The 56907-nt window shown below is 46.0% G+C and carries 56 protein-coding genes and 1 pseudogene (2 of these 57 running past the window's edge); 18 read left to right on the top strand and 39 right to left on the bottom strand.

What is annotated here, in order from left to right; all coding sequences use genetic code 11:
* Together CWI81_RS10710 and CWI81_RS10705 are read left to right on the top strand one after the other, a co-directional pair.
* A protein-coding gene (locus CWI81_RS10710; RefSeq protein WP_157983306.1) for a YfjI family protein crosses the window boundary here: on the top strand, positions 1–1114 show its 3' portion. 464 nt of this gene lie to the left of the window's left edge; 1114 of the gene's 1578 nt are visible here — the last part of the coding sequence; its start codon lies beyond the left edge, outside the window; its stop codon occupies positions 1112–1114.
* Between the two features lie 492 nt (positions 1115–1606).
* Positions 1607–2278, top strand: a complete 672-nt coding sequence (locus CWI81_RS10705) for a YagK/YfjJ domain-containing protein (RefSeq protein WP_157983305.1) — start codon at positions 1607–1609, stop codon at positions 2276–2278.
* 89 nt (positions 2279–2367) lie between these two features.
* On the opposite strand, the gene radC is transcribed toward CWI81_RS10705, so the two are convergent.
* Complete coding sequence (gene radC, locus CWI81_RS10700; RefSeq protein WP_053953340.1) at positions 2368–2841, bottom strand: RadC family protein; 474 nt, start codon at positions 2839–2841, stop codon at positions 2368–2370.
* Between the two features lie 134 nt (positions 2842–2975).
* On the opposite strand from radC, the gene CWI81_RS10695 reads away from it, so the two are divergent.
* Together CWI81_RS10695 and CWI81_RS10690 are read left to right on the top strand one after the other, a co-directional pair.
* The gene (locus tag CWI81_RS10695) at positions 2976–3182 is read left to right on the top strand and encodes an AlpA family transcriptional regulator (RefSeq protein WP_126785289.1); all 207 of its coding nucleotides are present in this window, start codon (positions 2976–2978) and stop codon (positions 3180–3182) included.
* 44 nt (positions 3183–3226) lie between these two features.
* Complete coding sequence (locus CWI81_RS10690; RefSeq protein WP_126785288.1) at positions 3227–3775, top strand: hypothetical protein; 549 nt, start codon at positions 3227–3229, stop codon at positions 3773–3775.
* Positions 3776–3889: 114 nt separating this feature from the next.
* On the opposite strand, the gene CWI81_RS10685 is transcribed toward CWI81_RS10690, so the two are convergent.
* The 5 genes from CWI81_RS10685 to CWI81_RS10665 all read right to left on the bottom strand — a co-directional run bounded on the left by CWI81_RS10685 (position 3890) and on the right by CWI81_RS10665 (position 7240).
* On the bottom strand, positions 3890–4888 hold the full coding sequence (locus CWI81_RS10685) for a HEPN domain-containing protein (RefSeq protein WP_126785287.1): 999 nt from the start codon (positions 4886–4888) through the stop codon (positions 3890–3892).
* A gap of 78 nt (positions 4889–4966) precedes the next feature.
* Positions 4967–5533 carry a hypothetical protein gene (locus CWI81_RS10680; protein WP_126785286.1) on the bottom strand — a complete coding sequence of 189 codons (567 nt, stop codon included), beginning with the start codon at positions 5531–5533 and terminating at the stop codon, positions 4967–4969.
* Positions 5534–5835: 302 nt separating this feature from the next.
* Positions 5836–6177 (bottom strand): LytR/AlgR family response regulator transcription factor, encoded by a 342-nt coding sequence (locus CWI81_RS10675; protein WP_126785285.1) that lies wholly within the window; start codon positions 6175–6177, stop codon positions 5836–5838.
* A 2-nt stretch (positions 6178–6179) separates the two neighbouring features.
* A complete protein-coding gene (locus CWI81_RS10670) occupies positions 6180–6557 on the bottom strand; it encodes a hypothetical protein (RefSeq protein ID WP_034821469.1) in 378 nt (125 codons plus the stop codon).
* A 122-nt stretch (positions 6558–6679) separates the two neighbouring features.
* Complete coding sequence (locus CWI81_RS10665; RefSeq protein WP_126785284.1) at positions 6680–7240, bottom strand: tyrosine-type recombinase/integrase; 561 nt, start codon at positions 7238–7240, stop codon at positions 6680–6682.
* A 271-nt stretch (positions 7241–7511) separates the two neighbouring features.
* On the opposite strand from CWI81_RS10665, the gene CWI81_RS10660 reads away from it, so the two are divergent.
* The 3 genes from CWI81_RS10660 (at position 7512) to CWI81_RS10650 (ending at position 9557) form a co-directional block, all read left to right on the top strand.
* Entirely contained in the window at positions 7512–7769 is a 258-nt protein-coding gene (locus CWI81_RS10660; RefSeq protein WP_126785283.1) for a hypothetical protein, read from the top strand.
* 163 nt (positions 7770–7932) lie between these two features.
* Positions 7933–8331, top strand: coding sequence for a hypothetical protein (locus tag CWI81_RS10655; RefSeq protein WP_126785282.1), 399 nt, complete (start codon positions 7933–7935; stop codon positions 8329–8331).
* A gap of 227 nt (positions 8332–8558) precedes the next feature.
* A complete protein-coding gene (locus tag CWI81_RS10650; protein WP_126785281.1) occupies positions 8559–9557 on the top strand; it encodes a BsuBI/PstI family type II restriction endonuclease in 999 nt (332 codons plus the stop codon).
* Positions 9558–9614: 57 nt separating this feature from the next.
* On the opposite strand, the gene CWI81_RS10645 is transcribed toward CWI81_RS10650, so the two are convergent.
* From CWI81_RS10645 to CWI81_RS10615, 7 genes are all read right to left on the bottom strand, one after another.
* Positions 9615–11144 carry an Eco57I restriction-modification methylase domain-containing protein gene (locus CWI81_RS10645; RefSeq protein ID WP_126785280.1) on the bottom strand — a complete coding sequence of 510 codons (1530 nt, stop codon included), beginning with the start codon at positions 11142–11144 and terminating at the stop codon, positions 9615–9617.
* Positions 11145–11895: 751 nt separating this feature from the next.
* Complete coding sequence (locus CWI81_RS10640; protein ID WP_126785279.1) at positions 11896–15027, bottom strand: efflux RND transporter permease subunit; 3132 nt, start codon at positions 15025–15027, stop codon at positions 11896–11898.
* A gap of 12 nt (positions 15028–15039) precedes the next feature.
* The gene (locus CWI81_RS10635) at positions 15040–15942 is read right to left on the bottom strand and encodes an efflux RND transporter periplasmic adaptor subunit (protein WP_011234870.1); all 903 of its coding nucleotides are present in this window, start codon (positions 15940–15942) and stop codon (positions 15040–15042) included.
* Positions 15939–17186: a TolC family protein gene (locus CWI81_RS10630; protein WP_011234871.1), complete on the bottom strand. Its 1248-nt coding sequence runs from the start codon at positions 17184–17186 to the stop codon at positions 15939–15941. The genes CWI81_RS10635 and CWI81_RS10630 overlap by 4 nt, the downstream gene beginning before the upstream one ends.
* Positions 17187–17233: 47 nt before the next feature.
* Positions 17234–17557 carry a hypothetical protein gene (locus CWI81_RS10625; protein WP_006955685.1) on the bottom strand — a complete coding sequence of 108 codons (324 nt, stop codon included), beginning with the start codon at positions 17555–17557 and terminating at the stop codon, positions 17234–17236.
* A 75-nt stretch (positions 17558–17632) separates the two neighbouring features.
* Positions 17633–18136, bottom strand: coding sequence for a signal peptidase II (lspA, locus tag CWI81_RS10620; protein ID WP_126785278.1), 504 nt, complete (start codon positions 18134–18136; stop codon positions 17633–17635).
* Positions 18137–18940, bottom strand: a complete 804-nt coding sequence (locus tag CWI81_RS10615; RefSeq protein ID WP_083405129.1) for a cation efflux transmembrane domain-containing protein — start codon at positions 18938–18940, stop codon at positions 18137–18139.
* Between the two features lie 169 nt (positions 18941–19109).
* On the opposite strand from CWI81_RS10615, the gene cadR reads away from it, so the two are divergent.
* Positions 19110–19529: a Cd(II)/Pb(II)-responsive transcriptional regulator gene (cadR, locus tag CWI81_RS10610; protein ID WP_074668950.1), complete on the top strand. Its 420-nt coding sequence runs from the start codon at positions 19110–19112 to the stop codon at positions 19527–19529.
* A 187-nt stretch (positions 19530–19716) separates the two neighbouring features.
* Here the strand turns inward: cadR and CWI81_RS10605 are convergent, their stop codons facing one another.
* Positions 19717–19902 (bottom strand): hypothetical protein, encoded by a 186-nt coding sequence (locus CWI81_RS10605; RefSeq protein WP_126785277.1) that lies wholly within the window; start codon positions 19900–19902, stop codon positions 19717–19719.
* A 211-nt stretch (positions 19903–20113) separates the two neighbouring features.
* Here CWI81_RS10605 and CWI81_RS10600 point away from each other — a divergent pair, with 211 nt between their 5' ends.
* From CWI81_RS10600 to CWI81_RS10580, 5 genes are all read left to right on the top strand, one after another.
* Positions 20114–21364 carry a TolC family protein gene (locus tag CWI81_RS10600; protein ID WP_126785276.1) on the top strand — a complete coding sequence of 417 codons (1251 nt, stop codon included), beginning with the start codon at positions 20114–20116 and terminating at the stop codon, positions 21362–21364.
* A gap of 3 nt (positions 21365–21367) precedes the next feature.
* Positions 21368–22513: an efflux RND transporter periplasmic adaptor subunit gene (locus CWI81_RS10595; RefSeq protein ID WP_126785275.1), complete on the top strand. Its 1146-nt coding sequence runs from the start codon at positions 21368–21370 to the stop codon at positions 22511–22513.
* Between the two features lie 11 nt (positions 22514–22524).
* Positions 22525–25722 carry an efflux RND transporter permease subunit gene (locus CWI81_RS10590; RefSeq protein WP_126785274.1) on the top strand — a complete coding sequence of 1066 codons (3198 nt, stop codon included), beginning with the start codon at positions 22525–22527 and terminating at the stop codon, positions 25720–25722.
* A gap of 62 nt (positions 25723–25784) precedes the next feature.
* Positions 25785–26672, top strand: coding sequence for a cation diffusion facilitator family transporter (locus CWI81_RS10585; RefSeq protein ID WP_071464063.1), 888 nt, complete (start codon positions 25785–25787; stop codon positions 26670–26672).
* A 2-nt stretch (positions 26673–26674) separates the two neighbouring features.
* Entirely contained in the window at positions 26675–27010 is a 336-nt protein-coding gene (locus tag CWI81_RS10580) for a YnfA family protein (protein ID WP_011234879.1), read from the top strand.
* Positions 27011–27061: 51 nt separating this feature from the next.
* Here CWI81_RS10580 and merR read toward each other — a convergent pair whose 3' ends face one another.
* The gene (merR, locus tag CWI81_RS10575; protein WP_011234880.1) at positions 27062–27505 is read right to left on the bottom strand and encodes an Hg(II)-responsive transcriptional regulator; all 444 of its coding nucleotides are present in this window, start codon (positions 27503–27505) and stop codon (positions 27062–27064) included.
* Between the two features lie 74 nt (positions 27506–27579).
* Between merR and merT the strand changes: the two genes are divergently transcribed.
* The 3 genes from merT to merA are packed head-to-tail and all read left to right on the top strand — an operon-like array spanning position 27580 to position 29702.
* Positions 27580–27930 (top strand): mercuric ion transporter MerT, encoded by a 351-nt coding sequence (gene merT / locus CWI81_RS10570; RefSeq protein ID WP_105307079.1) that lies wholly within the window; start codon positions 27580–27582, stop codon positions 27928–27930.
* 13 nt (positions 27931–27943) lie between these two features.
* A complete protein-coding gene (merP, locus tag CWI81_RS10565) occupies positions 27944–28243 on the top strand; it encodes a mercury resistance system periplasmic binding protein MerP (protein WP_006956212.1) in 300 nt (99 codons plus the stop codon).
* A 55-nt stretch (positions 28244–28298) separates the two neighbouring features.
* Positions 28299–29702: a mercury(II) reductase gene (merA, locus tag CWI81_RS10560; RefSeq protein WP_126785273.1), complete on the top strand. Its 1404-nt coding sequence runs from the start codon at positions 28299–28301 to the stop codon at positions 29700–29702.
* Positions 29703–29844: 142 nt separating this feature from the next.
* Here the strand turns inward: merA and CWI81_RS10555 are convergent, their stop codons facing one another.
* The 12 genes from CWI81_RS10555 to CWI81_RS10495 all read right to left on the bottom strand — a co-directional run bounded on the left by CWI81_RS10555 (position 29845) and on the right by CWI81_RS10495 (position 46145).
* The gene (locus CWI81_RS10555) at positions 29845–30198 is read right to left on the bottom strand and encodes a cupredoxin domain-containing protein (RefSeq protein WP_126785272.1); all 354 of its coding nucleotides are present in this window, start codon (positions 30196–30198) and stop codon (positions 29845–29847) included.
* Positions 30199–30235: 37 nt separating this feature from the next.
* Positions 30236–32497, bottom strand: coding sequence for a heavy metal translocating P-type ATPase (locus tag CWI81_RS10550; protein WP_126785271.1), 2262 nt, complete (start codon positions 32495–32497; stop codon positions 30236–30238).
* Positions 32498–32576: 79 nt separating this feature from the next.
* Positions 32577–33035, bottom strand: coding sequence for an ATPase (locus CWI81_RS10545; protein ID WP_126785270.1), 459 nt, complete (start codon positions 33033–33035; stop codon positions 32577–32579).
* 27 nt (positions 33036–33062) lie between these two features.
* Complete coding sequence (locus tag CWI81_RS10540) at positions 33063–33434, bottom strand: hypothetical protein (RefSeq protein WP_034818188.1); 372 nt, start codon at positions 33432–33434, stop codon at positions 33063–33065.
* A 57-nt stretch (positions 33435–33491) separates the two neighbouring features.
* Positions 33492–33830: a P-II family nitrogen regulator gene (locus tag CWI81_RS10535; protein WP_034818190.1), complete on the bottom strand. Its 339-nt coding sequence runs from the start codon at positions 33828–33830 to the stop codon at positions 33492–33494.
* A gap of 93 nt (positions 33831–33923) precedes the next feature.
* The gene (locus tag CWI81_RS10530) at positions 33924–34301 is read right to left on the bottom strand and encodes a hypothetical protein (RefSeq protein ID WP_126785269.1); all 378 of its coding nucleotides are present in this window, start codon (positions 34299–34301) and stop codon (positions 33924–33926) included.
* Between the two features lie 99 nt (positions 34302–34400).
* Positions 34401–37526 carry an efflux RND transporter permease subunit gene (locus tag CWI81_RS10525; protein ID WP_126785268.1) on the bottom strand — a complete coding sequence of 1042 codons (3126 nt, stop codon included), beginning with the start codon at positions 37524–37526 and terminating at the stop codon, positions 34401–34403.
* Positions 37519–39045: an efflux RND transporter periplasmic adaptor subunit gene (locus CWI81_RS10520; protein ID WP_126785267.1), complete on the bottom strand. Its 1527-nt coding sequence runs from the start codon at positions 39043–39045 to the stop codon at positions 37519–37521. The genes CWI81_RS10525 and CWI81_RS10520 overlap by 8 nt, the downstream gene beginning before the upstream one ends.
* Before the next feature lies 1 nt (position 39046).
* Complete coding sequence (locus CWI81_RS10515) at positions 39047–40336, bottom strand: TolC family protein (RefSeq protein WP_228757987.1); 1290 nt, start codon at positions 40334–40336, stop codon at positions 39047–39049.
* 659 nt (positions 40337–40995) lie between these two features.
* Positions 40996–42642 (bottom strand): 2Fe-2S iron-sulfur cluster-binding protein, encoded by a 1647-nt coding sequence (locus CWI81_RS10505; RefSeq protein ID WP_126785266.1) that lies wholly within the window; start codon positions 42640–42642, stop codon positions 40996–40998.
* Positions 42639–43370 (bottom strand): PepSY domain-containing protein, encoded by a 732-nt coding sequence (locus CWI81_RS10500; protein ID WP_011234477.1) that lies wholly within the window; start codon positions 43368–43370, stop codon positions 42639–42641. Before CWI81_RS10500 ends, CWI81_RS10505 begins: the two co-directional genes overlap by 4 nt.
* A 69-nt stretch (positions 43371–43439) precedes the next feature.
* Positions 43440–46145, bottom strand: a complete 2706-nt coding sequence (locus CWI81_RS10495; protein WP_126785265.1) for a TonB-dependent receptor — start codon at positions 46143–46145, stop codon at positions 43440–43442.
* A 388-nt stretch (positions 46146–46533) separates the two neighbouring features.
* Between CWI81_RS10495 and CWI81_RS10490 the strand changes: the two genes are divergently transcribed.
* Entirely contained in the window at positions 46534–47280 is a 747-nt protein-coding gene (locus CWI81_RS10490; RefSeq protein WP_126785264.1) for a MauE/DoxX family redox-associated membrane protein, read from the top strand.
* Between the two features lie 26 nt (positions 47281–47306).
* On the opposite strand, the gene CWI81_RS10485 is transcribed toward CWI81_RS10490, so the two are convergent.
* The 9 genes from CWI81_RS10485 to CWI81_RS10445 all read right to left on the bottom strand — a co-directional run bounded on the left by CWI81_RS10485 (position 47307) and on the right by CWI81_RS10445 (position 53945).
* Positions 47307–48617 carry an APC family permease gene (locus CWI81_RS10485; protein ID WP_126785263.1) on the bottom strand — a complete coding sequence of 437 codons (1311 nt, stop codon included), beginning with the start codon at positions 48615–48617 and terminating at the stop codon, positions 47307–47309.
* A gap of 21 nt (positions 48618–48638) precedes the next feature.
* On the bottom strand, positions 48639–49073 hold the full coding sequence (locus CWI81_RS10480) for a YybH family protein (protein ID WP_006956244.1): 435 nt from the start codon (positions 49071–49073) through the stop codon (positions 48639–48641).
* 17 nt (positions 49074–49090) lie between these two features.
* Positions 49091–49939 carry a copper resistance D family protein gene (locus CWI81_RS10475; protein ID WP_241970420.1) on the bottom strand — a complete coding sequence of 283 codons (849 nt, stop codon included), beginning with the start codon at positions 49937–49939 and terminating at the stop codon, positions 49091–49093.
* Complete coding sequence (locus CWI81_RS10470) at positions 49936–50286, bottom strand: copper resistance CopC family protein (protein ID WP_126785262.1); 351 nt, start codon at positions 50284–50286, stop codon at positions 49936–49938. The genes CWI81_RS10475 and CWI81_RS10470 overlap by 4 nt, the downstream gene beginning before the upstream one ends.
* 27 nt (positions 50287–50313) lie before the next feature.
* Positions 50314–51057: a copper resistance protein B gene (locus CWI81_RS10465; protein ID WP_053954067.1), complete on the bottom strand. Its 744-nt coding sequence runs from the start codon at positions 51055–51057 to the stop codon at positions 50314–50316.
* A gap of 11 nt (positions 51058–51068) precedes the next feature.
* Complete coding sequence (locus CWI81_RS10460) at positions 51069–52832, bottom strand: copper resistance system multicopper oxidase (RefSeq protein ID WP_053954068.1); 1764 nt, start codon at positions 52830–52832, stop codon at positions 51069–51071.
* Positions 52822–53040, bottom strand: a complete 219-nt coding sequence (tatA, locus tag CWI81_RS10455; RefSeq protein WP_053954069.1) for a twin-arginine translocase TatA/TatE family subunit — start codon at positions 53038–53040, stop codon at positions 52822–52824. Before tatA ends, CWI81_RS10460 begins: the two co-directional genes overlap by 11 nt.
* 2 nt (positions 53041–53042) lie before the next feature.
* Complete coding sequence (locus CWI81_RS10450) at positions 53043–53534, bottom strand: DUF411 domain-containing protein (RefSeq protein WP_126785261.1); 492 nt, start codon at positions 53532–53534, stop codon at positions 53043–53045.
* A 66-nt stretch (positions 53535–53600) separates the two neighbouring features.
* Complete coding sequence (locus tag CWI81_RS10445) at positions 53601–53945, bottom strand: hypothetical protein (RefSeq protein WP_053954071.1); 345 nt, start codon at positions 53943–53945, stop codon at positions 53601–53603.
* A gap of 75 nt (positions 53946–54020) precedes the next feature.
* Here CWI81_RS10445 and CWI81_RS10440 point away from each other — a divergent pair, with 75 nt between their 5' ends.
* Positions 54021–54221, top strand: coding sequence for a hypothetical protein (locus tag CWI81_RS10440; RefSeq protein ID WP_006956255.1), 201 nt, complete (start codon positions 54021–54023; stop codon positions 54219–54221).
* A gap of 122 nt (positions 54222–54343) precedes the next feature.
* Here the strand turns inward: CWI81_RS10440 and CWI81_RS10430 are convergent.
* From CWI81_RS10430 to CWI81_RS10420, 3 genes and pseudogenes are all read right to left on the bottom strand, one after another.
* Positions 54344–55634 (bottom strand): annotated as a pseudogene (locus tag CWI81_RS10430) (ISL3-like element ISPpu12 family transposase).
* Positions 55635–55655: 21 nt separating this feature from the next.
* Positions 55656–56168: a signal peptidase II gene (gene lspA, locus CWI81_RS10425; RefSeq protein ID WP_004863699.1), complete on the bottom strand. Its 513-nt coding sequence runs from the start codon at positions 56166–56168 to the stop codon at positions 55656–55658.
* A 3-nt stretch (positions 56169–56171) separates the two neighbouring features.
* Positions 56172–56907, bottom strand: partial view of a cation efflux transmembrane domain-containing protein gene (locus CWI81_RS10420; protein ID WP_126785260.1) — the 3' portion only. Its footprint extends 161 nt past the window's final position; the window shows 736 of its 897 coding nt (coding positions 162–897); the start codon falls outside the window, past its right edge; it ends in the stop codon at positions 56172–56174.

The raw sequence follows: 56907 nt of genomic DNA, 5'->3' as shown, positions 1-56907 counted from the left end.
CATAGCTGAGAAACCGCAGCCTCCGGCTAAGGAAACAATGCTTGTAGAGGATTCAACCGGAGAAGCAATCCAAGAGGAAATGTATGCTGGATATGGCTGCATAGCAGTGTTATCCAGTGAAGGAGGTATTGCACTTAACGGCCATACCCTTAGACATCTTCCGTTTTTTAACGCTCAATGGTCAGGCGAATCACTTTTAAAACATCGAAAAACATCTGGCAATCAGTCTATTGAAGATACGAGACTAACGCTATCACTTTTGGTTCAAGATGCTGCTATCAAAAAGTTCAACGATAAACATGGTGATGAAGCCGCAGGTATTGGCTTCTGGGCTAGATTTCTTTTCAGCTGCCCACTTAATAATCAAGGCTCTAGATTCATAGAGTCTAATAACTTAATAACACAAGACAAGGAAGGAGAACGCAATTTTACCGCAAGGCTCGAAGAGCTTCTTGATGAACTGAAGCAGGTGCGACAGAACTATGACTCAGGATCTCGTAAGCTAATTAAGTTTTCTGACGAGGCACGAAAGTACGCAATAGACTTATACAATGAAATCGAGAATTCGCAAAACCCAGGAGGACGATTAGAATATGCGACGGATCATGGCAGTAAATTATTTGAAAACATAACACGCTTGGCCGCTCTTTTGACTTATTTTGAGCTAGGCTCTGAGGCCCTCATAAGTGTGGGTATTCTTCAAGACGCAGAACGAATAGTCTTTCACTGCTCTGACGATTTTCTACAATATTTTCAGCAATACCCTGATTATATAAAAAATACCTTAAGCGTTCTCAGCTATTTTCAACAGGTTCGCGACAATGGCGAAAGGTATTATAGGGCTGCCGATCTTCGTAGAAGCAGACTAGCTATTTTACGCGATATAGACGTCAGAGACCAAGTTTTGGATTTACTTATTAATTGGGGGGAAATAACAGTCTTTACATTTAAAAATACTGGCCTAGTTGTTATCGACTTGAAGCCAAAGCTTGTTTATGACCCTTATATGTGGTCTGACTTCTGCAATAAAGAAAAGCTGTCTCAATTCTACCTGATGAATCCACCTTTGAGCCAAACGCCTCTGCAAGCTCAAACGTTTTCACGTTGGCGGTAGTCAAGGAAGCTTCTTTTAATTCATATCAATGGCCTAGCGGGCGGTCATGAATCAAAACAAGGCCGCCCCCAAAACGAACTAGGTCTATAAAACGGATATTCCTGATACACCGTATCAGAAGTATCAGGATTTTCGACCATTTCGATTTGAAATCGGCTCGATAACGGCACTCGCTACGAGGAATTGATCAGCCTCGTAGCATTGCCCAACCGGCAATTTTTTTGCCAATCAAATACTAACTTCCGAACAACGAGAGTTAGTCAAAATCGTCGAGCATGCTGTCACCTAGGATCAAAAAGTGACGTGTATGCCGACACTCGTTTTCTCGGTAATAGTAATACTTATAACTACCACTGTGTACATCATTCATTGGTACGTCAAGTAACCAATGCTTAGCCAGTGATAGGTAAGCCCAAAGCTTACCGTCTGACTCATGGTTAAAGATTACAAGTTCAGATCAGTTATGAGTATTTAATGATCATGGAGCTAATTATGAATTTACCAATACGTAATCCAATGAACCACAACCAAACACTCTACTACGACAGCTCATACAGAGGCCTTCCTCTTTGGCCTCAGCATGTACCGTATATTCAGGAGCCCTTAGATGGTCTGCATGACACAATGACCAGAGCGCTTGATGAACATCCACGTACGCTGGCTGTTCGCTTTGATTTGAGAGTGCCTGTAGCCGGTATTCCTTTACACCTTGAACCGCCAATGGAGCATTTCATCAGAGCTGTTAACCGGAAAGTTAAGGCGAAATATGACAGAGAAAGGTTACTCAAAGGCTATGCACATCCTTGCACTGTGAGATATGCCCGTAAGGCCGAGCAAAGCATACAGTCACCATACGAGCATTACCATATTGTTATTTTCGTTAATAACGATGTATTTAGGCAGGTAGGCAACTTGGGACCTGGTGATAACTCAGAGTTAGGGAAAATCATTAGAGATGCCTGGTATAGTACGGGTGGCGTTAACGCTGGCCCTACCGAGTATTTAATTCATGGCTCAACGCCGTCATACCGTCGCTTAAAAGGCCCGTTTAATTCATCCAGTCAGGAAATTCGAGAGGCTTTTAGGCATTACAGCTACCTATGCAAGGAGAGTACAACGCTTTATCAACGTGGCCGCCCTTCGTTTACTACAAGCCGTAAGTAAGACAAAAAAATAAAGCGCCAGCATAAGGCACCAAGCAACGTAGCAGAGGCCCAGGGAAAACCTCCTCTACGCGCTTAGCGGCATTACAATTACAACAGCCCCCTTTCAGCAAACGAAACCGTGTCTTGGCCTACTACGATGTGGTCAAGCACGGGGACGTCGATGTGATTGAGTGCATCCTTGATACGCGTCGTCACACGCTTGTCAGCTTCCGATGGCTCGGTCACACCCGACGGATGGTTGTGCGCCAGGATGATGGCAGCGGCGTTTTGCTGAAGCACTTCTTTCATCACCTCACGGGGATACACCGGTGCCGCGTTGATCGTGCCGAAGAACAGTTCTTTGTACTCAATCAGCCGGTGCTGTGAATCCATTAGCAAGATGGCGAACACCTCACGCTTTTGATGCGCCAGCTTGTACCTCAGGAAGTCTTTTGCCGCAGACGGACTGGTAAAACCCTCCCCCTTCAAAAACTTCGTCTCCAGTATCTCAGACGCTTTGTTGAGCACATCAACCTCAGTCATTGGCCCATTCGTTACATACTCGGCATTTTGCTCGTGCATTTTGTGTCTCCATGTTTTGTTTTCGATTCTTGAATGCACGTGCGTGATATAGGCCTGAAATTCGGTAGGTTCTTTATTCGCCTTAATTCATCTCAATTCCTACTAATCCTATGACACAGAATAAGGAGAAGCTCATGCGGTTTCTACGATTAAGCGAGGTTCAAGAACGCGTCGGGCTGGGGCGCACCTCAATTTATAAAATGATGGGGGAAGGCAAGTTCCCCAAACCTGTTAACACACTGGGAAGAAACGTCGCCTGGTTAGACTCGGAAGTTGATGAGTGGATGATGGATCGTATTGATGAAAAGCGCGGTTTGTCAGTCCCAAAAATCAAGTATTGAGTCTGCCAGGGCTATTTAAACGCCTTAACAAAGAGGAACTCACAATGAAGCTCTCGTTCCTCAACGCAAGCGATATCGTCAAAGCGCACTTAGCATTACACGGCAAGGTAGAGCCTGCGGTGAATACTTCAGCCTTGATAAAAATTACTATCGTTATCGGCAGAAAGTACGATGGCTTCGACGTCAGTCTCGAGACCATCTTTCAGATTGCAGCTGAATACGCTACTCAGCTGGCGCATAGCAACTGGCACCCGAATTCAGACAAAGCCGCCGAAACAGCATACCTAACCTGTGTGCTGCATTTGAATCGTTACGGCATCGATATGGACTGCTCTCACCGCGATTTGCTTCTTATGATTCGAGACAGCTGGACCCAACCAAACAAACTTGCGGTTCATACGCTCAAAAAATACTTAAACAGCATCGCTGCCAAGTACAATCAGCATTGTCGTACAAACCTAAATTTTGAAGTTGCCGACAGTTCGGTTAGGGAGCCAATGCACTGTCATGAGTTGGCGAATGCTGCGTCCCGGCTCGCTGAGAGTTTCAAGTTAGGAGATAGTAACGAACAGAACCTAAGCTTTTCGAAATAAAATCAAAAAAGTTTTAGGGATGAGCAACCCCTTTCGGGGGCAAAACATGTTGCGGAAGCAAGGCTAAACCGCAACGAAAAGCGGTAGCTGTGGTTCGCCTTGTTGTATGGTTTTTCATCGAAAACCATCATCGGGCTTAAAACCCAGTGTACGACCAAACTCTTGATAGCACCTATCGACGGCAGCTTCGATATCTGATATCAGTCGAAGTAGTTTTTTATCAGTGAACTTGGTATTCATGCTGCCAGTGTGCACAAACTCATTTCGAGCGCTTACTAACTCATCAATTTCAGCATATAGACTCTTTTTTCTCCGCTTATATGGCTTCTTAAGAACTGACGACAAGTCCAAATCTGAGGCGACCATACGAAAATTTTCAGATATCCTGCGTGGCCGCTGAAACGAAAAATGCTCTGCTACAGCCTGTTCGACGCTGACTGTGCTGGACGCAACCTCCTCAAGCTGAGCAACATTCAAATTTGCTTTTTTTAAGGCCTTCTCTCGGGAGTTTGAGCTTGACAACACTGAGATGAACGAATCTCGAAAGTAAGCTTCCCAAACAGCAAACATATAGGGAAGAACCAAGTTGTTGGAAAATAACCTAGGATTGGTTTCGTCGATAAAGCCAATTCCAGTTGGCTCTTCTTTAGCATGTGGCTGGGTCATTCCTCTTTGCTGCAGATAAATTCTTGGCTTTATCAAAGCATTATGAAGTCGCCAGCGAGCCAAGTAGCAACCAGCAGCTACTGCACTGGGTGGTTTACCTTCAGAGTGCCAATATCTATTTCGTCCAGCATCAGTCTCAAAATAGCCCCCAAAAAAGTCACGAAGCACTTTGAGAGTCTTATTCTGGTGTTGTAGGTCCCAGTAGCTTCTTCCCAGTCGGGATCTCGTATTTACGGTAATCTGGCCCTTGCTTTTTTCACTATAAACCTGAAGCTCAACGCCGACATAGCTTTGATATTCAGTTTCCGAGGTCCACATGTAATCTCCAACCAAGTTTTGAGTATTGAACTCCTTCCGGAGACGCACATACCCAAGCAACTCAATTGCCTCTTTGACAGCCTTTATTTTGGCATCACGACCAAGAACGCTATTTGATATGTAACTCATTACTGATAGATCCGCACAACACAGTACTCACGGCAACGTTAGGAGAACAGCGAGTAATTTTCCGAGTAGAGTAACTTCTTATACATCAGTCACTCCCAAGTTGACTTTGAATGATTCTGTTGCCTTGGAGAGCTCCCCTATCAAAGCTACGACAGCATCAATCTCTTCTGCAGTAGGCTCGTAGTCATGGGCGTCATTCATTATTGATGCCCACTTATATTCATTTGCAATATTTAAGGAAGCTCTTATATGAACAATAACTTCCGTTGGGGATACATAGCTGTACTCCTTTAGAAACTGATCGAGTTCTGAAACCACATTACTTAAAGAGTGTACAATTGGGCTTAGCCATTCGTGCACATCTGCCCCAGGAGAAGGTTCTTCATTCGGTGTAACTTTGTGCTCAATAAGAGCTAAACTTTTTAATGCTGCCATCTGAACCTCGTGAATTCTCAACTGTCTCTCAACTTGTGATTGACGTTCTTGAAGCCGAAATGCTTGCCAACGCTGAATCAAGGCTGCGCTGATTGCAGCAATTGCAGTTAGAAGTCCGACAGCGAAAGGGCTTTCCCAAAATGGCTTGCTTGCCCCAAGTGAAGCAATAGCTGCGATAAGCTCTTTTTGTAATTCGACACTAACTTCCATGGCTATTTCTCATATTGCGTAACGTTTGAGTATTGTGCTTGCGCACTGTGTAACTCGTTTAATCGATAGTTGCATTCTCCTACCAGACACACAACTTTCAGCTTTAATTTTCCACTATGTAGTTGACAGTAAACGACTTAAATAAACTACACAATAAAAAACGTAAAGTTGCAATATTGCAGAGATAAAAGTGCCGAGCCCGATGCGACGCATCCACTAATGCTGGTATCATGAGAGACAACGCTATCGTTAAGGCTCCCAAAAAAAATAAGCCCAGGATCGACACACCCTGAGCTAACTCACTACAAACCAACTTCGAGCATTAGTTGGCGCTTATAGTTACCTCCAAGCGGAAGCACTGTTTCATCAGCTAGTTCGACTTCCTGGTATCGACCCAGCTCGGAAAGAAGCTTTCGAAGATGCTCGCGTTTTACAATATGGCTTCGGTGGATTCGAATGAATCTATCATCCAGTATTTCTTCCATATCCGATAGCGTTGCTCGATGAAGCACCCGCTCGTTACCGAAGTGAATCTTCACGTAATTACCAAACGCTTCCACACGCTCGATGGAAGCAACGGCAACAAAACGAACCTCACCAGGACGCGTTTTAACGGCAATAATGTTTCGTCTCATGCTACCCATAACTAGTCCCTCTCCATAACCAGGTCGGCATCGATGCTATTACCACCAGCCAGTCGAATCGACGTTCGCCCTTTTATTGAGTAGTCATTGTAAATAGCAAACAGCAACGTTGTGCTGAGCCCTATCGCCACTATGGCGGTGATCAGTGAGCCGGTAGATAAGGTTCCGATAATACCTGAGCCCCATCCCAGCGGATTCCAGAAGTTGGTAGCAAAGACTCCAGCTGAACCGACAGCTAACGCAAAGGCACCAGATGATGCTGACTTCAATGTTTTCACGTCATCAGCCAACGACGCGCTTTTTACAGCTATTGTTTTGTCTTGTCTCTCAATAGCACGTTCGAGCTCTGACTTGGTGTATACGACCGTTACATTCGACATAAATATTCTCCTAATTGACAGTTAATTAACTGCAGCCGTAACTGCCATTAGGTGATATAGGTTTTAATCTCGCTTGGTTGTTACTCTAGGTATACGAAACAAAAAATAGGGGCACTCAGCCCCTATAGCTCTAACTCAGCAAAGTCACGGTCAACATCTTCCTGAGTAATGCCAATATAACGCAGCGTCACAGCCTCAGAGCTATGACGTAGCATCTTCATTACCCTGGCGATGTCATTGGTGTTCTTGTAAAGATGATAACCTCGTGTTTTCCGCATTGAGTGAGTTCCCAGTTTAATACCAACTTCCTCCCCTATCGCGGCGAACGCCCGCGAAACGTAACGGCGGCTAATCGGGGCCTCGTCCAAACCTTTGGACCATTGGTTGCGATAGGACTGAAACAGGTAAATATGGTCTGGGTGTTCCTCTTTAATGCGAGCAATAATCGACCGCGCTTTGTCGTTCAATTTAATGGTTGCTTGTTTCGAGGTTTTCCCTTCAACCAGGGTGAGACGCTCGTCTTGAATATTTTCAAACTTGATGGATAGTAAATCTGAGATCCGTAATGCCAAGTTCAAGCCCACATCCCAAACATCAGCAATTTGCTGACCATAAGTTCGTTTGAGAAGGTAGCTAATCAGCTTCACGGTATCCAGATCTTTAACCGCTTGTACTTCGGCCATAGTCTAGTTCCTTTTTTGCTGTAAAACGTGATTTTGAGTACTTAAGAGGGTATAAAGGGGGAAGTAGCCCGTTTTTAGTGGGTTTGCTTGTTCCCATTTCAATATTTTGGGAACACACTAGTATGCTGTGCTAGTAATCAATTACTATTATCTATGTTTCAAAATTTGAAGGTTTAACTTAGACCTTATCGACTAAAGCCAGAACAGCTAGATAGCTTTTGCTTGTGAAGGGTTTTATTCAATAACTACAGTGGTAATAAGGAGGCTCGTTATGACAACTGAGGAAATACAAAAAGCAATAGAGTGTTGGGCGTCACGACCTACTTGGTTTAGTTCTCACCCCATTGATAAAAAAAACCTGAGTCAAGCGGTATCGAACTTGAAAAAAGTACCTACTAAATTTAGCGTAGAAGAGCTTTCAGATGTCATTTACGGTAGAGTCAAATCGCTGCCAACAATGTTGGGCACTCCAAAAGATTTAGAGCTAAGTGCTCGCGAGTTTGCTTCAAAAATCTACTCTAAAATTTAATTCGATATTTTCGGCGAACTTAATAGTCCGCTTTTTAAGTGAGGCATTTATGAATAAATTATGGTTTTCATCAGCCCCTATAATCCTCTTTTTATCAAGCTGCGCGTTCACTCCTGCAACTCCCACAATAGAAACTACCTATGACCCCTACCTTGAGACAGAGATGATCACTGCGGGTCCATTTGATATCAGTTACGCACTGTCTTGGGACGTTAATAAAGGAACGTCTGACGGCGATTCTGTATATCTAATCTATTTCACGCGAAATGGCGCATTAGACAGCCAAAGTACTGACTGGCTGTATCTCGAAAATCACGAGCTCTACTTTCTTATCGATAACCAAAGTTATCATGTCGGCTCTGGCTCTCATGATGGAAACGTGATGACAACGTCTTCCGGTAGCCCATATGCTTTAGAAACGCTAAGCTACCAAGTAAAACCCGAGTTTATTAGAAAACTCTCCCAGGGAAAATCGATTTCAGGCCGAGTTGGCTCCACAGAGTTTACAATGAGTAGTGAGCAACTAAGTATCCTAGAAAAATTCGTATCGCGTCATTTGTAGTTATTTACACAGGGAGAAACGTGACTTGAGTAAGCAAGCGTATGGATACGCTCTGAAATGCTCCAGCTTTACTTAATGAATCGGGGAAAATTATAGGCAAGATTTCTACCAATAACCGGGGCCCTTTTTACTTGTCAAAAAATAATAAAAGATATGGATGCTAAAAACTAGCTATCAGGCAGGATAATAATAATAGATTGTAATACGAGCTTGGAAAGGAAAATTAGATGAGCATCGAAGATGACAAAATAGCATTGAGGGACCAGGCTATAGCTCAAGACAAAATAGTTGTCCCCGACAGTTATCAAGGCGTAACCAAACAGAGGGTGAGAGACGTTCTATCTAAAGTCGATCAGTCCAGTGATAACAAAGTAGACGTTATTTTCGCTTTACTGTGTGATGAGCCTAGTTGGTATAAAAAGGCAGCCAAGAAGGGACTAGAATTTTGTGATGGAGCATCTGTTGCTCACATAGGCACTCATGTCGGAATTTTACAGAGAGAAAGGAATATAAAACTTGATCGTGAGGGTCGAGATTATTGGTTGAAGCCATTCTGGGAGATAGGTGCCGTCGAGAAAGTTTATTTAAACTCAAAGGCTGAATTCAACCCTGGCCATCCGGTTGCAAAGTCGGCAAACTCGGCATACAGAATCGCACCAGAGTTTTTAAAAATTCTCAAGGCCCCGGAAAACGAATGGCAAGACTTAGCCGAAAAATGGATGCAGGAAGATGTAAAGCGCGAGCGTTTAGCTGTTCAAGCGGAACAGGCTCGATATACAGCTGAATCAGTTGAGACACCGCACAGTCGTTTAATTCGTGTAAGCCATAAAGTTTATGCACCAAGGTTTTTGAAGGGCTATGATGTCATCTATGTTGACGATGGGGATGGTGACAGAATTACTGAAAAAGAACGACAAGCCCTCTCAGAGGCTGGACTTGAGATAACGATCAATGACTCCATGCCTGACGTATTACTAATTAACAAAGAAACTGAACACCTTTGGGTCATTGAAGCTGTTACCAGTGATGGTGAGGTTGATATTCATAAAAAGGAGAGCTTAGAGGCGTTTGCGAAACGCAACGGCAAATCGGGAGTTGGTTTTACAACAACTTATTTAACCTGGAAAGCAGCCGCTGCTCGTCAGTCATCACAAAAAAACTTGGCTGATGGAACCTATCTTTGGATACATGAAGATACCTCTCGCAACTTTTTCATCAAGCAGTGAAGCTGACAAAAAATAGAAGAGTTGGCCTCACGGGGCCAACTCTTCCTTTATAACGGATTACAACTTCTTCACAAGCTCATCGAAGAGTTCTTGGTCAAAATCATAGATCTGTTTACCCATAGCAACTAATTGCTCTCTGCTTGGATAACGAAGCATCCTCAAGTCAGCCGCATTTACTTGAGTGTGTCCATTAAACTGCCTGAAATACTGGTCCACTATATTGCTATTCAGATAAGCCCATAAGCCTTTTGCAAAGTCATTGTCTAAGGGGTGGCCGTTTGCGTGAAAATAATTAGTTTTGTTCTCAAAGCCAACTAAATCTACTTCCGCTATATCCGCTGTATATAAGCCAGCAACAATACGACGAGCTTCTTCTTTCGATGTTAAACGCTTCGTTAATACGTAGGTGCCGTTTGGAACCAACTGCCTCTGTGTATCGGAATTAAGCTCGAGGGCATTTGGCTTTTTCTTGCTCTCTACTGGATATTCGATAAGGCCATTTTTAAAATGCATTGGATAAATTAATGGCACAGTACCAGAGCTAGGATAATGTCGTAGGTTCGGTTTAGTCCGAAAATCAACCACCTTCCCTGTACTAGCAGTAACACCAAGTTCATCTAATGAGCAAGGCATTCCCCCAACACGAGTAGCTATTTTAGCCTGCTCGTCATTGGTCACTATATGTATAAAGCGATCTGGATTAGTCGGGTTCACAACCTCACTGAAATCAGCTTCTCGAACGACCGGATCCGAGTCTTCTGCGCAGGTGCTTGAAGTGATCTCAACATCCCCTTGCTCTTCACCTTTCACGATATGAAAGATAACGTTTTCTTGTAATACTTTATCGCCTTTGAAGGCTTTTGTGCGGCTTTCAAAGATATGAATCTTGCTCAAGTTATTACCATCAAGCAACACCCGACGAAAATCTTTGAAATATGGGCCATTACAACAACTGCGCGGAATTATAGCGACCAACTCGCCACCGTCCTCCAAAAGCATTAAAGCAAGTGCTACAAAGCATGAATACAAGTTTCCGGTTTCAACACCGACACTTCGTAAACTTGCACGAGCTCGGCTAGACGCCGCAATTTTTAGGTAAGGAGGGTTTAGAATAGCTTTATTGAAAGCAGGGGTTGTCTTACCGCTAGTTCGAGCATTTATTATTTCTACGGCATGCTCGATAAAGTCTATTTGGTTTATATGTGACTTCCAAGCTACGCCGGATTCCTGGCTAGCTTCCTCACATAGGCCAAACGAATCCTCCAAGCGCTCCACTAAAACGTTCTCCAGCTCCCATGCGTTGCCGCTAATTGAAGTTGGAGCGAACTCGGTCAACGCTCTCGCCACCAATGATGCAGTTAATGAACCAACACCAGCACCGGCGTCAAGGACCCGAACCTCACCATCTAGATTTCTAAACATCCCAGACAAGATTTGAGCAACAGAAGCAGGAGTCATAAACTGACCTTTCTGCCCGCGTGTACTTTGGTCAAGCAACTGGTTAGCATCAGTCCTATACTGATCAACCGTGTCAACTAGACTTTCTAGGGCATTAGGCTGTAGCAACATGGCTGTATTATCTATCATATACACCTCTACTGTTCATTCATACAGTATACTCCTCCAAGAAAAAATCCCAAGGCAAATCCTTAAAATTTTTGGTTTTATCCTGATTTCTATTACAAAGAAGAATACTTCGATTGGATATCAACACAGTGATATATCTTTTAAATCATGATGACTAGAGGTACTCACTAGCTTTATATAACATCTACTAATTATCATTATCAGTTTCCTTCACCACCACTCTTTTGTGGCGGCTGGTAGCTTCAGCTTGCCTAGCAGCTTCCTTTACTCTACAAAAATCTGCGTATTACCACGCTGGCGCTCAAAGTAGCATTCCATATGAAACCATCAGACTAGCTCCGAGGTGGTCCAAGTTTTTAGGCTCATCTTAACTTAGATAAATTTTACTCCGTTGGTAACAAAGGTAGCTAGTCAGCTTCACGGTATCCGGCTGTTTAAGCGCTTGTACTTCGGCCATTTCCGAATTCCTTTTTTTGCTGTAAAACGTGATTTTGAGTACTTAAGGGGGTATAAAGGGGGAAATAGCCCGTTTTTAGTGAGTTTGCTTGTTCCCGTTATTGCAATTTGGGAACATTAGCAATTGAGGCTCACTCGGCATAATATATATTTAAGAATATTACACATCAGTATTACCTGAACGACACAACTCTAAGCACTGAGTCGCCAAAAACTTCTTACCTTCCTCATCGATATAGCAATAAAAAAGCACGCCCAAGTCGGGGCGTGCTTTGCAATTAGCTAAGGCCTCCACTTAGGCTTTTGCAGTTCCATTGAAGCGCTGCACTAAGTAGTAAAGCGCTGGCAGCACCACCAAAGTCAATAATGTCGACGAGACAATGCCGCCGATTACCACAGTAGCCAGTGGTCGCTGTACCTCAGCGCCGACACCGGTATTAAATGCCATAGGGACAAAGCCCAGGCTAGCTACGAGAGCAGTCATCAGTACAGGTCTTAACCGCTGTTGCGCGCCTTCAAACACCGCATCTTTCAATGGCAGTCCGTCGCGCAGCAGTTGCCGTATGAATGTCAGCATGACCACGCCGTTCAAAACCGCCACGCCCGACAGTGCAATGAAGCCGACTGCAGCGGAAATTGATAGCGGCATATCACGCAGCGCTAATGCGAATATCCCGCCGGTCAGCCCTAAGGGAACGCCTGTGAATATGACGAGTGCACTGCTCAGCGAATTAAACGCACTGTATAGCAGGCCAATAATTAATAGCAGCGCTAATGGCACAACCAAACTCAACCGTTGGGAAGCTGATTGCAGCTGTTCAAAGGTACCGTCGTAGTTAACCCAATAACCTGCTGGCAAATCAACCTCAGTCGTTAGCGCATCCTGAACATCTGCCACAAAAGAGCCCAAATCACGATCTTCAACATTCGCACTCACAATAACATTGCGTTTGCTGCTTTCTCGGTTAATTTGGTTCGGTCCACTTTCCAAACTCAATTCGGCGACCTCTCCCAACGGCACATAGCGCAGCTCAGGGTTGCCGGCAGGCAGATCAATAGGCAGTGATTTAAGCTGTTCAATGCTCTTACGCCATTCTTTGTCGAGACGTACCATTAGCTTGAAGCGTTTATCCCCCTCGTAAATAATCCCTGACTGAACTCCACCAACCGCAGCTTGAACTGCTCGCTGTACATCAGCGACTGTTAGGCCTAATAACGCTAAATGATCACGCTTAGGTATCACTGAGAGTGTCGATAAACCCGTCATTTGTTCAACCCGAACATCAGCAGCGCCATTAACGGTGCGAATGACTGCGGCGGCTGAGTCGCCTAACCGTTTAAGCGTTTGCAAGTCATCGCCATAAATACGAACCCCCAAGTCAGCTCGAACGCCTGCAATAAGTTCGTTAAACCGCATTTCAATCGGTTGAGTGAACTCGTACTTATTACCGGGAAGCTCTTGCACAGCAGTTCGTATTTCAGCAACCAGTTGCTCTTTGGTTTTTTCTGGGTTTAGCCAGTCCTCACGCTCCTTTAAAATAATAATGGTATCAGCGACGCTCGGTGGCATAGGGTCGGTCGCAACATCCGGGGTACCAATTTTTGAGAATACCAGTTTAACTTCGTCAAAGCGTGACACCACAGACTCGACATCTTTTTGCATTGCTATAGATTGCTGCAAGCCAGTCCCCGGAATGCGCAAGGCTTGCATGGCAATATCGCCTTCATCAAGCTGTGGCAAAAACTCAGTTCCCATGCGACTCGCCTGAAACATTGATACCGCAAACAGCCCAAAGCCAAGCAAAATAATGACAACTGGAAGCTTCAGTGTTTGCCGTAAAACCGGCTGATACACTTTGCGGGCGGCTCGCATTATTCGGTTTTCACCGTGCTTAATATTGCCACGGACAAATATTGCAATAGCAGCGGGTACAAAGGTAACGCTGAAAATCAGAGCCCCTAAAAGCGCGGCTACGACAGTAAACGCCATGGGATGAAACATTTTGCCTTCAACACCACTTAACGCAAATATGGGCAAGTACACCAGCATAATGATAAGCACACCAAATACCGCAGGGTTAAATACCTCACGAGTACTATGGGTTACTTCAATTAAGCGCTCTTTAGTGGTAAGTACCCGGCCTAAGCGTTGCTGTGCAATTCCAAGCCGTCGCAAAGCGTTTTCAACCACAATGACCGCACCATCGACGATAATACCAAAATCAATTGCGCCCAGGCTCATTAAATTACCAGACACCTTGTTGGCGACCATGCCGCTTACCGCAAACAGCATACTCAAGGGAATAACGCACGCCGTAATCAGTGCTGCACGGACATTTCCAAGCAGAATGAAAAGCACCACAATAACCAGCACCGCACCTTCAAACAGGTTTTTCTCGACCGTTGCAATAGTTTTATCAACGAGAGAAGTACGGTTATACACCGTTTCAATCACCACCCCGTCTGGCAAGCTTCGTTGCACCTCCTCAATTTTATTGGCGACATTCTGTGCAACGATGCGACTGTTTTCGCCAATAAGCATCATGGCCGTGCCCAATACCACCTCGCTCTCGCCCGAGGTTGAAGCGCCAGTGCGTAATTGTTCTCCCAGTTTGACCTCAGCCACGTCACTCACGCGCACCGGTGCATCATCACGTTTTGTCACGACCACATCACGAATATCGTCAAGTGTCTTAAGCTGTCCAGGCGAACGCACCAACCATTGCTCACCATTTTTCTCGATATAACCGGCACCAGCGTTTCTATTGTTAAGATCCAATGCTGCCAAAAGGTCCTGCATGGTCACTTTATAGGCCAGCATACGACCGGGGATGGGAGCCACCTGGTATTGCTTTTCATAACCCCCCACACTATTAATCTCGGTAACACCGGGCACCTTGACCAGTTGCGGCTTAATGATCCAATCCTGGATGGTACGCAACTGCTCGGGCGTATACGCCTCGCCATCGGCATTGGTAGCCCCCTCTTTCGCGCGTACTACATAATTAACAATTTCACCAAGGCCGGAGGCTATTGGCCCCATCGTCGGCTCGATACCGTCGGGTACTTCTCCCCTTACCTTTTGCAATCGCTCACTGATTTGCTGTCTAGCCCAGTAAATATCGGTGCCCTCTTCAAACACCACGGTAACTTGCGACAACCCATAGCGTGAGATCGAGCGGGTGTAGTCCAGCTTTGGTAAACCTGCCATCGCGGTTTCCACCGGATAAGAAATACGTTGTTCGGTTTCTAATGGCGAATAGCCTGGCGCTTCTGAATTTATCTGTACCTGAACATTGGTAATATCCGGCACAGCATCGATGGGTAGCTTTAATGTGCTATAAACGCCCGCAGCTGCTACTAACAAGGTTGCGGCAAGCACCAGCCATCGACGATCAACCGCAAAGCGAATGAGTGCATCTATCATTGTTTACTCTCCCTAATGGCTTTGGCCTGCGCCTTGTTTTAGAATGTCAGCCTTTATCAAGTAGCTGTTTTCAACGACATAACTTTCGCCATTCTCAATACCCGATAACACCTCGGTGTATTCACCGTCAGTTCGGCCTAACTCAACTTCCCTGGCTTCGAAACGATTACCCTCTTTAATAAAAACAACGGGGTTATCTTCTAAACGTTGAACAGCATCATTGTTTATCGCCAAGCTCGCGTTAAAGCTGTCTGTAACGACATCCGCTTTTACGTGCATTCCCGGTCGCCAATGCCCCGACTGATTGGGCAACTCGATAAGTGCGCGTGCAATGTGTCCGCCAGTCATTTGTGGCGAGATATAAGACACAGTTCCTTCGACGGTTTTATGATGATGCAAGTCGTACACATAGGTCGTTTGCTCTTCTTCTAACGACTCAATGTTCTCCGGGAACGCTGAAAGCTCTACCCAGACCGATGATGGATCCAGGACTTCAAATAATGGCTTTTGCTCAACCACTTCACCAACATTGGTAAAACGTGCAGTTACCTCTCCGCTAATTGGGCTGATGACTTCAAATGCCGTGCCTGTCGTAACATTCTCAACAACAGCAAGAGTTTGCCCGGCTTTTATGTCATCGCCGATATTGGCCTTTAGTGACGTAACAATACCTTTGTACTTCGCTCCGATATGCACAATATTGTTATTATTGGGGGCTATTACACCGAAAATTGTTTGCTTTACTCGAATGCTTTGAGCGCTCGCTGTTGCCAACGTTAATTTCGCGTTTTCTATTGCTGCATCACTTAAATTGGTATGGGGTGCTTCATGCTCTTCGTGTTTTTTCTCATAAGCCAATACGGGCAGTGAAAAACTGGCAATGCAGATAATTGTAATCAATGTGTTGAGTTTCATTGTTGTACTCCTAAAAACGGCTGTCCGGTCATGCGCTCTAATTCGATGATGTCGCTGTAAATCGCATGTTGACGGGAGATTTTTTCATACTCGAGTTTTGCTAACTCTGTTTGCGCGTCTAACACTTGCAACAAAGAGTGCGTTCCGCGTGCGTAACCCTGTTGAGTTTGTGCGAGTAACTGTTCAGATAGCGGCATCAGTCGCTGGTTTATCTTTTGCAGATAACTTTGGTGAGTTTGCAAACTGTGCACTAGCGATAAAGCCAGTGATTTTAGTTGCTGCCGAACCTGTTTTTGCTGCGCCAGGATAGACTGATGCAGTAATCGGCTTTGTTTTATGCGACCGACGTTAGGGTCAGTGAACTGCAATGGCATCGATGCCTGGACGATTAAACCTACATCATCGAACTCATTATTGTAGCGAGCCCCGACACCAACGGTAATATCCGACTTTGAGTCCGCTGCTAACGCTCTGGCTTGCGCTTGTAGAAGTTGCTCAGAGTCCAGTAAACGCAAATACTCCGGCGCCCGATTAACAGCCGATAACACGTTGGCTTTTTCCGGGAGGCTTAGCGGAAAAGTAAAGTCTCCAGAGACGCGCGTAAAATTGAGCTCGCCTGCCCACATTGAAGCCAGTTCAGCTTGTTGCTTTTTCAGTTTACCGTTCAACTCGTCAGAGAAAGCGTATTGGCGCTCTAACTGTAATTTAATGCGAATAACCTCGGATTTAGGCACCGCGCCAGCTTCTACACGCTCCTGTGCCACTTTTATCAGTCGCTCAGTTCGCTGAATTTGACGCTCGCTGGTATGCGCGACTTGCTGAAGTTTTAAAATGTCATAGAAACGCTGTGTGGTTTCTGCCAAAACCTCAATTTGACGATACTCAAACTCTGCTCGCTGAGCTTTCTCTTTTTCGGTTGCAGCTTTAACTCGTAACTGCCGTTTGTCCCCTAACTCTATGAGCTGAGAAAAGGATACGGTCAATTGTGAGTTACTGATACCTTCTAGCCGTCCTGAGCCGGCAAAGTTTTCTATTTCCGCAGATACCCTTGGGTTCGCTGAAAACTCAGCCTGCTCTATCAGTGCTCCTGCAGCTCGTATTTTATAATCATACTCCAGTAACTCAGGGTTATTCTTGATCGTTTTTTGTAACGCTTCTTTCAGCTTTAAATCTGTCGTCGCAGCCGTCGCCACAGGCACTAGCGCACCTAAGCAAAAGGCTGCCACGAAGTATAAATACTTCATGTTGCTTCTCCATTAACTTATAGGTTTTAAAAAGTCTAAGTTAACGGTTACGCGTTTGGTGGAGGTACAGGGGGTTGGTGAGTCAGGCTTTGGTCAAAACCTACCGAGTTTGAGTTGGGTGCCAAAATAACAGGCACGGCTGAAATTAAGAGGTTATAACCAGTAATGCAACTAATATGAGGTTGTGTTTGTTGTTTACTATCATATATTGATTTATTTAAGTCTTGATTTTCACGCTCAATTTCTAAGACTAAGTCATACGCAACTCCTGCACTCTTTATTGAAGACTGACTGAAAGTACCAGCCACAGGAGCACAGGCAAAAGAGCTATGAATGAGCACAGTCAGTATTAAAAACCAAGATATTTTCATTCAATTACCCTACTCAATATAAATTCCTAATCCATCCAAAATAAGCTCGGCCATATTAATTATTATACTTACTATTTACTTAGAACCCGGTAGATTCGGTATCATTGAGACCTGCAAGTTGCTTAACAGTAATAGGATAACTCCTAGGGTAATTGCAATATCGGCAATATTAAAAACTGGCAATTGCCACGTTTGCCAACCTAGATGAAAGGAGTCGACAACATAGCCACGAAACAGTCGGTCAATGAGGTTCCCAACCGCCCCCCCAAGAATCAGCCCGTAGCTAATGCCATCCCGTTTACTTACTTTATTAAAGATCAACCTCGTTAAAGCCACAGACATTAGCAGAGCAACCCCAATAAAAAAATAGCGCTGCCAACCTCCACCATTTGAAAGCAGGCCAAATGCCGCACCAGTGTTCCAAGTGTGTACCCAATTGAAAAAAGGGGTCAATGAAATCGAATCACCGTAAGCTATTGATTGCTGCGTCTGCCACTTGATCACTTGGTCAAAGACTACAGTTAAACCAGAAATTAACAGAGAAATATAGGGCGAAAATCCTTTATCAACGCAGGACATTCAGTTCCCCTTCAGTGCAAAAATGCGTCTTGACCCGTTAAGCACGATTAAACCTGCTATGCTACCTATAATAAGATCTGGGTAATTCGACCCGGTCAACGCAACGAGGATGCCAGCGATGATTACGCCAAGGTTAATCACTACATCATTAGCTGAAAAAATCCAACTTGCTTTCATATGCGCACCACCTCCTCTATGTTTGGAGATAAGTAGAAGACAGATGGTATTGCCAATCAACGCGACAAATGCAATCCCCATCATCGCAAGTGACTCAGGTTCACTCCCGAATACGAAGCGTCTCACAACTTCTGCAAGTACACCCAGAGCCAAAACCAGTTGTAGTACGCCAGCTAGGTGCGCAGCACGTATTTGCATATTAACACTACGCGCTACGGCATAAAGAGAAAGCCCGTAAACTGCCGCATCGGCAAAATTATCTAAAGATTCCCCAATCAAACCAGCAGACTGCCAAAGCAGTCCGGCAGTCATTTCCACCAAGAACAGAAGAGTATTGATGGTGAGCAACCAACACAAGGTGCGGGACTCCTGCTTATCCGAACTTGCCGAAAACTCCTCAGCTTTGATTGCCTCGGAGTCCGCAGCAGTGTCTCTTTCAAGCGAGGCACCCAAACCTAGAGTCTCTAATTTAGAAGTAATAAAGGCTGTCTCACCATCATGTAATACCTTCAGCCGACGGTTTGACAAGTCGAAGGATAATGAATGAATTTCCTCAAACCCATTCAGTGCCAAGCGAATCATTCGTTCTTCTGATGGGCAATCCATTTTTGCTACAGAGTAAACGATGAGCCGTTTACCTGACTCTTCGTAGGCATTTTTTGAGTCGCCATTTGTTCAAACCGTATCAAAGGAACTAGCCATCGTATTACTTACCTTAAATATATAGTTTCACAATTAAAAACTATAAAGTTACTATAAGGTCAAGAAATTACTTAACTAGATAGGAAATTTTCTTATGCGTATTGGTCAACTAGCAGACTTATTAGGAATTCAAACCCAGACAATAAGGTTCTATGAAAAAAAGGGTTTGTTACCTTTACCAGCTCGTAGTTATAACGGATATCGAGTATACACTGAAAAACATTACAAAAGACTTAAGTTTGTATGTAGCTGCAGAGCTATAGGCCTTTCATTATCTGAAACCCGCAGATTACAAGATTATCAAGACAATCCACATCAACCTTGCTCAGCCGTTAATACCCTGATTGATGAACACATAATGCACATACGCTCTCAAATTACTTCTTTGCAAGATCTTGAGAAGCAACTCACTTCAATTAGAACAAGTTGTACTGGCCAAAGCAAAGTTATTGCGTGTACAATTCTTAATAAAATTGATGAAATAGAATCTGTTAGTTGTAACCGAGACGTCTAAATTTCCGGAGGTTACACAACGTACTTACACAATTTTTTAAGGTTGTCCAGCGGAGCTTCGTTAGGCTACTGAGTGTCTAGTGAACTAGTGGCGATTCAGAATGCACTAGTTGAGAACTATTTTTAATTAATGTACCGTTAAGCTGCTTATTTAGAACTGTAAGATAATGATGCTTAGACTCGGATTTTTAATACTGGTGCTTGTTGCTGTTCTGACTCAAATCAGTCAGGCGGTTGCTGATGTGCACCAATCTCACCAGTCCTCTTCTGAGCAACACCTCAATTTTGAGCATGACGAATCCCACATCGATAAGCGCAATCTCCCTAAAAGTGGAGAAATCAGCTTTGACTGCCATCACTGCTGTCACTGCCATGGCTCATTTCATTTATATGCCATGAAGACTGAAAAAACTCTCGCGTTACCACGAATGGGAACAATGCGCCCTGGGTACACCCAGTTCTACACTAATCCACTGTCATCACCACTGTTCCGGCCTCCCATCTCCTCATAACTGCCTAATAAGCTGCTATAGCAGCGCAAAAAAATCATTATTTTACGCAGTAATATGACTGAGGAGTCTATCTATGGGTCCGTTTTCGACACATAGCAAACGCTTGTTTATTGCCGTAAGTCTGGCAATAAGTTCAAGCTACGCCAATGCACAACAGTTGCCCGAGCAATGGCAACAAACTGTGCAGCAACACCCCAGTGTTGAAGCCGCTCAACAGCAGGCTGAAGCGCTGATCCAACAGGGCAAGCAATTAAATCAGCCTTTGTACAACCCTAGCCTATCCTCACGCTTAGAGCGCGAAGGTGATATCAATAATTACGGCGTTGGTCTAAGCCAAACGCTGGACTGGAGCACTCGCAATGAAGCACGAGCCAGTCAGAGTGACGCCATGACGGCTATGGCAGTGAGTATTTATCGCCAGTCGGCGACATCGCATACTAAAACTCTGCTGAATGCCTATGTGCAATGGCTTGATGCAAAACAGCGTTACGCACTGGCCAAGCAGCAAGAGAACATCGTTAAACAGGCGATAAGCCTGGTTGCCGAACGACGTAAAGCCGGTGACTTAGGTGCCGTCGACGAACAACTGACGGTACTCGCGCTAAGTCGGCAACTGCAACAAACGGCAGCGGCTTATCAACAACTGCAATCCGCTGAAGCAGAGTTAAACGCTCTGCTAACAACATCTGATGTCGGTCAACTCTCCATTAACGAGGAGCTATTTAACGTTGAACCTGCGTTAACGGCTCGTTGGCAACAACATCCAGCGTTAAAAGCCGCTTACCTGCAATGGCAATTAAAGCGCGCCAATGTCGACTGGAAACGCTCGTTAACCACCGCCAACCCAACCATAGGCGTCGAAGCGGGCGAGAGCGATAACGAAACAGTAGTTGGCTTATCATTCAGCATTCCACTACAGATTCGCAATAACTACAGCGATGCAGTACGCGCAGCCAATAGCGAAGCTGTTGCTGAAGAAAAACGTTTGATTGCACTAAAGCAACAATGGCAAGCAGCACTGAAATCATCTCTTAACAATTATCGTTTTGTGAAAAAACAGTGGCAAAGCTGGCAAAAAGACTTTCAATCTCGGCAGGATGAGTCGATGCAGGTGATTGAACAGTCCTGGCTCGCCGGTGACCTATCCACCACAGACTACCTCACCGCTGTGCAACAGCAGCTCGATAGCCAATTTGCAGGGATAGCGCTGCAAACACAATATCGGTTGGCCGCCATTGAATGGTTGTACCGTTCGGGCGAACTCAGTAAAGCACTGACGTTATCGCCGTTAAGCCAGCCAACAAACGCAGAGATTGGAGAGTAAACGATGTCAGTAAAACCTTTATACGCAGCAATAGCACTTGCGCTGAGCTTTTCGGTTATGGCGCAGGATGAACACGGACACGACGAAAAAGAAGATACCCACAAGGAAGAAGGCAAACACGAGCAAGGTGAACATAAGGAAAGTGCAGGCGTGGAGCTATCCAGCAAGCAGCTGTCCATGGCAGATATCACCACGCGAACCTTGCAAACTCAAGTCATTGAATACCCGGTTTATGCCCCGGGCGAGGTGGTTGCTAACGACTTTAACAGCTACATCGTGAGTCCGCGCATCGATTCGACCGTACTCAAACGTTTTGTCAGTATTGGCGATCACGTCGAAAAAGGTGAACCACTAGCCACACTCTTCAGCGCAACTATGGCAGAGGCGCAAAGTCAGTATTTAGTCACACTTAACGAATGGCAACGCGTGCAGTCACTCGGTGAGTCAACGGTGGGTGAAAAACGCTTTGTCGAAGCGAAAAATGCCTTTACCTCAGCGCACGCGCAACTCAAAGCATTTGGTATGTCGGTCAGTGATATTAAGCGTTTAAGTAAAGCTAATTACCCTATCGGCGAATACCAACTGACCTCAGAAATTGGCGGAATTGTGGTTAGCGATAACTTCAAGCAGGGCCAGCAAGTCAATGCCGGTAACCACTTGGTTGAAGTTCTGCAAGAAGAAACCTTGTGGGTTAATGCTCGGCTACCAGGCTCAGCTGACCTTAATGTGCAGTTTGGTGATCCTGTTGCAGTGAGTGTCGACAATCACCGCTTTGCGGCAAAAGTCATTCAGGAAGGCCACACAATAGACCATAAAACTCGCACCCGAACGGTACGACTTGCGGTAAATAACGAAAAGGACCAATTACATCCCGGTTTATTTGCGGATGTTTATTTCTCAGTCAAGTCGGATGGACCGGTGCTTGCAGTTAAGGACTCTGCCTTGATGCGGGCACCTGATGGTGACTGGCAGATATTCATTGAGCACGAACCCGGAAAATTTGAACCGAAGAAAGTCGAATTGGTTGATCAAAAGGGTCCGTGGAAAGTTATTCGAGGCGTTAAGGAAGGCACAGAATACGTAGACAACGGCGCGTTTTTCGTTCGCTCACAAATCGCTAAAGGCGGTTTTGACCCACATAACCACTAACAGGAGGTTGTATGTTTCAGCGCATTATTCAGTTTGCTGTCGCTAATCGCCTGTTATTGGTATTGGCTTTATTCAGCATCAGCATTGCGTCATTTTTTGTTATTCCCAAACTTAATCTGGATGCCTTCCCCGATGTTACCAACGTTCAGGTAACGGTAAATACGGAGGCCCCCGGGTTAGCAGCGACCGAAGTCGAGCAGCTGATTACCTATCCGATAGAGTCGGTGATGTATGCTCTGCCCGACGTCAAAGAGGTTCGGTCAATCTCAAAAACAGGTTTATCGGGCATTACCGTAGTGTTTGACGAGAGTGTCGATATCTACTTTGCCCGGCAACTGGTGTTTGAACGACTGCAGGCGGCAAAGGAGTTGATACCCGAAGGCGTAGGTACACCCGAAATGGGTCCTAACTCTTCCGGCCTCGGCCAGGTTTATCAGTATCTGCTACTTGCCGAACCGGGCTCCGGTGTCAGCAGTATGGAGCTACGCAGTCTTAACGACTATGTGGTTAAACTGCTACTGATGCCCGTTGAGGGAATTACCGAAGTCTTGTCCTTTGGCGGTAAGGTTAAGCAATATCAGGTTAACCTAAATCCCGCGAAGTTACTGTCTTACGAACTCACACAGCAAGATGTGATGAGCGCGGTCAACAAGAATAACGGTAACGTTGGTGGTTGGTATATGCCCCGCGGTCAGGAGCAGTTGGTTATTCGCGGCACCGGCTGGTTGGATAGCGGTAAAAAAGGCCTGCAACAAATACGACAAATACCGCTCAAAACCGTTGACGGCGTTTCCGTAACACTGAGCCAGGTTGCCGACGTCGAAATCGGTAGTGAAATTCGCCAGGGGGCGGTCTCAATGTCGCGTAAAGTCGACGGCGAGGTCAACCAGCTGGGCGAAGTGGTGTCGGGTATTGTGCTCAAACGCATGGGCTCGAATACCAAAGCCACCATCGACGGTATTAAAAAGCGCATTCCGCTTATTCAGCAAGCATTACCCGAGGGTGTCACCTTTGAGCCGTATTATGATCAGGCCGATTTAATACAAAAAGCCGTATCTACGGTCGCGTATTCACTGCTCATTGCCTTTGTCTTTATTATCGCAGTATTAGCACTGTTTTTGCTCAACATACGCGCTACTTTTTTAGTGTTACTGTCCATTCCCGTTTCTATCGCCATTGCCCTGATGGTAATGTCCGCGATGGGCATGTCAGCTAACCTGATGTCGCTGGGCGGGATTGCTGTTGCCATTGGTATGCTGGTCGACGGCTCCGTGGTGATGGTTGAAAACATCTTTAAGCACTTAAGTCGTCCGGATAGTGAACACCAAGACGACGCCGAGCAACGCACAGAGCACCGCGACCCGGATCCTCAGGCAGCCAAACTCGATAGCCATGGTATCAAGCTGCGAGTTAAGGAAGCGGCGAACGAAGTGGCACGACCGGTATTCTTTGCCGCCATGATTATCTTGGTGGTCTTTATGCCACTGTTTAGTTTTCAGGGTGTTGAAGCTAAATTATTTGAGCCCATGGCTATCAGTATTATGTTGGCCATTATCTCCGCGGTTTTTGTGGCCATTATGGTTGTACCGGCATTAGCCAGTTACTTTTTCAGTCGGGGTATTAAGCCTCGTGAAAATAAACTGCTTAAACCACTAGATAATGGTTATAAAAGACTATTATCGGTGGCGTTACGCAGTAAAAAGGCTGTTATTACCCTGGCCGGTGTGCTGTTTGTCGGCGCTTTGGTGTTAGTGCCTCGTCTCGGCACAGAATTTGCGCCCGAATTGGAAGAAGGCACGATTAATATTCGCGTGACATTAGCCCCCTCCTCTAACCTTGAAACGGCCTTAGAGGTGGCTCCGAAGCTTGAAAAAATCCTGATGTCGTTCCCGGAAACCACCTACGCACTCAGCCGCATTGGACGAGCTGAAGTGGGTGGTGATCCAGAGCCTATCAGCAACATCGAGATATATGTGGGCCTTAAGCCGCAATCCGAATGGACAACGGCATCCGATCGCTACGCCTTACAAGAAAAAATGGAGGCAAAACTAGATGCTCACCCAGGCTTGTTGTTTAATTTTTCACAACCTATTGCAACACGGGTTGATGAACTGCTCTCAGGTGTAAAATCGCAGCTAGCCATCAAACTATTTGGACCCGAGCTTGACGTGTTGGCCCGTAAAGGCCAGGAAATAGAAGGTGCCGTCAAGCAAGTTGACGGGGCGGTTGCTGTAGCGATGGAGCAAATAAAAGGTGAAGCACAACTCGTGGTTTCGCCGAAACGCCAGCAACTCTCACGCTACGGCTTAAATGTCACCGATGTACTGAGCGTTGTCGACAATGGCTTGGGTGGCGCTTCGGCAGGCCAGATCATTCGCGGTAATGAGCGCTATGATATTTACGTGCGGCTGGCCAAGCAATTCCGCGATACGCCGGAGTCTATTCGTTCGTTACGCCTGTTAACTCCCTCAGGGGCCTGGGTAACCTTAGGCGAAGTCGCCCACGTCGCAATTGAATCAGGACCACCGCAAATCCGTCGTGATGACGTACAGCGTCGCGTTGTGATTCAATCGAACGTTCAGGGTCGTGACATGGGTAGCGTGGTTGCCGATATTAGGAAGGCGATTGACGAGAAGGTGGATTTACCAACCGGTTACTCAGTCGATATTGGTGGCCAGTTCGAAAGTCAACAACGAGCACAGGAGCGCTTGTCCATTGTCGTTCCCATATCGCTGGCACTCATCGCCCTGCTGCTTTATTTTGCTTTCGGCACCATGGGTCAAGCCATGTTGATTTTGGTGAATGTACCATTGGCAGTCATCGGCGGTATTGTGGCACTCTATGTGTCAGGACAGTACTTATCGGTGCCCAGCGCCGTGGGTTTCATCACACTGTTTGGTGTAGCGGTACTAAACGGTGTGGTTCTGGTCGAGAGTATTAACCAGAGAATAACCGATGGGCATGCGGTTAATGATGCCGTGTTTGATGGCGCGTGGTCGCGACTACGCCCGGTATTAATGACAGCAATAACCTCAGCGTTAGGACTCATTCCCATGCTGTTTGCAACCGGTGCAGGGGCTGAAATTCAACGCCCACTGGCTACCGTCATTGTTGGTGGTTTGGTATCAGCTACTCTGCTGACATTGGTTATCTTACCCGTGCTCTATCCTTGGTTTTCGAAACAAAAAATTAAGGATCTGAGCCGTTAGGGTTCAATAGCATTTAAGGGGGCGGTTATTGTCGCCCCCTTTTATTAAAAGAGGAACGTATTATGGGACATCACCATAACCATGATCACTCAAAGGACATGCCGTCCAACCGATTAGGTTGGGCATTCCTGCTTAACTTTGTTTTTACCATTATTGAGTTCATTGGTGGTTTTCTTACCAACAGTACCGCCATTTTAGCTGATGCCGTTCATGATCTTGGCGATAGCCTGTCGTTAGGTCTCGCGTGGATACTAAATAAACTTGGCAAAAAACAGGCTAACCAACACTTTACCTACGGTTATAAAAGACTGAATCTTGCCGGTGCATTTATTAATGCCGTTGTGTTAATCGCAGGCTCTGCCTGGGTACTTGTGGAAGCAATTCCCAGACTCTGGAACCCTCAGATGCCCGTCGCTGATGGCATGATTGCTTTAGCCGTCGTTGGCATTACAGTTAATGGATTTGCTGCTTACAAATTGTCAGAGGGCAAAACGTTAAACGAACGCGTTATTAACTGGCACTTGCTGGAGGATGTTTTCGGCTGGGTTGCTGTACTTATCGTTGGTATTGTTTTGCTGTTCGTAGACTGGCCGATTCTCGACCCTATATTGTCGATTGGCTTTACTCTATTTATTTTAGTGAATGTACTACGCAACCTGTGGGCAACACTGAAACTCTTCATACAGGCCACGCCAGACAAAAAAACCTACAAACAAGTCGCGGACGCTTTACTGGAGCTACCTCATGTCGCTGACCTACACCATCTGCATTTTTGGTCACTAGATGGCGAGGAGCATGTATTAACCGTTCATTTGGTGTTATCTAAAAACCTTGATATCGAGGCCCGTAGCGATTTAAAACAGCGCATCGATGACGTCCTTGCGCCCTATGCTTTAAGCCATACAACGGTAGAACTAGAAGATCCTGATGAAGCCTGTAGGGACAACTGATAATGAGTGCATTATTTTTAATGAAAACATTGGGCTTATTTATTGCCACCGCAATTGCTGAAATTGTCGGATGCTATTTACCCTACCTATGGCTCAAAGAGGGCCATTCGGTTTGGTTGCTCATTCCGGCGGCAGTGAGCTTAGCCTTATTTGCTTACTTGTTAACACTTCATCCGGCGGAAAGCGGACGCGTTTACGCAGCCTACGGCGGTATTTACGTGTTAACCGCCATAGTGTGGCTGCGAATTGTCGATAAATCGCCACTATCCAATTTCGACCTGATTGGCACGGCGTTTGTGCTAACCGGTATGGGGATTCTTGTGTATGGCTGGCGTTAGCTATAAAGCAATTCAGTTAAAGAACTCCGCTCAAAAGTTTTACTACACAGACTAACGCACCTTATGTTTGTCCGTGGTAGCGTCCTCAACCCCGTCATTAAGCGAGGCCATCAGTGGACAATAGACATCTCCGTGTCCGGCGCTGCATTTTTGCACCAGCTCATTCAACGCTCGTTCAATTTGCTGTAAGTGCGATATCTTTCGACGAACACTGGTGAGCTTTTGCTCCCCAAGCTCCCGTGCCTCATCGCAATGAGCGCCATCTTGCAGAGTTAATAGCTCACCAATTTCATCCAGACTAAATCCAAGCCATTGAGACGCGCGAATAAAATGAAGCCGAGCAAGCGCTTGTTCGTCGTAATGTCGAATTCCCCCATACGGCTTCTCCGGCTCGCTCATTAGCCCTCGGCGCTGATAATAGCGCACCGTTTCCACGCCCACGCCGGCTGTTTTGGCCAGCGTGCCAATTGTCATTACGTTGCGTTTTTTTAACATAGCTATTGCTTCCGTAGTGAGGTACGGGTCTAAGATTAACACATTAAAGCAAAATGCCCGAAAGAGTTACTATTATGTCAAATTCAAAATCTGGTCGGGGCTCTCTTCTCGCGGGAGGGATCGCAGCGACTCTGGCATCTGCGTGTTGTCTGGGTCCCCTCATATTACTTGCACTCGGTGTATCCGGGGCCTGGATTGGGAGCCTCACAGCACTTGAGCCTTATCGACCCATTTTTATTGCCATTGCATTGATTGCCATATTCTTTGCCTGGCGTCGAATATACCGGCGTGCTGATGACTGCAACCCTGATGACACCTGCGCAACGCCAAATGCTCGTAAGAGCTACAAAGTGATGTTTTGGCTCGTTGCGGTACTTACTTTAACAGCACTGGCTTACCCCTATGTTGTTCCTTTCTTTTACTAGGAGGCAATACACAATGAAAAAAGCAATGATAACAACCATTTTATTTTTACTGTTTAGCATGCCCGCATTGGCGGCTGAGAAAACCGTCACGCTATCAGTACCCGGTATGACATGCGTCACCTGCCCAATTACCGTCAAAGCTGCGCTTGGCCAAGTCGCAGGTGTGAGCGCCGTCGATGTCCGTTTTGAAGAGCGGGATGCAACCGTGACATTCGACGACGAAAAAACGTCAGTTAAGCAGCTCACTGAAGCAACGACAAATGCAGGATACCCATCAACACTGAAAGCAACGGCACCAAAAAATCAGTCATGAAACATCACAATGCCTTATAGCTGCTGTAAAACTGAAAGACCAAGGAGTAACCGTTATGAGTAGTAACAATTTACACATTGCTGTCATTGGTAGCGGCGGCAGTGCGATGGCTGCGGCACTCAAAGCGACCGAGGGAGGTGCCCGAGTGACGCTCATTGAGAGAGGTACTATTGGCGGAACTTGTGTCAATATTGGCTGTGTCCCGTCTAAAATCATGATCCGAGCGGCTCATATCGCCCAACTGCGGCGAGAAAGCTCTTTTGATAAAGGCTTAAGTACTCATACTCTTAAGGTAAATCGATCAGCTCTCCTCGAGCAACAACAGGCTCGGGTAGAAGAACTCCGTGAATCCAAATACCAGAGTATTCTTAGAGAGAATTCCGCCATTACCGTTATTAACGGCGAAGCCCGCTTTATAAACGATGAAACTCTTTCCGTATCACTTCGCGATGGCGGTGAGCAAACGATTTACTTTGACCGTGCTTTTATCGGCACCGGGGCCCGACCCGCACCCCCCCCCATCCCCGGCTTAGCTGAAACCCCTTACCTTACTTCGACAAGCGCATTAGAGCTAAATGACATTCCTAAGCGCCTCCTTATTATTGGAGCCTCGGTCGTTGCTCTTGAGTTAGCACAAGCCTTCGCGCGTCTCGGTAGTGAAGTTACTGTTTTGGCCCGCAATCGGGTGTTATCCCAAGACGAGCCTGCCATTGGTGAAGCAATAGCGACTGTTTTTGATCGCGAAGGCATCAATGTGCTTGAGCATACAGAAGCCAGCGAAGTGCGTTACGACGGACAACACTTCATTCTCAAAACCAATGCCGGAACATTAAAAGCAGAACAACTGCTCGTGGCCACAGGCCGTACGCCCAATACGGAAAACCTCGATTTAAAAACCATCGGTGTACAAACTGAACGCGGTACAATAACGATTAACGAGCGCATGCAAACCTCTAACTCAAGAGTATATGCGGCAGGCGACTGTACGAATCAGCCGCAGTTTGTCTATGTCGCCGCCGCAGGCGGCAGCCGAGCCGCTATTAACATGACGGGCGGTGATGCGCATCTTGATCTCAGTGCAATGCCCAAGGTTATCTTTACTGATCCACAAGTCGCCACGGTGGGTTTATCAGAAGCTGATGCTAAAACTGGTGGTTACGTCACCGAAAGCCGCACGTTGGGCCTTGAAAATGTCCCACGGGCATTGGTTAACTTCAATACCCAAGGGTTTATAAAAATTGTCGCAGAGAGTGGCAGCGGCCGACTGCTCGGTGTTCAAGTCGTCGCAGGAGAAGCCGGTGAGTTGATTCAAGCTGCTGTAATGGCGATAAGAGCAGGAATGACAGTCAATGAGTTGGCTGATGAGCTCTTCCCATACCTTACGATGGTAGAAGGCTTAAAATTATGCGCTCAAACGTTTACTAAAGATGTTAGCCAATTATCTTGCTGCGCTGGGTGAGATAACCTAGCTTAACTTCACTGGACAGTTACCAATATTTCGGATTTAGCTGCTGGTTGGTGATCGGTTAAGCTAGTTCAGGAGTGATAATAGTTGTTATAAGCACTTTTTTCTCATTCATATTAGCTCTTATTTGTCTCACTTATTTGACAATAAGTTTTCCTAGATACCTTTGCATCTGACAATGAAAATCGTATTCTCCGTGCTTCAATGCAGGCAGTTGAATCGACTTCAATTTATTGGAAGGCAAAATATCACTGATCTCCAGATCAGGAATAAGCAAAGTTTCAGAGCAAGGAGATTGATCCTTTCGCAGAAATTTAAGCTCAACAGGCTTGCCTTCTCGCACCTTTATACGCGAAGGTGAGTAGGTACCGTTTTCTACAGTAATTACAATCTCACCTTCTTCCGCCTGTTTCTCAGCAGGTTCATAAAGCCAAAACCACCAGACAATCAGTGCAATTAATGTTAAGCCAGCGATATTAATAAATAACATTTTTACTCTCCTGAAAGAGCTCTAATTAAAAGAGGAATCAGTGACTCTTCGCTTTGAAAAAGCGCAACCGATTAGCGTTACTCACTACCGTGAGTGACGAAAAAGCCATTGCTGCACCTGCAATAACCGGGCTCAACAGCATTCCAAAAAATGGATACAGAACACCTGCGGCAAAAGGAATACCTGCTACGTTGTAAATAAAAGCACCAAATAAGTTTTGTTTAATGTTGCTCAGTGTGGCCTTGCTCACCGCGACCGCATCGGCAAGCCCGTGCAACGACCCGCGCATCAATGTAATATCAGCACTTTCAATAGCGACGTCCGTTCCCGTGCCAATCGCGAAGCCTACATTGGCAATAGCTAGTGCTGGCGCATCATTAATACCATCTCCCGTCATGCCAACGATTTCGCCTTCCATCTGCAGCTCCTGAACCTTTTTTGATTTTTCTTCCGGCAGAACTTCAGCGAAAAATTCTTTAATTCCTACTTTTTCAGCAACTGCTTCTGCTGTCGCGCGATTATCACCAGTAAGCATCACTACTCGCACACCGTTATCTTGCAAACGTTTAATGGCGGCTACGGAGTCGTCTTTTATCGGGTCGGCAACTGCAATAATTGCAGCTAACTCATTATCAACGGCAAAGTACATAGGCGTCTTAGCTTCAGCAGCTAAGCCTTGGGCTTTTTCAACAAAGTTACCGAGCTCAACTTGACGTTCACGCAACAGCTTTTCATTACCGAAAAGGAGGGACTTCCCGTCAACTTCTGCCTCCACGCCATGACCAGCGATGGCGTTGAAGTTCGAGACCTTACTTGTCTTAATCCCTCTTTCCCTGGCTGACTCAACTATCGCCTGTGCTAGCGGATGTTCAGAGCCAGACTCAAGTGTCGCTGCAAGTTGCAGTACGGTTTGCTCATCGTACTCACTCGCTACTAATACGTCGGTGACTTTAGGAGAACCAAGTGTAATGGTGCCCGTTTTATCCAGGATCATAGCCGATACTTTCGACGCTGTTTGCAATGCTTCGCCATTGCGAATCAGCACACCTGCCTCTGCGGCTTTTCCTACACCCACCATTACCGACATAGGCGTCGCCAGGCCTAATGCGCAAGGGCAAGCAATAATCAAAACGGTAGTCGCTGACACCACAGCAAAGGCCAGTGCCGGCTCAGGCCCAAAGTTAAGCCAAGCTAGAGCACTGATAACAGCGATAATCATAACGACTGGCACAAAGTAAGCTGAAATAATATCGGCAAGACGACCGATTGGGGGCTTAGAGTTTTGCGCCCGTTTCACCATGTTAATAATTTGAGCAAGTGCTGTATCTTTTCCGACTCTTGTCGCTTGAAACAAAAAGGAACCACTTTTATTTATCGTGCCCGCCACAACGTCATCACCAACTGATTTTTCCACGGGCATGGGTTCACCCGTTAGCATAGATTCATCAACGGTGGTACTTCCCTCTATAACTTTTCCATCAACAGGGATTTTTTCTCCGGGACGAACACGTACTACGTCCTCCTCGAGTACGTCTTCGATAGCGATATCCAATTGTTTATCGTCACGAATCACCCTTGCGGTTTTCGCCTGCAAACCAATGAGACGTTTTATGGCTTCGGACGTGCGCCCACGAGCTTTCAGTTCAAGTGCCAGCCCCAAATTGATCAAACCGATAATCATTGCGGTCGCTTCAAAGTATACGTGACGCGCCATTTCCGGAACCAGGTGCGGAACCAATACAACCACCATGGAATACAACCAGGCGGTACCAGTACCAAGTGCGATCAGCGTATCCATATTAGCGGAATGATTTTTCAAAGATTGCCAGGCACCGACGAAGAAGTGTTTGCCCGAAAAGTAAAGTACACCTAACGTTAGAATACCTACGACTAACCATGTCACACGCTCTGTGGCAGTGGTCACCGTCATTTCACCAACAAAAAGGCTATAAATCATGAGAGGTACACCTAACGACAGCGCAACGGTCATCTCCCGCATCAGCCGCTTGTAATAAGCCCAGTCGGCTTGCTCTTTTTCTGCCAACGCATCACCGTCACTTTCGGACGTGGCTACTTTAGCGCTATACCCCGCCCTCTCTACTGCTTTCACTAAAGCGCTCGGATTTGCTGTTCCAGTCACACTGACCGTTCGCTGGGCAAAGTTCATCTCTGCATTTTCCACGCCGGATACAGACTTTAATGCATTTTCGATTTTGCCAACACAACTCGCGCAACCGGCTCCCTCGATAATGAGTTCCTCAATGGAACGACTACGAACGTCCTCAGTTTTTACACCCATACCAGTGCTCCTTATTGACGGGAAAAAAGCCAAGCAACAGCTATTTCCCGTAAAGTACCAACGATAAAACCGTCACTCACTACATATCCGAAAATCGATTCGCAGTTTGCACCATTCGTTTTATTTCATTTTCTTCAACGCTCTTTACCGTTTCTAACAGCTCTTTTGCGCTGTCTATATCAACACGGGAATATAGGTGTTCATACAACTCAATGACTTGCTCATGATGGTTTACAATGTTCTCCATAATGTGATCAGTATCTAACTCTTTAAAAGGCGAATCACAGTGTCCATGCTCAACGATGGGATGTTTCCCAATATAGTCATAACACCAAGTGTCTAATGCATTTCGGTTTGCTGTACTCAAAAAACCTTCGACCATTCGCTCTAAGCTAGCCTCATGACCCGACACGTAGTTTAGAATCATCCGAGCTCGTTCATCTTGGTTTTGTTTAGAGCAGTGAGTAACACACTCCTTCAGGTTTTTGTGGAAATCAACGGTCCAACTCAGCACATCTTTGATTGTTTCTATTTGCATTTTTTACTCCTTACCTATAATTAATCGTTACTTTCGTTTGCTTTTGGTACGTGGCGGGCTTCTGTGGCAACTCCACGGTGTATGCTCTGCATTATCTTTAATATTTTGATCAATAAATTTGTAGTATTCCTCTTTCAAGTGAGTCCACCAGCCACTATTTATTTCAACACCAAATATTCCGAGCTTTTCCTCTATCATAGTCAGATCGACTTTAGAGGCATCATAAGCGACCGATAACAAGTTCTGGTCAGAGTCGTAGGCAACGCTATCAAGACCAACCAAGCGATCGATTTCGTTAATCGCTTCGCGAACTTTTTTCACACTCTCAGTGTTTAGCTTTAACGTGCGATTGACTAAGTTAATTTCCCGCACTCCGGCTCTATGATCGTTAGTTGACATCAGTACTGTCCTATTTATTAAAACTACCAATATGCTTCAGTCGACGTTGCCGCGATATTAACGTTGTAACGAGAGTTCTTTATCAGTCGCTGCTCGTTTGTCGTGAACCCAAAGCAATTCATCTATTGGCGAGATACAGACTAAGCCCTCGTTAGATACCCCGGTATGGGCCGCTTCAACTACCAAAAACGCAACGTCACGCGCGTCATCACTGTTCACATAAACTTCGAGCTGTACGTGCTCAACTAAGTGATCATCGTTATAACTATCGAAGTAATAGCCTCGACCTCGAACAGGAAACAATGTAAAGCCGCTAACGCCACACCCAACCAGAGTCTCCTCCACTGCGTCTTGCCGAAGTTGATCAAAAATAGCGGTGATTTTAGATAGGTTCATATATTCTCCTACAAGCCTTAAGTCACTTAACTTAAGAGCTTTATCTAGCATGATTAAATTTCGAAAAAAGTTTTAATTGAAATTCAGCAGGAGCTATTTCGGAGGATAAAAAATATCAAAAGACATTTGCTTAACATTCCCTTCATATGAAAGAGGATGCTGCAAGTAACCAATTGACTTTATTGGTAAATTGAACGGAATTAATACTAAAGGTGAGCTTGCAGAGTTGCACTCCGCATCCATTAAACATGTATCAGCAGAGTCAGTTAAACAATAACAGCACGTGTTACTGGCAGGTTGTTCGTCGTCATCACAATGAATGTTGCTTTTTCTCTCGTTTGCAACATCTGCCTGATTAACGTTGATTACGTGCTCTGCGCTGGAGGCAGTATTATGGACAGGAGCAGCTGGGAAGGATAGTTGAATCACTATTCCTAGCATAAGCACAACTAAAAATTTTGTTTGAGCCATATGTGTGTCCCCAATCCCGAATTTTAACCTAGCATACTTGTTAGCGCACATCATTGATCAAGATCAATGATGTGCGTCTCTTAACTAAAATAATTGGTCTTATACACGCTTAACCTTTTGCCCACGCCACAAGTAGTAAACAGCGGGTAACACGAGCAAGGTTAGAATAACAGCGCTGATCATTCCTCCAACCATCGGGGCGGCTATTCGGCTAACCACTTCAGCACCAGTTCCTGTACTGAACATGATAGGCAATAGACCAGCAATTGTAGAAACCGCCGTCATCATGACAGGACGAACACGAAGCCCAGCCCCTTCCATTACAGCGCGAGAAACACCGTCTTTAGTCAAAGCTTTACCTTGCTCTAGTTGGCGTTGTTCGTATTCGTTATAGGACTGATTAAGATAAGTCAGCATTAATATCCCTATTTCTACGGTAACCCCCGCTAGTGCTATAAAGCCAACCGCTACAGCAACTGAGAAATTATAATCTAAAAGATACATTAGCCAGATTGACCCCACCAATGCGAGAGGCAAAGTTCCCAATATAATGGCTATTTCTGTAGCGTTTCGAAAGTTCATATATAAAAGAACGATAATAATCGCGAGCGTTAACGGAATCACGTAAGTCAGTTTTTCCTTTGCCCTTTCCATATATTCGTACTGCCCGGACCAGGTAACTGAATACCCTGCTGGCAACTCGAGTTCTTGTTCTACAACCTTCATTGCTTTTTCAACATAAGTGCCGACATCAACTCCCTCAATGTCGACAAAAGTCCAGCCATTAAGTCTTGCGTTTTCGCTTTTAATTGCCGGCGGTCCAAGTTCAACGTAGACATCAGCCACATCCGCCAAACTAATACGCTGCCCGTTTGGCGTAACTAAAGGTAGCTTCTTTAATTCTTCCGGCGAATCACGGTAATCTTGAGGGTAGCGCAAGTTTATTGGGTAACGTTCAAGCCCTTCAATGGTCTCTGAAACATTCATTCCACCAATAGCCGTGGCAACGACCTGCTGCACATCCTCAATGTTCAAGCCATAACGTGCAGCCTGCTCTCTTTCTATGTCAACTTTGACATAGCGTCCACCTGCCACTCGCTCTGAATAAACAGAAGCCGTACCATCGACATCATCAAGTATTGCTTCAAGCTGCTGCCCTATCGTCTGAATTTCATTAAGATCGGCTCCGGCAACTTTTATACCTACCGGCGTTTTGATACCTGTCGATAGCATATCAATGCGAGTTTTAATGGGGTAAACCCACGCATTGGTCAGCCCCGGAAACTTTACAAGCGCATCCAGTTCTTTTTTCAACTTCTCAGTGGTCATACCGTCTCTCCACTGATCTTTCGGTTTCAGTTGAATAAAGGTTTCAATCATCGTTAGGGGTGCCGGATCAGTGGCGGTATCCGCTCGACCAATTTTGCCAAAAACCGTCTTCACTTCCGGTACCGTTTTTATGAGCTTGTCGGTTTGCTGCAACAGCTCCCTTGCTTTACCAATTGATAATCCGGGATAGGTAGTGGGCATATACATCAAATCGCCCTCATCCAAATCTGGAATAAATTCACTACCAATTTTGTCAATCGGCCAGACACCAACGGCCAGGATAACAAGCGCTCCGACAACTGCTGTCTTGGGGTATTTCAAAATGCCTTTTAAAAGCGGTTTATACCCGGCGATCAATAACCGATTAAGCGGGTTTTTCCCCTCAGGTGTTACCTTTCCTCTGATAAAATATCCCATCAACACGGGGATAACGGTAACCGCTAAGGCTGCACTGGCTGCCATTGCGTAAGTTTTCGTGAAAGCAAGCGGAGAAAACATCCGCCCTTCCTGGGCTTCTAAGGTAAATACCGGCATAAAGCTGACGGTAATAATGAGCAAGCTAAAGAAAAGAGCAGGGCCCACCTCTGAAGCAGAGGCGGCAACCACCCGCCAGCGGTTCTCTGCTGTCAGTGGCGTTTTTTCCATATGCTTATGCATATTTTCAATCATGACGATGGCACCATCGAGCATAGCGCCAATAGCGATTGCGATCCCTCCAAGTGACATAATATTCGCGTTAATTCCTTGCCAATACATGACAATAAACGCGGTTAAAATACCCAAAGGCAAGCTGATAACGGCAACCAGCGAGGAGCGGACATGGAAGAGAAATATCACACAGATAAACGCGACAATAGCGAGTTCTTCTATTAAACTTTTCCAGAGACTTTCCACGGCATCCGAGATAAGCCCCGAACGATCATAGACAGTGACTATATCGACACCTTCTGGTAGCCCAGACTTTAATTCTTCCAACTTTTGTTTAACGCCATCAATCGTTTTTTGGGCATTTTCTCCGAAACGCATTACCACAATACCACCCACGGCTTCTCCCTCACCGTTGAGTTCGGCGATACCGCGTCTCATTTGGGGGCCCACACCCACATCAGCAACGTCTTTAAGCAATAATGGCGTGCCATTTTCATCAACGCCAAGCGGGATACTCTCTAAGTCTGACACACCATCAATATAGCCTGAGGCCCGGACCATATACTCAGCTTCCGCCATTTCAACCACCGACGCCCCCACTTCCTGATTACCTCGCTGGATAGCATTTTGTATGTGAGCAAGAGGAATATCGAATGCGCGCAGCTTCTCCGGATCCACTTTCACCTGGTACTGCTTTACCATCCCGCCGAGGGCGGCAACTTCCGAAACCCCCTCGACCGTTTGCAGTTCATACTTTAAAAACCAATCCTGCATACTGCGTAACTCACTCAAATTGTGGTTACCCGTACGATCAACCAAGGCATACAAATACACCCAACCAACCCCTGTTGCATCAGGGCCTAATTGCGGTCTTGCATTAGAAGGCAGTGTCGGAGCAACCTGAGACAAATATTCCAGTACTCGCGAACGCGCCCAGTAAGCGTCTGTATCTTCGTCAAAAATGACATACACATAGGAGTCGCCGAAAAACGAATATCCACGGACGGTTTTAGCGCCGGGGACAGACAGCATAGCGGTTGTTAATGGATAGGTTACTTGATCTTCTACCACCTGCGGCGCTTGACCCGGATAGCTGGTTTTAATGATCACCTGGACATCCGACAAGTCCGGCAGTGCGTCTACGGGCGTATTCTTAACCGCAAAAGCACCAACACCCACGAGGATTAATGTCGCCAGAAGAACGAAAAAACGGTTACTCACTGACCATCGAATGACTGACTTAATCATGGTTATGCTCCTGCTCTGTCACTTGTTTTTGCTCAGGAATATGAATCGATGTGAGCTGGTACTGTTGCTTCCCGACTTGCGTTATTTCCGCATGCAAGGATAACCCCGTGCTAAGCTGAGAAAGTTCAACATCCGAAGCAACATCGAAGTCCATCGTCATTGCAGGCCAGTCCCATTCAGAAATCTCACCGTGCTCCAGCGTAACCATCGAGTGCTGAGGCATAACATTTTTAACGGTTGCTTCAACCCAGACAGCTTGAGCTGCTGCGTCACTTGACATACTGCCATGGCTCTCGTTATCAGCATCAGTGTCATGTTGCATGCGCTTAAAGTCAGAGGATTTACTGGACTCAGAATCAATCAAAAACTGAGCTGAAGTAACGATGTCATCACCTGCCATAAGACCCGATAAAATTTCAACTCGCGAGCTCCCTAACCGCCCAACGTCAACATTAACTGATTTAAATTTCCCATCACCCAGTGCCAGTACAACTCGGTTCGAACCACCCATTCGGATAAGCGCTTCTTTAGGGATGATTAAGTTTTTGTCGCCTAAACCAGCCTTAATGTTAAGATTCGCAAACATGCCCGGTTTTAAAAAACCATCTGGGTTGTCGAAGTGAATTCGAACTTGTCCCGTCCGAGTTTTAGGGTTAAGTGACGGATAGACATAATCAACCTTTCCTTGCCACTCTTTACCTGGAGCATACTCAAGGTTCATTTGAACGTCATTGCCTACCTCAACCTGGTTCAATTGCCGCTCAAAGACTTCTGCAATAACCCAAATTTTATCCAGTTGAGCAATGGTCATTAAATTCATACTCGGCGTTACAAACGCACCTTCACGCACAGTCAGTCTATCCAATACCCCGGACTGCTTTGCTTTTACCGTGATTGTTTTCTGAATTTTACGAGTTTCTTTTAACTTCTTAATCTCAGATTCAGAGACTTGCAGAGCTCTTAAGCGTTCTTCAGCAGCATCTAGTAGAACCTGATTACCTCGCTGCGAGGCTAGTACAAGCTCCTCTTGAGCATTAACCATTTCCGGTGAGTAAATACTGTATAACGGTTGGCCTGCTTTAACAGAGTTACCGACCGCTTTTACAAAAAGGTTTTCAATCCAACCTTCAACACGAGGACTTACTGTTAATACTCGGTCCTCATCAAACTGAACATAGCCAACTGTTTCGATATCTAGGTTGAGTCTCGAGGACGTGACGGTTGCAGTTGTAACCCCAAGGTTATTAATAACGTCGGGATCAATTCTCACCGTACCAGGTGAACTCTCTTCTGCATCATCGCCATAGTAAGGAATAAGGTCCATCCCCATTGGAGACTTTCCTGGTTTGTCTCGGCGATAATTGGGATCCATCGGAGCCACCCAATATAACGGCTCTTTTTCTGTATTGCCCGATGAACGATCAGACACTTCAGTCGATTGCATTACATAGCCAATAGCGCCAGCGCCAACTGCAAAGCCTACAGCTAAACTTATAAGAGATTTGGTGACTGTTTTCATTTTAAACTCCTGAGAATAATAAGTAGTTTGCTTCGGCAATCAGCTTTTGGCGGTTGATGGCGATCGCTAATGCATCAATTTTTGCGTTGACTTCAGCAATCTGTGAACGCACCGCCTCTGCAAAGTCGCCATCATCATTGTTGTAAGCTGTCAATGCAGCTTCAGACTGGGCGGACATTTGTGGAAGTAGCTCTTCACGATAAAGAGCAGCGCGTTCATTCAAACGATTCAGTTGTACAAAGGTACTGCGTAAATTGGCTATTAACTGTCTGGCAATCAGCAGTTTTTCAGTTCTTTTTGCTTCAGTTTTATACTTTGCCGAACGCACCTGTTCATCCTGCTTGTTATCAGTAAACAGTGGTATATCGAACGTAACTCCGGCTGAAAACAAGTCGGCACGGTCATTACCGCTTGGAGCATCGTTTCTATGACCATATTTAAGGTTGGTTGACCATTGTGGTTTATAACCTTGTTGAGCAAGCTCTACAGAAGTTTCCGACGCCGAAATGTCTTGATCGGTAGCTTGCAAAACTGGGTGCCCTTTTATTAATTCGTACAAGGCTTGTTTAGGCATTGTTGAAGGCGAACTCAATGCTTCCTGTAGCGTAAGGTTAGGAACGTCATCTGGTAACTTTGATTTCGCTATAGCACCTATCCACTCCGACAGTTTGCTTTGAAATCGCTCTTCTTTCTGTCTTAATGAAGTCAATCTGTCATCCAGTCGTGTGAGCTCAAGCTGGGCCCTAATAACATCCTGCTGCCGTGCTTTTCCTTCGGTACTGGTATAACTTGCCTTGGCGGTCGACACTAACTGTTCAAAAAGCGCTCTATCGGATTCAATCAAACGGATACTTTGCTGAGAGAAAAAAACGTCTAACCACAACTTCGTTACCGTTGTTTTGACCTTAGCAATACGATCAGCCCTCAAAAGGGGTTGTTTTTGGGCCAATTGATTTTTTTGCTTACGAGACAACGATAGCGTGTTTCCTCTAGGAAAAGTTTGTGAAACACCTACGATCAATTGGGTCATTCCTTCCTGTCGTGAACTAAAACTGTCAACAGGGAAACTGGCTGCCGTGAGCGATATTTTAGGGTCAGGTAAGCTGGAAGAGGCTATAGCTTCACTCGCGAATGCCTCTTGGGTTTGCTTACTTGCTGTTAGCCAAGGGTCTTCTTGTACAGCGATACTCACTGCGTCTTGCAAATTCAAAGGCGGCTCTTGCGCATTTGCAAAATTTGGCACCACTACAGTCAGAACACTTAAATAAGCCATTTCTCTTAAAAGTTTCATATTGTTACTCTCAAAAACTGTAAATTTTTAAATTAAACACAGACCAGGCTATGAGTTAGAGCGTAACTAGGGTTACTAGCGAAATCATAACTACAATGACCGAGCCAAAGCTTAAAGCTGTGTTTTTACCTGGAAGATAGGCGCACCAGGTCGAGAAATTTAGTACTTTTTAAGAGTAGATTGGGGGCCGAAATAGCGAGAGAGAGTGCTTTTCTTTAATATTCGTATCTAAGAATGAGGAAGCGTTAAAAACCAGCTTCTCAATAGGCGGAACGGTGGATTGCTCAGAATAAACGACAGTAATTGACGGGCTGTAACAATGACGCATCATTGAATCAGAGCAACAGTTATCGGTAAGAGAATGTGACACTTCGCAATCTGCAAGATCGCAAACTTGCTCAGTAGGATCGTGCATACATGCCTTTTCCGTACTGATAGTTTGTGAAAATGACATTGTTGTTACTGCTAATAGCAGTAGGGCAATGATTAAACGATACATGCGAAGCTTTACTGTAAAAACATGCTTGAAGTGTATCTCTTTTGGCTGATAAAGATCAATCAATTAAAGGAAGTACCCATAACGAGGTAGTCAACCCAGGTGGTGATACGACTTCTACATCACCACCCAGATTTATTGCTAACTCAGGCGCTTTCAAGCTCTAAATACCAAAGTCATCGAACCTTACTTGTTCTCGCGGAACGCCAAAGTCAGCAAGAGACTCTAACGTCGCTTTCAGCATTGGTGGAGGACCACACACGTAAACGTCCAATGTGTCTTTGTTTTCATCTGCCAACCATTTCATTGCAGTTTCGTGCACAAAGCCAGTGTGCCCGGCCCACGCATCTGATTTAGCAACCTCTGAAAGTACCGGTATATAATTTAACCGCTCATCTCTTTCGAACTCATCCCTATAACAGAGCTCTTTTTCATATCGTGCGCCGTAAAAAAAGATACAGCGACGAGGAGAGCCTGCTGCTAATTCACTTTGTATTAACGCTCTCAACGGTGCAATACCCGCGCCGCCTCCGATAAAGACTTGCGTGTGATTATTTTGTTTCGTCAGCTGAAAGTCACCAAATGGTCCAATAGCATCGACATGAGCGCCAGGCTCTAAATTACACAAGTAGTTTGAACCGATGCCTGGGGGCACCCCTTCACTTGGCGAGGGCAGTTGTCGTACGTTAAACACAAATCGAGTCGGTTGAGGCCGCGTAGCAACAGAGTAATGTCGTGACAATATTTCGTTTAAGTGTGGAATACGAAACTGCATAAACTGCCCGGCTTCATAATTAACGGGCTCTGAACTCACAAAGGTAAGCTCCATAATGGATGGAGTCAGTTGACGCTTTGAATCGAGTGTTAAAGCTATATCACTAACCCCCTCATTATGTAACTTTACTTCATAATTTGTTGAGGTTCTGTGTTGGCAAGATAACCGCATCCCCGCGTCTAATTCATTGGCGCTCAATAACGCTTTTTCAGCGGCTTTAGGACTAGGTATATCGCTGCCTTGTAGTGTTACTTTACATAATCCACAAGTTCCACCTCCACCACAGCTGCTGGCAATTGGTTTCCCTTTCTGTTGAAAGTATTCTAGCCATGTTTTTTTCCGATTTGGATTAAAGTCACCGTTAGTAATATTTCGGCCTAAAAGAATTAGCCCGGATAACGAAAACCAAAGAGCGAATAACCCGGCACTCCAAATCAATAAATGATTAAAGCTTCGGCCACCAGTGTAATCCATAAAATGCAGACGAAATGCCCAGTCAGCTATTGTCCATGGTGTATTGCGATGCTCCACTACCTGAGATGAGGCTTCATCGATGTATATCCGAGTATTAAGATCATCTTTAATATCAATGCGAAACCCCGAAGCTTCCCAGCCATTCACTTCATCGCTTCCCATGACTCTTTCAACCGCTTCGACGTGACCCGGACCATTATAGCTACTGAGCGCTAATTGGGTTGCCAAAGCCTCACCGGTAGACCAGTTTTCGTTTGTGTTAGCGTTGAAATACAGGACACTTCCATCTGCCAATGTCACTTGATACTGACCAACCCCAGCAACACTTACCAGTTCAATTAAATGTGCTGATGGAAACCTTTGGTACATTTCAGTAAAGTCGACCTGAGTTGCTAATTTTTTAAGAGGCGGCTTAGAGTTTTCGGAGACCATGTATTGATGACCCGACATTCCATGATGGCCAGTTATACTGAAAAAGAAACCACTCACTAGCCACAAAGCGACCTGAATAACTAAAATTAAACTCACCCAACGATGAAGCCATTGTATAAACCTTATCATTGGGCACCTCCGATCGGTCTTCTTTTAAACGTTATGGTATAAAGGAGCAAAACAATGCCCGTTATCATTAAAATAAATGTACCGATAATAAAGGCTTTTAACCACCACGTTTCTATATCCACACGTTCATCGTAGTCCATTATGTGTAGCATCCAGACAATGTCGAAACCACGCCAGAAAGTGTGTCGTTTTACGAGCAAATCACCCGTTGTTTCAGACAAGTAAAGGCTGGTATTACCAAAGTCATCGTAGTTCACTTGCCATACTGGCAACAAAGTTTCACTAATTTCAGTTGGTGGGTTATCCGTCATATAAACAACGGATTCAATGTCTGCACTCTCTTGTGCGTAGTATCGGTTGGCCAAGTCTTCAATATGATGCTGAGTTATTTCAATGCGCTCTAACGATTTTGCATTAACCAAAAACTCACCTTTATCACTTTTTAACTTGTATACTGGCTGTAGCTTACCATCTAGTCTGCGAGCCTCTAGTGAGGCTTTTTCAGTTTCAGGATAACGCGTTAATAACTTATCTAAATCTGATACCTCAGTACCTTCAGGTAAAGGCTGACTAACATCCTGAACTAAGTGATCTCCGTGAATATAATCCAAGTCGAAGAACACCATGTAAGCACCACTTATTGTCCAAATGACCATTTGCAAGCCAAAAACCAAAGATAACCAGCGGTGCCAGACTCTCCATTGACTCGAACGTTTTTTTTCCGACATGTCGTCCTACCTCAAATTTCATATAAAAAGGCTGCCACTCCCAGGGAAAAGCGACAGCCAGTTCACTAATCAAAAGCTGTAACGTACCTTCAAGTACAACTGACGACCTAATAAGTCGTAAGTCATAGTGTCAGTATTTGCGTCCGTCCAGCTTTGAATATAAGGCGGCTCTTTGTCGAAAAGATTATTAACGCCACCCGTCACACTCAAATCGGAATTTATGAAATAAGTGCCTTGAACATTATGGTAAAAGACGCTCGGTGCGCGGGCTCCAATATCTTCTGGAGCGGCATTAATGTCGTCAGCAGCCCCTATATATTGCACTGAATAATGTATGCGCCAATCCTGCTTCATAAAGGTTCCCGAAGCATTTGAACGCCAATGCGTATAACTTCCTCTGCCTCCGGTGATGAACCCGGCATACTCAATTTCATCCGCACCAACAAAAGGCGCAAATGTATACTCATTTAAGTAACTGACATTCCAACTGAAGTCACTTTTCCAACCCAGTAGCTCGGTGTTATAAAATAAAGCGGTATCGATACCCGATACATTTTCAGTTGCGGCATTGGTGGGTTGAGCAGACAAAAAGTCAATATCGCCAGTTAAAGAGTCTCTCGTAAAGTGCTCTGGACTGCAAAATGGGTGCGATAAATTTTCTGAGTTATAGCAGACAGACAGCTTCGTTGAACCGGGAATCCTTTGGATAGCATTCTCAATATCAATATCGTAGTAATCAACCGTCAATTGTAAATTGTCCGCCGAACCAATATCCCATACAAAACCAGCAGTAAAAGTATCTGCGTCTTCCGGTTTTAAATCAGGGTTCCCGCCAACAGTGGTAAGCACGGTTGCACCAAATTGTTCATACCCTGCAGGGACACCATCTGCTTGGCAATTTGCCGCCACAGTTGGATTAGCACCGGCTTGATCCCATCCGTCACACGGATCCGTTGTTGTCAGGTTTCCTTCAGCAACACCACCAAAGAGTTCAGGTATGTTCGGGATCCGAAAAGCAGTTGACTGAGTCGCACGCACTTTCAAAGCATCAGATACACGCCAGTGAACACTCGCTTTGTAGTTCCCATCACTACCAAAGGTGTCATAGTCACTATAACGGTATGCTAAATCTAAGTTTAAAGATTGAACCAACGGTAAGTCAGCTAATAAAGGTAACGAAGTTTCACCATACACCTCATCGACCGTATAGCTTCCCTCAATAGGATCTGCTTGGTTAGTATTCATAATACCAGCGACAATTGATGAGTCCGGGTTTCGCCAACCTTTCTCTTTACGGTGTTCAACACCAAAAGCGACAGGAACCCATCCAGAAGGCATTTCGAATAAGTCTCCGGAAATATTTGCTGTCAATGAACGCTGCTCATTACCACCGTTGTCAGTCGTCCGAAACATAATGTAGTCCAAAGCTTCTTGAGACAGGTCACCGTACCCCAGCAAGTCAATACAAGGAATGCCGTTGGAGCCACAAGTATTCGGATCTAAACCCGCAGATAGACGCTGCATGTTGACTATATTGGTCATGCCGTCAATGGCTGTATTACGGCCATAGTTATAAGCAACTTCCCAGTTCCAACCTGAGCCAATAACACCATTCATGCCGACGACCGTTCTGAACGTATTAACATCTTGAAAGAACGTTCTTGGTCCACCTTCTAATAAGCGACGACCTTCAAGTCGAATTGTTTCACCCGTTGGGTTTGTTGGGTGGCTGGCATCAAACTCAATACCTCTTAATGTTCCGGGTGTCGCTAATTGATCGGATGTTCGATTGTTGTATAAAACTTCAGTAAATACCGTCGTATCTGGCGACAGTTGATAATCCCCGAAAGCGGAGAAATTCCAGTTTGTAATTGGGTTAACCGAATTTAGGTAAGGAAAAAATGCAAAGTTGTGTTTTTCAGAGCTGTAGGGTTCATAAAAGTCCCCGTTACCGTCCGCATCTTGACTGAAATTAATCCGTTCGCCAGCATTTGGCCCCGTCAATATGGTTGCTCTACCCCCAATGGTACTTGAACTCCCGAAGCAATCCAGTTGGCCTGGTGTTAATTCACCCAAAGCACAGCCGGCTTGATCAGCCATATTGACCTCATCGGAAGAACGGTAGCCTAGAGTCGCCATTATGCGACCTTTGTCGCTGCTGGCGCCAAAGATCATGTTAACTTTACGGTCTTGGCCCTCACCGTCATCTGTCGAGCCCAAGCGCCCTTCTATAGTAAAGCCGTCATAACTTTTACGAGTGATGATGTTGACCACACCTGCTACAGCATCCGCACCGTATATCGCTGAAGCGCCGTCTTTCAGTACTTCGATACGTTGGATCATTTCGACAGGTATCATATTTAAGTCGACTGAACTATTAGCACCGGTCCCACCATTTACAACACGGCGGCCATTCAGAAGCACAAGTGTTCGGTTAATGCCCAGTCCACGCAAATTAACTTGAGCGGTACCGTAGCCATTACCTGTCCAATAAGCATTGCTCTGACTGCCAGCAAAACCAGCGGAGGCTGACATTCTCTGTAAAATCATTTCTACCGAGGTCATTCCCGATACTTCAATATCTTCCGCCGTAAAAACCTGAACAGGAGCAGCACTTTCGGCTTCGATTCGCTGAATTCGCGAACCGGTCACCGTGATTTTCTCAACGTTTTCGGCTTCAGTATCACCAGGCCCTGACTGAGCCCAAACGGTTGTTGTATTAAAGAGTGCCGCAGATACGCCTATAGCGACAGCAGACTTAAATAACTTTTGCATTTTGTCACCTCGATTAAATTATAATTATTTTACTTTCCGATTAGACTTCGTACTGCCATCTAAGTTGTTTATACAACCTTCAGAATAGAAACCTTAGGATTTTAGTCAAGCTAAAAACGATTAAAGTTGTATAAAAAATCCTTTAATAGCAAAGCTTATAGAGGTTGTATATTCAACTTTAAGTTATCCTCATGTATCAATAATCTTTTAAAATAAGCTCTTCAAGATAGCTAGAAAAGCAATAAAAAAAGTTGTCCACTTTTTTCAAAATAAAAATAATTTTTCATTTTTAATGAATTTTTACCCTCTTCTGATTATTGATGCTTTTAATCTTTTGCCGACTATAATGCGTACATGAATACATAACTTTTACGTAAGGAACTTGGCTATGAGTCAGTCAACTCAAAAAGCTACGCTTTACAGAATGTCAACGCCTGATCACCAGTGCCCTTTTGGGCTAAAAACCCGGCACTTACTTAAAGCCAATGGCTTCGAAGTAGACGACAATCTGTTAGAGAGTCGTCAAAAAACCGACAAATTCAAGGAAAAGCACGACGTCGATACCACTCCACAAGTGTTTATTGGTGATAAACGTATCGGTGGGTACGAGGAGGTTCGAGCCTTTCTTGGAAAGCCTCTTCCTGACCCTGACGCAACCAGTTACCGACCCGTTATTGCATTATTTACTATGACGGCACTCCTCTCTGTAGCCACGTCGTGGTTGTCTTTTGGTCGCGTATTTACCGTACAAACCATCGAGTGGTTCATCAGTTTCTCTATGGTGGTTCTGGCCTTGCTCAAACTCCAGGACGTAGAGAAGTTCTCTACCATGTTTCTCAATTACGATCTTCTCGCCAAAAAATGGGTGCCTTATGGCCGTATATATCCCTATGCCGAAGGCTTGGCGGGTCTGTTAATGGCAGCCGAATTCGCCCATGTCATATCCATACCCGTCGCATTATTCATCGGCATCGTAGGCTCTATATCGGTGTTTAAAGCCGTTTATGTCGACAAACGCGAGCTAAAATGTGCCTGTGTCGGTGGCTCCAGTAATGTGCCGTTAGGCTTCATTTCGCTCACTGAAAACCTCATGATGGTCGCTATGGCTGTCTGGATGTTTTTTACAATGAACTAGAAAAAGAGCGCTATGCGCTCTTTTTCTTAACGCTTTTTACGTAAAAACAAAATCTCACCAGCGGCAATCAATGCCATACCGATAAGAGACGCCCAAATCACCAGCGGATCGCTCGTCCATTTCACCCATATAAAAGCGACTAAAACGATGACGTCTAGCGTGATTGCGCTGACAAGTATGTAAATATTGGCATTCACCTTTTGCCTTAGATGCCGTAATACGCCCCAGTGGATCGCAATGTCCATCACGATATAAAAAATAGCGCCCAGTGACGCAATTCGACTCAAATCGAAGAATGCCGCTAAGATCATAGCCATAACAATGGTGTAAACCAGCGTATGCTTCTGAATGGAACCTGGCATGCCAAAATGACTGTGTGGAACAAGCTTCATATTGGTCAACATGGCTAACATTCTTGAAACGGCAAACGCGCTGGCAATCACTCCTGATACCGTTGCTACAATTGCAAACGCAACCGTCACCCAGAGTCCAGTTTCACCGTAGACGGGTCTGGCTGCTTCAGCAAGCGCATAGTCCTTCGCTTTCACAATCTCATCTATGGACAGGCTCGAGCCAACCGCCAGAGTGACCAGAACGTATATTAGCGCGCAGATAACCAGCGAAATAATAATGGCACGCCCGACGTTCTTCTTAGGCTCAACAATTTCACCGCCACTATTCGTTATTGTTGTAAACCCTTTGTATGCAAGTATGCTTAAAGCAATACCCGCTAAAATACCGCCACCCGAAGCTTCTTCTGGAATAGCAGATATCGATTCAAACTGAATGCCTGAAGCCCACAAACCACCAGCGGCTAAAATCACCAATCCTAAAGCCTTCACAAAGGCCATAAAGAACGAGAACGTTTGAATAAACTGATTACTCAAAATATTGATAAAAAATGCGAAGAGCAGCAACCCAACCGCCAACAACGGAATAAGCCACTGCGCTTCAAAAGAAATTAACTGGCTTGTATAGGACGCAAATGTGCGAGCGACTAGACTTTCATTAATGACCATAGAAAAGTACATCAAGAGTGCGAATATCGCCGTCACACTTCCTTTTCCATAAGCTTTACTGAGGAACATCGCAATACCGCCCGCTGACGGATAGGCTTTCGCCAACTTAACGTAAGAGTAAGCGCTAAAGCCGGCAATGATACCGCCGCACACAAACGCCAGGACAAACCACTCTCTTGCCAGCTGAGCAACTTGTCCGGTCAGTGCAAAAATACCAGCGCCAATCATCACACCAGTCCCCAGCGACACCGCCCCCCAAAGACTCAGGCTGCTTTTCTGATAATCCTGATGTCCGTGTTCATGATCGTGTTCTGCCATAATCAGCTCCTGTGATTGAACTCAGTTGGACCAATGGATCCGGATAATTTTCCAGCCAGACTCAGTCGTATTTGATACGGTTACGGTTTCATTCATCGTTAAATCAACCTCACGCCCGTTATACTCCCCGGAAACGCTATACCGAGAAGTGATCACAGCAAGGCCATCGGCTTCTTGTACTGTCCTTTCAAGCAACTGTGAAGGAACCGCCTGGCTAAACTTAATATCTGACTTAAGGTGATGAGCACTGTACTCGGCCAAGGATCGTTCAACACCACCACCTTCAAAGATAAACACATCATTGGAAAGCACATCTTTAACGACTTCCGTGTCACCTTCAGTCAAAGCCGTTCGAAACCTATCAAGCACAACTGTCGGTTCAGATACTTCCTCGGCACTACTAGGCGCTGAAATAAACAGCACCGAAACCATAAAAACACTCATGAATAATTTCATTCTTATTATTCCTTACATTAACTAGGGGAAAACGCGCTGCTTAGCGCAGAGGCCAGGGTAAAAATAGTGACAGCCAATACCATTTCCGCCGTTATGGAGTTTTTGAGTCGCTTGGCGGCCGCGTTATCATTTAATTGCGGTACGAACTTTAATTTATGCAATGCGGCAACAAGGAGAATCAGCGCCACAAACACAAGTTTCGCTAGTAGTACCGTGTCATACGACGTAAGCGGCAGCTCTGGCATCCATCGCCCTGTTGCACTACGATACATAACCAAGCCCGCAATAAGGAGTATTGGAACCGCTGCAGACATATGCACACCAAAACGCTCCATAATGGCTTTCGCTTTAGCAAGCGGTACCGACGTTGCCAGCTTTCGCAATGAGTTAAGACTGCCGAACCAAACCCAAGCGACTAACAAGTGTGTTAAAAGCGCTAGCTTTCCCCACCAGACGGCGTCACTGCCGTGACCAATACTTAAAAAGCTCCATCCCATGAGTCCAATGGCGACAACATATAGCACCCACTTTATACGTTTTAGCTTAACAACGGAGTAAACAATCCAAGCAATAGCAACCGCTATCTGAAGTTGCATGAACAACCCAACAGGACCAGCCCATATAAATTGCATATATGTCGAGTCGGCCATTCCAGCAAGCCCTTCTGCAGCAAAACTACCAACTTTTAGAAAAAAATACAGAAGGCTTGCTAGCAATAAAAGCAACGCAGCAACGCTATTCTTTCGTTCAGACTGCTTTTTTAAACCGGACAAATAAACGATATAAGGCGAGGCCGTCATCACCGCATTGAGCCAGAATATGAAGGCCAGCGTTAAAACACTGGCCACACTCCAAAAGGTCATCATTTCACCTCAAAGCTAAAATCACCCGAGATTTTATGACTGTCCCCACCCATAGCTGTCCAGTAAACCGTGTAACCACCTGACGGCAGGTTGTTTTTAACAGTAATTTCGTACGCTGCTTTAGGTGTCATACTCATAGAAAAGTCCAACGGGTGCATCTTACCGTCGTCTGAGTGCAGCATAATTTTAGCCAGGCGAACATCACCGGAAAAATTCATCGTAATTTCCGCCGGTGACTCCGACAAAGTCGCACCGTCTTCCGGGCTACTGGATGTCATGCCGACATGGGCGTTGGCCCATGCACTAAAAAATAAAGCGGTGGCGAATGCTAATTTAAATAAGTTTCTCATGTTGTTTCCTCTTTGTTTTATCATCCATTAAAACCAAACTCTGGCCCCTAAGACCACGCCTGTTTCTGTGGTGTCCTCACCCATTCGTTTCATTTCATCTGCCGTGTTGCCTAACGCGCCGTTCCAATAAACACCAATGTAGGGTGCAAACTCACGACTGATTTCGTGACGATAACGCAACCCCACACGCAAGTTGCTCAAGCCACTTTGCCGTTCATATTTGTCTGAATCTGTCAGGTTGGCTGTAAACTCAATGCGAGGCTGTAAGTACGATGTTTGTGTGAGCTGCCACTCGTACTCAGTTTCGCTAACAAATTGGACGTCGCCTTCTTCATTCACCATCAGCGAGTTATCCATTTCGAACCAATAGGGCGCCAACCCCATAAAACTCACGACAGCATAATTTTCCATAGACGCGTCCGACGATAAGGTACCTCGCGTACCAATACCGGCCTGAAACGACCAAAACGGAGACACCAAGTATCCATACAGCAGTTCGGCACTTTCCAAGTCAGTGGGCTCACCGTCGTCTTGAACATTCTCCCCTTCACTCTTGAAAACAGCTCGGTGATAGTCACCGCCATACCAAGCCATCATGTCCCAGACGGCTAGGTTCTCTTCCTCGTTGGTTCGCGTTAACTCCAACCGATCGAACAGTACTTGCCCGGTGTAATATTCTTTGACGGGTTCAGGCCAGTCCTCTTTCGCATGTCCGGCGACTGCTAAACCTGGCAACAACGCCGCACCCACTAATAATGATTTACCGTACATAATTGTCCTCCTTATGCGACATTGACCACACGGAACATACCCGCTTTCATGTGATACAACAGGTGACAGTGGAACGCCCAACTACCCGGCGCGTCTGCCGTTATCAATAACGACACTTTTTCGCTCGGCTTCAGGCTAATCGTATGTTTGCGTGGGCGTGGATACTGTCCGTTTTCAAGTTCCATCCACATACCGTGTAGGTGTATGGGGTGGTCCATCATCGTATCGTTTACCATCACCAACCTCAGTCGTTCTCCATGATGAAACTGAACCGGGCCATCCACTTCGGTAAACTTCTTCCCGTCGAAAGACCACATGTAACGCTCCATATTACCCGTTAAGTGCAGCTCTATCTGTCGTTCGGGCTCCCGCGTATCCGGCCATTCATGCGCGCCGACCAAGTCGGTATACACTAAGACTTTATGATCAACGTCTTCCAATCCAATCCCGGGTTCATGCAAACGGCTTACCGGGTTTGTAGCAATCATAGCCGCCCCGGCGCCATGTCCGGACTCACGGTGTTTGATTTTAATGTTTTCGACCGGGAGCTCTTTTTTGTGTGTCATTTTATGCGTCATATGGCTGTTATTGCCGCCCATATGCTTCATATTCATGCTATTGCCTTTCATATCACCGGACATCGCCATCGCTCCCATGCCCATAGCGGCCATGCCTCGCTCAGGAACTTGCCGTAGTTCAGGCACTTCAGCCTCAAGACCAAGTTCCGGCGTTAATGTACCTCTGACATAACCACTTCGATCAAAGCTCTCAGCATAAATAGTGTAAGGCTTGTTTTGCTTAGGCTGGACAATTACATCGTAGGTTTCCGCCACACCAATGCGGAACTCGTCAACTGGCACTGGCTTCACAGGCTGCCCGTCAGCGGCCACTACCGTCATCTCCAATCCAGGGATTCTTACGTCGAAGAAACTCATTGCCGAACCATTAATGATACGCAGGCGTACTTTTTCACCAGGCTTAAACAATGCTGACCAGTTCATCTGTGAATCGCGGCCATTCATCAGGTAGGTATAAGTACTGCCCGTCACATCCGCAATATCACGGGGGCTCATTCGCATTTGCCCCCACATTTCTCGTTGCTTCCAGGTTTTCTCTAACCCTTGCTGTCGCACGTCCTCGAAGGTCTCAAATATCGTACGTTTTTGATAGTTATAGTACCCCTCCGCAACTTTCAAGTTACGAAACACGGTATCCGGATCTTCGAATGTCCAGTCGCTGAGAATAATGGTATGTTCTCGATCAGCACCAATGTCTCCGTCTTTCGGTTCAATCACTAACGGCCCCAGGTGTCCCAATTGCTCCTGCAAACCGGAATGGCTGTGATACCAATAAGTTCCGTTTTGCTCGACATCGTAGCGGTATTTGAACGTTCGTCCTGGCTTTATCCCTTCGAAAGATACGCCAGGCACGCCATCCATATTCTCCGGCAATATAATTCCGTGCCAGTGAATTGACGTGTCTTCCGACAACCGGTTAGTCACATTTAGCTTTGCTCGCTGCCCTTCTTTTAAACGAATCAAAGGGCCCGGCATTTGGCCATTGATGGTTATTGGTGCTCCTACTTTATTTCCCACGAGCAGTGGGGACTTTGCAATGGTCAGATCAATCTCATCGTTTGTCAGGATCTGATCTTTAAAACTGCGTCCCTGAGGAGCAGCCCAAGTTGGGGCTACTTTGGCGATTGCTAAAGCAGACGCCACAGTGAATGCAGATTTAATAAACTTTCGACGCCCTTTGTTAAACTCATTGCTCATTATGACGCTCCTCTTTTGAGGTTAAATTTTGATAACGTTGAACGTCCTGTTCCTTATCAGACGGCTCATCAGAAACCGATGATTTAAACCCTTTAATCGCACTACCAAGATCGGAGCCCAGGGTTCGTAGCTTTTTACTACCAAAAAGAAGAATGACAATAACCAGTAAAACTCCTAACTGAACCATACTCATGCCGCCAAATCCCATAGCTAAAGCCCTCCATTTGAGAGTGCTTGCTGCTGCTTTAAACTTGCTATCTGCTTATAAGGTGTAATTGAACCGTCCTTTTTGATTTCATAGACCGTATACGGTTGAAACCGAGTACCCATTTCCATACCAACAGACCCTACCGGCATGCCAGGAACAGTTAATCCAATGCCATTGGCTGACTTTTTCCCAGCTAAATAATGAGAAACCAATGTAGGAGGAACGTGCCCCTCAAAGACATAGCCATTACTAGAAATAGCGGTATGACAGGATTGGACCTCGGCACTAATACCGGAGTCACGTTTTCGTTGGGTCAGGTTGTTCGGATGTTGTACGGACACACTAAAGCTATCGGGTAAAGCTTGTAACCACTTTTCACAGCAACCGCAGTTGGGATCTTTTAGAACGGTTAGTTGCTGCTCTTCTACATCGGTTGCAGATACAGACACGGAAAACAGCATCGCCAAAACAGCGATATTGCGTTTGATAGACATAATTATTCACCGATTAATAAGTTTTAAGGAAACACGCCGAGCGTGTGTTAAATTTCTAGTAACTTATTAAGCGGTAATTATTGGGGGACGGAATAAATTAGACGCGTGTTTAGCACGAATTGAGGTGTCGATGGGCGCATCGACTTTGGCAGAGAGGTTAACTGCAGCGGCATTAACCGAAGAAGACTGTCCGACAAATAAAACCGAGCCGCCGGAGCAATGCCGAATGGTCATGTCAGCACAGCACGAGTTGTGCTTTTGCGTCTCATGCTCGCAATCGTTTGTGTCGGCTTCGTACATCATGCTGTGCTGCATTTGGCTGTTATCATGACATGCGTGAGCTTCTGCCGTTTGCGAAAACGACATCGACACCAATAGCACTGTCATTAATAACAGAATTCGAATTAGCACGAGCACCCTGCTTTTTGCAATTTAATAAACTTTAGTCTAACGTCATTTTAACGCATGTCAAATAAGGAGCAGATAATGATGAATCACGAAATGTTCGCAGGTATGGGCTTTCTATGGATGCTGATTGTGGGAGCTATTTTTATTGTTCCCGCATGGCGTATCTGCCAACGAGTTGGCTACCCTGGTCCATTGGGTCTTCTGATTGTTATCCCTATCGCAAATATCATTCTTCTTTACTTTATAGCGTTCGGCCCATGGAAAAATGTTGATAAATAGCTAATTCACTTTAACCAAAGCAACAAGTATAGCTTTTCATCTCTGATCAGAAGCACGAATTTATGGGTATACGGATTTAATGGTTGATGGGGCACCTTCACCCCATCAATCTGATACCACCCTCAGATGGTTGATAGATCGACTCCGTAGTTGAGTTCCTCTGCGAAGTCCGGCAGTCCGTAACCGATGGTTTTCTTGTAGAAAGGAGAGACCTTCGCAGTCGGTGCCTTCTTCTTGTGCTTCGTGGTGTAGAGCATTCGTGCCCGCATCACCTCGAAGGAGTAACCGCGCCCTTCACGGTTCTTGTCCTTGGCCAGTCGGTTGATGGACTCCGTGTAAGCGTTGGTGACGGGCATGTCCGTCTCGAAGTAGGTCATGGTCTCTTCGCGCCAGTTTCCCACTGCCCTGACCAGATCGCTCCAGACTTCCTTTTGGCCCTTCGGGATGGTGGCTATCCACTCGTCCAGGGCGGCTTCTGCCTGGAGCCGTGTGGTGGCGTCCCAGATGCCGTAGAAGCGCTCCTTGTGCTCGTAGGCGGCCAGCAGTTGCGGGAACGCGCCTGTCCAGGTCTCCATGATGAGGCGCTCCCGGTCTGAGACTTCGTGAGCGCGTTTCAGCAGGATTTTCCGGTCTCCCTTGAGAGTCCGGCTCTGGGACGGTTTCAGCTCCTTTCTGAGGCCCTTGCGCACTCTCTCTAGGGCATCGTTGGCCATGCGCACCACATGGAACTTATCGACCACGATACGGGCCTGGGGCAGCACAGCCTTGACCGCTGCCCGGTAGGGGTTCCACATGTCCATGCTGACGATCTCGACCTTCTGCCGGTCTTTCAGCTTCATCAGGTAGTTGGTCACCACGTCCTGGCGGCGGGTGGCCAGCAGGTCGAGCAGGGTTCGCTCCTCAATGTTGGTCAGAATGCAGCGGTAGCGCTTGTTCAGGTATAGCTCGTCAATGCCCAGGATGCGGGGCGTCTCGAAGCGGTGCCAGCGCCCCAGGAACTCGGCGCGGGCGTTGAAGATGTCGCGCACCGTCTTCTCGTCCAGGCCGGTCTGTGCCGCCACAAAGGTGTAGGGGTGGTTGAAGGATTCCTTCTCCACGTACTCATGCAGCCGCAGTGTCATACGGAATCCGTCCACCGATCTCCGGTAGCTGGGGCCTGAATGTTGTCTTGCAGGCCCGGCAGGTGTATCGGCGGCGGACCACCCAGAGAGTGACCCGCTTGCCGTGGATGGGCAGATCACGATAGGGAACGTCACGCTTGCCGAACCGTACGAACTCACCCTGCACGCCGCATTCCTCGCAGGCGATGGGATCGGGCACGTCCACCTGGAAGTGCATTTCGTCGTCGGTTGATTTGCAGCCCAGTACTTGGTATTGCGGCAGGTGAAGGATGTTGTCGGGAAGTTCGGTCATGGTGTTGTATAGGCGTAGGTGTCAGTCAGATCCATCCGGCTCGGCATTGGTGTTTGCTTTTTTACCCAACAAGCTGCTGGAAACGAAAAGTAAGGCACCGAGGACAATTGCAATATCAGCCAGGTTGAAGGCCGGCCAATGCCAGTCTCGCCAATAGAAATCAAAGGAATCCACAACATAGCCGCGAAAGACCCGGTCAATCAGGTTGCCCATGGCGCCACCGAGGATAAGACTGTAAGCGATGGCTTCTCCTTTATGACGATTTTCAAGGATCAGCTTGATCAAAAAAATCGAGACCACTACCGCGATTCCGATAAAAAAGTAGCGCTGCCAGCCTCCACCATTCGCAAAAAGACTGAATGCGGCACCGGTGTTCCATAGGTGCACCCAGTTAAAGAACGGGGTCACCGAAACATACTCGCCATAGGCCATTGATTGCTGCACCAGCCACTTTACAGCCTGATCAGACGCTGCCAGCAGGCCCGATATGGACAATAGGGCATACGGCGAGAGCTTTTTGCCAATAATGAGCATTATTTAACCCTTCAACGCCAAAATGCGTCTGGCACCGTTAAGTACAATGCCCCCCGCGATGGTGCCGATAATCAGATCCGGATAATTGGAACCGGTCCACGCGACCAGGGCGCCGGCGGTGATGACCCCCAGGTTGATCACCACGTCGTTGGCCGAGAATATCCAGCTTGCCTTCATGTGCGCCCCGCCTTCCCGATGTTTGGATATGAGCAGCAGACAACTGGTATTGGCAATCAATGCGACGAATGCGATAGCCATCATCACCAGCGATTCAGGCTCACTACCGGATACAAAGCGTCTCACCACCTCTACGAGCACGCCCACAGCCAAGATCAGTTGCAGTACACCAGCAAGATGCGCGGCACGTACCTGCATTTTCACGCTATGTCCAACCGCATAAAGGGCAAGCCCGTACACCGCCGCATCGGCAAAATTGTCCAGGGATTCTCCAATCAGGCCGGTGGACTGGGCGATCAGACCGGCAGTCATTTCCACCACGAACAGAAGTGCATTGATGCCGAGCAACCAGCGCAGGGTCCCGGATTCTTGCTTAGCAGAAGCTGCCGAAAACTCGGCGGCCTTGATGGTCTCCGGATTTGCAGCGACGGTTTCCTGAAGCGAGGCGCCTAGCCCCAAGGTCTTCAGTTTCGAGGTGACGGGCTCGACCTCGCCGTCATGCACGACCTTCAGCCGGCGGTTCGACAAGTCGAAGGACAGCGCCCGAATCTCCTCAAAGCCG

It is taken from the genome of Idiomarina seosinensis (genome assembly GCF_003987275.1).
Lineage (GTDB): Bacteria > Pseudomonadota > Gammaproteobacteria > Enterobacterales > Alteromonadaceae > Idiomarina > Idiomarina seosinensis.
Note: the sequence above shows the minus strand (reverse complement) of the source record. Positions and strands in the feature narration are given on the sequence as shown.

What these genes read in the sequence shown, in the direction of transcription:
- CWI81_RS10705 (WP_157983305.1), top strand. Translation starts at nt 1,607, where the DNA reads ATGAATTTACCAATACGTAATCCAATGAACCACAACCAAACACTCTAC.
- radC (WP_053953340.1), bottom strand. Translation starts at nt 2,841, where the DNA reads ATGCACGAGCAAAATGCCGAGTATGTAACGAATGGGCCAATGACTGAG.
- CWI81_RS10695 (WP_126785289.1), top strand. Translation starts at nt 2,976, where the DNA reads ATGCGGTTTCTACGATTAAGCGAGGTTCAAGAACGCGTCGGGCTGGGG.
- CWI81_RS10690 (WP_126785288.1), top strand. Translation starts at nt 3,227, where the DNA reads ATGAAGCTCTCGTTCCTCAACGCAAGCGATATCGTCAAAGCGCACTTA.
- CWI81_RS10685 (WP_126785287.1), bottom strand. Translation starts at nt 4,888, where the DNA reads ATGAGTTACATATCAAATAGCGTTCTTGGTCGTGATGCCAAAATAAAG.
- CWI81_RS10680 (WP_126785286.1), bottom strand. Translation starts at nt 5,533, where the DNA reads ATGGAAGTTAGTGTCGAATTACAAAAAGAGCTTATCGCAGCTATTGCT.
- CWI81_RS10675 (WP_126785285.1), bottom strand. Translation starts at nt 6,177, where the DNA reads ATGGGTAGCATGAGACGAAACATTATTGCCGTTAAAACGCGTCCTGGT.
- CWI81_RS10670 (WP_034821469.1), bottom strand. Translation starts at nt 6,557, where the DNA reads ATGTCGAATGTAACGGTCGTATACACCAAGTCAGAGCTCGAACGTGCT.
- CWI81_RS10665 (WP_126785284.1), bottom strand. Translation starts at nt 7,240, where the DNA reads ATGGCCGAAGTACAAGCGGTTAAAGATCTGGATACCGTGAAGCTGATT.
- CWI81_RS10660 (WP_126785283.1), top strand. Translation starts at nt 7,512, where the DNA reads ATGACAACTGAGGAAATACAAAAAGCAATAGAGTGTTGGGCGTCACGA.
- CWI81_RS10655 (WP_126785282.1), top strand. Translation starts at nt 7,933, where the DNA reads ATGATCACTGCGGGTCCATTTGATATCAGTTACGCACTGTCTTGGGAC.
- CWI81_RS10650 (WP_126785281.1), top strand. Translation starts at nt 8,559, where the DNA reads ATGAGCATCGAAGATGACAAAATAGCATTGAGGGACCAGGCTATAGCT.
- CWI81_RS10645 (WP_126785280.1), bottom strand. Translation starts at nt 11,144, where the DNA reads ATGATAGATAATACAGCCATGTTGCTACAGCCTAATGCCCTAGAAAGT.
- CWI81_RS10640 (WP_126785279.1), bottom strand. Translation starts at nt 15,027, where the DNA reads ATGATAGATGCACTCATTCGCTTTGCGGTTGATCGTCGATGGCTGGTG.
- CWI81_RS10635 (WP_011234870.1), bottom strand. Translation starts at nt 15,942, where the DNA reads ATGAAACTCAACACATTGATTACAATTATCTGCATTGCCAGTTTTTCA.
- CWI81_RS10630 (WP_011234871.1), bottom strand. Translation starts at nt 17,186, where the DNA reads ATGAAGTATTTATACTTCGTGGCAGCCTTTTGCTTAGGTGCGCTAGTG.
- CWI81_RS10625 (WP_006955685.1), bottom strand. Translation starts at nt 17,557, where the DNA reads ATGAAAATATCTTGGTTTTTAATACTGACTGTGCTCATTCATAGCTCT.
- lspA (WP_126785278.1), bottom strand. Translation starts at nt 18,136, where the DNA reads ATGTCCTGCGTTGATAAAGGATTTTCGCCCTATATTTCTCTGTTAATT.
- cadR (WP_074668950.1), top strand. Translation starts at nt 19,110, where the DNA reads ATGCGTATTGGTCAACTAGCAGACTTATTAGGAATTCAAACCCAGACA.
- CWI81_RS10605 (WP_126785277.1), bottom strand. Translation starts at nt 19,902, where the DNA reads ATGGCAGTGACAGCAGTGATGGCAGTCAAAGCTGATTTCTCCACTTTT.
- CWI81_RS10600 (WP_126785276.1), top strand. Translation starts at nt 20,114, where the DNA reads ATGGGTCCGTTTTCGACACATAGCAAACGCTTGTTTATTGCCGTAAGT.
- CWI81_RS10595 (WP_126785275.1), top strand. Translation starts at nt 21,368, where the DNA reads ATGTCAGTAAAACCTTTATACGCAGCAATAGCACTTGCGCTGAGCTTT.
- CWI81_RS10590 (WP_126785274.1), top strand. Translation starts at nt 22,525, where the DNA reads ATGTTTCAGCGCATTATTCAGTTTGCTGTCGCTAATCGCCTGTTATTG.
- CWI81_RS10585 (WP_071464063.1), top strand. Translation starts at nt 25,785, where the DNA reads ATGGGACATCACCATAACCATGATCACTCAAAGGACATGCCGTCCAAC.
- CWI81_RS10580 (WP_011234879.1), top strand. Translation starts at nt 26,675, where the DNA reads ATGAGTGCATTATTTTTAATGAAAACATTGGGCTTATTTATTGCCACC.
- merR (WP_011234880.1), bottom strand. Translation starts at nt 27,505, where the DNA reads ATGTTAAAAAAACGCAACGTAATGACAATTGGCACGCTGGCCAAAACA.
- merT (WP_105307079.1), top strand. Translation starts at nt 27,580, where the DNA reads ATGTCAAATTCAAAATCTGGTCGGGGCTCTCTTCTCGCGGGAGGGATC.
- merP (WP_006956212.1), top strand. Translation starts at nt 27,944, where the DNA reads ATGAAAAAAGCAATGATAACAACCATTTTATTTTTACTGTTTAGCATG.
- merA (WP_126785273.1), top strand. Translation starts at nt 28,299, where the DNA reads ATGAGTAGTAACAATTTACACATTGCTGTCATTGGTAGCGGCGGCAGT.
- CWI81_RS10555 (WP_126785272.1), bottom strand. Translation starts at nt 30,198, where the DNA reads ATGTTATTTATTAATATCGCTGGCTTAACATTAATTGCACTGATTGTC.
- CWI81_RS10550 (WP_126785271.1), bottom strand. Translation starts at nt 32,497, where the DNA reads ATGGGTGTAAAAACTGAGGACGTTCGTAGTCGTTCCATTGAGGAACTC.
- CWI81_RS10545 (WP_126785270.1), bottom strand. Translation starts at nt 33,035, where the DNA reads ATGCAAATAGAAACAATCAAAGATGTGCTGAGTTGGACCGTTGATTTC.
- CWI81_RS10540 (WP_034818188.1), bottom strand. Translation starts at nt 33,434, where the DNA reads ATGTCAACTAACGATCATAGAGCCGGAGTGCGGGAAATTAACTTAGTC.
- CWI81_RS10535 (WP_034818190.1), bottom strand. Translation starts at nt 33,830, where the DNA reads ATGAACCTATCTAAAATCACCGCTATTTTTGATCAACTTCGGCAAGAC.
- CWI81_RS10530 (WP_126785269.1), bottom strand. Translation starts at nt 34,301, where the DNA reads ATGGCTCAAACAAAATTTTTAGTTGTGCTTATGCTAGGAATAGTGATT.
- CWI81_RS10525 (WP_126785268.1), bottom strand. Translation starts at nt 37,526, where the DNA reads ATGATTAAGTCAGTCATTCGATGGTCAGTGAGTAACCGTTTTTTCGTT.
- CWI81_RS10520 (WP_126785267.1), bottom strand. Translation starts at nt 39,045, where the DNA reads ATGAAAACAGTCACCAAATCTCTTATAAGTTTAGCTGTAGGCTTTGCA.
- CWI81_RS10515 (WP_228757987.1), bottom strand. Translation starts at nt 40,336, where the DNA reads ATGAAACTTTTAAGAGAAATGGCTTATTTAAGTGTTCTGACTGTAGTG.
- CWI81_RS10505 (WP_126785266.1), bottom strand. Translation starts at nt 42,642, where the DNA reads ATGATAAGGTTTATACAATGGCTTCATCGTTGGGTGAGTTTAATTTTA.
- CWI81_RS10500 (WP_011234477.1), bottom strand. Translation starts at nt 43,370, where the DNA reads ATGTCGGAAAAAAAACGTTCGAGTCAATGGAGAGTCTGGCACCGCTGG.
- CWI81_RS10495 (WP_126785265.1), bottom strand. Translation starts at nt 46,145, where the DNA reads ATGCAAAAGTTATTTAAGTCTGCTGTCGCTATAGGCGTATCTGCGGCA.
- CWI81_RS10490 (WP_126785264.1), top strand. Translation starts at nt 46,534, where the DNA reads ATGAGTCAGTCAACTCAAAAAGCTACGCTTTACAGAATGTCAACGCCT.
- CWI81_RS10485 (WP_126785263.1), bottom strand. Translation starts at nt 48,617, where the DNA reads ATGGCAGAACACGATCATGAACACGGACATCAGGATTATCAGAAAAGC.
- CWI81_RS10480 (WP_006956244.1), bottom strand. Translation starts at nt 49,073, where the DNA reads ATGAAATTATTCATGAGTGTTTTTATGGTTTCGGTGCTGTTTATTTCA.
- CWI81_RS10475 (WP_241970420.1), bottom strand. Translation starts at nt 49,939, where the DNA reads ATGATGACCTTTTGGAGTGTGGCCAGTGTTTTAACGCTGGCCTTCATA.
- CWI81_RS10470 (WP_126785262.1), bottom strand. Translation starts at nt 50,286, where the DNA reads ATGAGAAACTTATTTAAATTAGCATTCGCCACCGCTTTATTTTTTAGT.
- CWI81_RS10465 (WP_053954067.1), bottom strand. Translation starts at nt 51,057, where the DNA reads ATGTACGGTAAATCATTATTAGTGGGTGCGGCGTTGTTGCCAGGTTTA.
- CWI81_RS10460 (WP_053954068.1), bottom strand. Translation starts at nt 52,832, where the DNA reads ATGAGCAATGAGTTTAACAAAGGGCGTCGAAAGTTTATTAAATCTGCA.
- tatA (WP_053954069.1), bottom strand. Translation starts at nt 53,040, where the DNA reads ATGGGATTTGGCGGCATGAGTATGGTTCAGTTAGGAGTTTTACTGGTT.
- CWI81_RS10450 (WP_126785261.1), bottom strand. Translation starts at nt 53,534, where the DNA reads ATGTCTATCAAACGCAATATCGCTGTTTTGGCGATGCTGTTTTCCGTG.
- CWI81_RS10440 (WP_006956255.1), top strand. Translation starts at nt 54,021, where the DNA reads ATGATGAATCACGAAATGTTCGCAGGTATGGGCTTTCTATGGATGCTG.
- lspA (WP_004863699.1), bottom strand. Translation starts at nt 56,168, where the DNA reads ATGCTCATTATTGGCAAAAAGCTCTCGCCGTATGCCCTATTGTCCATA.